Annotated in this window: 52 protein-coding genes, 1 tRNA gene and 1 riboswitch; of the genes, 16 read left to right on the top strand and 37 right to left on the bottom strand. The window is 66.1% G+C overall.

Annotated elements, in window-relative coordinates; genetic code table 11:
• Window positions 1-324: 324 nt before the first annotated feature.
• Window positions 325-3,150, top strand: coding sequence for a TonB-dependent receptor plug domain-containing protein (locus tag DI041_RS14120; RefSeq protein ID WP_136639124.1), 2,826 nt, complete (start codon window positions 325-327; stop codon window positions 3,148-3,150).
• Window positions 3,151-3,308: 158 nt separating this feature from the next.
• Here the strand turns inward: DI041_RS14120 and rarD are convergent, their stop codons facing one another.
• The gene (rarD, locus tag DI041_RS14115) at window positions 3,309-4,205 is read right to left on the bottom strand and encodes an EamA family transporter RarD (RefSeq protein WP_136639123.1); all 897 of its coding nucleotides are present in this window, start codon (window positions 4,203-4,205) and stop codon (window positions 3,309-3,311) included.
• Window positions 4,202-5,107 carry a drug/metabolite exporter YedA gene (yedA, locus tag DI041_RS14110; RefSeq protein WP_012509785.1) on the bottom strand — a complete coding sequence of 302 codons (906 nt, stop codon included), beginning with the start codon at window positions 5,105-5,107 and terminating at the stop codon, window positions 4,202-4,204. Before yedA ends, rarD begins: the two co-directional genes overlap by 4 nt.
• A 312-nt stretch (window positions 5,108-5,419) precedes the next feature.
• Between yedA and DI041_RS14105 the strand changes: the two genes are divergently transcribed.
• A complete protein-coding gene (locus DI041_RS14105; RefSeq protein WP_004137399.1) occupies window positions 5,420-6,754 on the top strand; it encodes an MFS transporter in 1,335 nt (444 codons plus the stop codon).
• A gap of 262 nt (window positions 6,755-7,016) precedes the next feature.
• On the opposite strand, the gene DI041_RS14100 is transcribed toward DI041_RS14105, so the two are convergent.
• The 4 genes from DI041_RS14100 to DI041_RS14085 form a co-directional block, all read right to left on the bottom strand.
• Window positions 7,017-8,669 (bottom strand): M28 family metallopeptidase, encoded by a 1,653-nt coding sequence (locus tag DI041_RS14100; protein ID WP_136639139.1) that lies wholly within the window; start codon window positions 8,667-8,669, stop codon window positions 7,017-7,019.
• Window positions 8,670-8,774: 105 nt separating this feature from the next.
• Complete coding sequence (locus DI041_RS14095) at window positions 8,775-9,707, bottom strand: MBL fold metallo-hydrolase (RefSeq protein ID WP_136639122.1); 933 nt, start codon at window positions 9,705-9,707, stop codon at window positions 8,775-8,777.
• A gap of 156 nt (window positions 9,708-9,863) precedes the next feature.
• Entirely contained in the window at window positions 9,864-10,166 is a 303-nt protein-coding gene (locus DI041_RS14090) for a hypothetical protein (RefSeq protein ID WP_046984557.1), read from the bottom strand.
• A gap of 126 nt (window positions 10,167-10,292) precedes the next feature.
• Window positions 10,293-11,585 carry a tryptophan--tRNA ligase gene (locus DI041_RS14085; RefSeq protein ID WP_136639121.1) on the bottom strand — a complete coding sequence of 431 codons (1,293 nt, stop codon included), beginning with the start codon at window positions 11,583-11,585 and terminating at the stop codon, window positions 10,293-10,295.
• A 108-nt stretch (window positions 11,586-11,693) separates the two neighbouring features.
• Between DI041_RS14085 and DI041_RS14080 the strand changes: the two genes are divergently transcribed.
• Entirely contained in the window at window positions 11,694-12,494 is an 801-nt protein-coding gene (locus tag DI041_RS14080; protein WP_136639120.1) for a hypothetical protein, read from the top strand.
• Between the two features lie 73 nt (window positions 12,495-12,567).
• Here the strand turns inward: DI041_RS14080 and DI041_RS14075 are convergent, their stop codons facing one another.
• The 3 genes from DI041_RS14075 to rocF all read right to left on the bottom strand — a co-directional run bounded on the left by DI041_RS14075 (window position 12,568) and on the right by rocF (window position 14,215).
• Entirely contained in the window at window positions 12,568-12,789 is a 222-nt protein-coding gene (locus DI041_RS14075) for a CsbD family protein (RefSeq protein WP_004153772.1), read from the bottom strand.
• A gap of 205 nt (window positions 12,790-12,994) precedes the next feature.
• Window positions 12,995-13,132, bottom strand: coding sequence for an entericidin A/B family lipoprotein (locus DI041_RS14070; protein WP_008266021.1), 138 nt, complete (start codon window positions 13,130-13,132; stop codon window positions 12,995-12,997).
• Between the two features lie 162 nt (window positions 13,133-13,294).
• Window positions 13,295-14,215, bottom strand: coding sequence for an arginase (gene rocF / locus DI041_RS14065; RefSeq protein ID WP_136639119.1), 921 nt, complete (start codon window positions 14,213-14,215; stop codon window positions 13,295-13,297).
• Window positions 14,216-14,344: 129 nt separating this feature from the next.
• On the opposite strand from rocF, the gene DI041_RS14060 reads away from it, so the two are divergent.
• Window positions 14,345-14,692 (top strand): hypothetical protein, encoded by a 348-nt coding sequence (locus DI041_RS14060; protein WP_136639118.1) that lies wholly within the window; start codon window positions 14,345-14,347, stop codon window positions 14,690-14,692.
• 25 nt (window positions 14,693-14,717) lie between these two features.
• On the opposite strand, the gene DI041_RS14055 is transcribed toward DI041_RS14060, so the two are convergent.
• Complete coding sequence (locus tag DI041_RS14055) at window positions 14,718-15,488, bottom strand: DUF3011 domain-containing protein (RefSeq protein WP_136639117.1); 771 nt, start codon at window positions 15,486-15,488, stop codon at window positions 14,718-14,720.
• A gap of 210 nt (window positions 15,489-15,698) precedes the next feature.
• Here DI041_RS14055 and DI041_RS14050 point away from each other — a divergent pair, with 210 nt between their 5' ends.
• Window positions 15,699-16,484: a hypothetical protein gene (locus tag DI041_RS14050; protein WP_136639116.1), complete on the top strand. Its 786-nt coding sequence runs from the start codon at window positions 15,699-15,701 to the stop codon at window positions 16,482-16,484.
• Between the two features lie 109 nt (window positions 16,485-16,593).
• Here the strand turns inward: DI041_RS14050 and DI041_RS14045 are convergent.
• The 4 genes from DI041_RS14045 to birA all read right to left on the bottom strand — a co-directional run bounded on the left by DI041_RS14045 (window position 16,594) and on the right by birA (window position 19,265).
• Window positions 16,594-16,669 (bottom strand) — tRNA-Thr (locus DI041_RS14045).
• A 41-nt stretch (window positions 16,670-16,710) separates the two neighbouring features.
• A complete protein-coding gene (locus DI041_RS14040) occupies window positions 16,711-17,559 on the bottom strand; it encodes an SPOR domain-containing protein (protein ID WP_136639115.1) in 849 nt (282 codons plus the stop codon).
• 9 nt (window positions 17,560-17,568) lie between these two features.
• On the bottom strand, window positions 17,569-18,300 hold the full coding sequence (locus DI041_RS14035; RefSeq protein ID WP_136639114.1) for a type III pantothenate kinase: 732 nt from the start codon (window positions 18,298-18,300) through the stop codon (window positions 17,569-17,571).
• On the bottom strand, window positions 18,297-19,265 hold the full coding sequence (birA, locus tag DI041_RS14030; protein WP_136639113.1) for a bifunctional biotin--[acetyl-CoA-carboxylase] ligase/biotin operon repressor BirA: 969 nt from the start codon (window positions 19,263-19,265) through the stop codon (window positions 18,297-18,299). The genes DI041_RS14035 and birA overlap by 4 nt, the downstream gene beginning before the upstream one ends.
• Window positions 19,266-19,409: 144 nt before the next feature.
• Between birA and DI041_RS14025 the strand changes: the two genes are divergently transcribed.
• Window positions 19,410-19,694, top strand: coding sequence for a hypothetical protein (locus DI041_RS14025; protein WP_014645622.1), 285 nt, complete (start codon window positions 19,410-19,412; stop codon window positions 19,692-19,694).
• The gene (locus DI041_RS14020) at window positions 19,661-20,452 is read left to right on the top strand and encodes a M90 family metallopeptidase (RefSeq protein ID WP_169050351.1); all 792 of its coding nucleotides are present in this window, start codon (window positions 19,661-19,663) and stop codon (window positions 20,450-20,452) included. Before DI041_RS14025 ends, DI041_RS14020 begins: the two co-directional genes overlap by 34 nt.
• Before the next feature lie 127 nt (window positions 20,453-20,579).
• On the opposite strand, the gene DI041_RS14010 is transcribed toward DI041_RS14020, so the two are convergent.
• From DI041_RS14010 to DI041_RS13985, 6 genes are all read right to left on the bottom strand, one after another.
• A complete protein-coding gene (locus DI041_RS14010; protein ID WP_136639111.1) occupies window positions 20,580-22,004 on the bottom strand; it encodes an ATP-binding protein in 1,425 nt (474 codons plus the stop codon).
• Between the two features lie 25 nt (window positions 22,005-22,029).
• Window positions 22,030-22,713 (bottom strand): response regulator transcription factor, encoded by a 684-nt coding sequence (locus DI041_RS14005; RefSeq protein ID WP_004136763.1) that lies wholly within the window; start codon window positions 22,711-22,713, stop codon window positions 22,030-22,032.
• A gap of 73 nt (window positions 22,714-22,786) precedes the next feature.
• Window positions 22,787-23,161 (bottom strand): hypothetical protein, encoded by a 375-nt coding sequence (locus DI041_RS14000; protein ID WP_005407693.1) that lies wholly within the window; start codon window positions 23,159-23,161, stop codon window positions 22,787-22,789.
• A 212-nt stretch (window positions 23,162-23,373) separates the two neighbouring features.
• Window positions 23,374-24,405: a tRNA dihydrouridine(20/20a) synthase DusA gene (gene dusA / locus DI041_RS13995; protein WP_136639110.1), complete on the bottom strand. Its 1,032-nt coding sequence runs from the start codon at window positions 24,403-24,405 to the stop codon at window positions 23,374-23,376.
• 206 nt (window positions 24,406-24,611) lie between these two features.
• Entirely contained in the window at window positions 24,612-25,262 is a 651-nt protein-coding gene (locus DI041_RS13990) for a DUF6338 family protein (protein ID WP_046984536.1), read from the bottom strand.
• 144 nt (window positions 25,263-25,406) lie between these two features.
• A complete protein-coding gene (locus tag DI041_RS13985) occupies window positions 25,407-26,870 on the bottom strand; it encodes a SulP family inorganic anion transporter (protein WP_136639109.1) in 1,464 nt (487 codons plus the stop codon).
• Between the two features lie 261 nt (window positions 26,871-27,131).
• On the opposite strand from DI041_RS13985, the gene DI041_RS13980 reads away from it, so the two are divergent.
• The gene (locus DI041_RS13980) at window positions 27,132-28,112 is read left to right on the top strand and encodes a cation diffusion facilitator family transporter (RefSeq protein ID WP_136639108.1); all 981 of its coding nucleotides are present in this window, start codon (window positions 27,132-27,134) and stop codon (window positions 28,110-28,112) included.
• A gap of 111 nt (window positions 28,113-28,223) precedes the next feature.
• Window positions 28,224-28,649 (top strand): organic hydroperoxide resistance protein, encoded by a 426-nt coding sequence (locus tag DI041_RS13975; RefSeq protein WP_004153735.1) that lies wholly within the window; start codon window positions 28,224-28,226, stop codon window positions 28,647-28,649.
• A gap of 191 nt (window positions 28,650-28,840) precedes the next feature.
• Here DI041_RS13975 and mmsB read toward each other — a convergent pair whose 3' ends face one another.
• The 5 genes from mmsB to DI041_RS13950 are packed head-to-tail and all read right to left on the bottom strand — an operon-like array spanning window position 28,841 to window position 34,380.
• Window positions 28,841-29,731 carry a 3-hydroxyisobutyrate dehydrogenase gene (gene mmsB, locus DI041_RS13970; protein ID WP_004136647.1) on the bottom strand — a complete coding sequence of 297 codons (891 nt, stop codon included), beginning with the start codon at window positions 29,729-29,731 and terminating at the stop codon, window positions 28,841-28,843.
• Window positions 29,728-30,903, bottom strand: coding sequence for an enoyl-CoA hydratase/isomerase family protein (locus DI041_RS13965; RefSeq protein WP_136639107.1), 1,176 nt, complete (start codon window positions 30,901-30,903; stop codon window positions 29,728-29,730). The genes mmsB and DI041_RS13965 overlap by 4 nt, the downstream gene beginning before the upstream one ends.
• Entirely contained in the window at window positions 30,900-31,697 is a 798-nt protein-coding gene (locus tag DI041_RS13960; RefSeq protein ID WP_136639106.1) for an enoyl-CoA hydratase, read from the bottom strand. Before DI041_RS13960 ends, DI041_RS13965 begins: the two co-directional genes overlap by 4 nt.
• Complete coding sequence (locus DI041_RS13955; protein WP_046984532.1) at window positions 31,694-32,860, bottom strand: acyl-CoA dehydrogenase family protein; 1,167 nt, start codon at window positions 32,858-32,860, stop codon at window positions 31,694-31,696. Before DI041_RS13955 ends, DI041_RS13960 begins: the two co-directional genes overlap by 4 nt.
• A 14-nt stretch (window positions 32,861-32,874) precedes the next feature.
• On the bottom strand, window positions 32,875-34,380 hold the full coding sequence (locus tag DI041_RS13950; protein ID WP_046984531.1) for a CoA-acylating methylmalonate-semialdehyde dehydrogenase: 1,506 nt from the start codon (window positions 34,378-34,380) through the stop codon (window positions 32,875-32,877).
• Window positions 34,381-34,495: 115 nt separating this feature from the next.
• On the opposite strand from DI041_RS13950, the gene DI041_RS13945 reads away from it, so the two are divergent.
• Both DI041_RS13945 and DI041_RS13940 read left to right on the top strand, forming a co-directional pair.
• Complete coding sequence (locus DI041_RS13945) at window positions 34,496-35,863, top strand: helix-turn-helix domain-containing protein (protein WP_136639105.1); 1,368 nt, start codon at window positions 34,496-34,498, stop codon at window positions 35,861-35,863.
• 354 nt (window positions 35,864-36,217) lie between these two features.
• Window positions 36,218-37,171, top strand: coding sequence for a DUF1028 domain-containing protein (locus tag DI041_RS13940; protein WP_136639104.1), 954 nt, complete (start codon window positions 36,218-36,220; stop codon window positions 37,169-37,171).
• Window positions 37,172-37,279: 108 nt separating this feature from the next.
• Here the strand turns inward: DI041_RS13940 and DI041_RS13935 are convergent, their stop codons facing one another.
• Window positions 37,280-37,954 carry a response regulator gene (locus DI041_RS13935; RefSeq protein ID WP_136639103.1) on the bottom strand — a complete coding sequence of 225 codons (675 nt, stop codon included), beginning with the start codon at window positions 37,952-37,954 and terminating at the stop codon, window positions 37,280-37,282.
• 129 nt (window positions 37,955-38,083) lie between these two features.
• Entirely contained in the window at window positions 38,084-39,934 is a 1,851-nt protein-coding gene (locus tag DI041_RS13930) for a patatin-like phospholipase family protein (protein ID WP_169050350.1), read from the bottom strand.
• 154 nt (window positions 39,935-40,088) lie between these two features.
• Window positions 40,089-40,303, top strand: a riboswitch (cobalamin riboswitch).
• Window positions 40,304-40,464: 161 nt separating this feature from the next.
• Here DI041_RS13930 and DI041_RS13925 point away from each other — a divergent pair.
• A complete protein-coding gene (locus DI041_RS13925; RefSeq protein WP_428709771.1) occupies window positions 40,465-41,151 on the top strand; it encodes an epoxyqueuosine reductase QueH in 687 nt (228 codons plus the stop codon).
• Between the two features lie 55 nt (window positions 41,152-41,206).
• Entirely contained in the window at window positions 41,207-41,833 is a 627-nt protein-coding gene (gene pncA / locus DI041_RS13920; RefSeq protein ID WP_136639100.1) for a bifunctional nicotinamidase/pyrazinamidase, read from the top strand.
• A gap of 121 nt (window positions 41,834-41,954) precedes the next feature.
• On the opposite strand, the gene purU is transcribed toward pncA, so the two are convergent.
• A complete protein-coding gene (gene purU / locus DI041_RS13915) occupies window positions 41,955-42,806 on the bottom strand; it encodes a formyltetrahydrofolate deformylase (protein ID WP_136639137.1) in 852 nt (283 codons plus the stop codon).
• A gap of 114 nt (window positions 42,807-42,920) precedes the next feature.
• Between purU and DI041_RS13910 the strand changes: the two genes are divergently transcribed.
• Window positions 42,921-43,832 carry a LysR family transcriptional regulator gene (locus DI041_RS13910; RefSeq protein WP_136639099.1) on the top strand — a complete coding sequence of 304 codons (912 nt, stop codon included), beginning with the start codon at window positions 42,921-42,923 and terminating at the stop codon, window positions 43,830-43,832.
• 26 nt (window positions 43,833-43,858) lie between these two features.
• Here DI041_RS13910 and DI041_RS13905 read toward each other — a convergent pair whose 3' ends face one another.
• The 5 genes from DI041_RS13905 to DI041_RS13885 form a co-directional block, all read right to left on the bottom strand.
• Entirely contained in the window at window positions 43,859-44,614 is a 756-nt protein-coding gene (locus tag DI041_RS13905; RefSeq protein WP_136639098.1) for a hypothetical protein, read from the bottom strand.
• Between the two features lie 100 nt (window positions 44,615-44,714).
• Window positions 44,715-45,215, bottom strand: a complete 501-nt coding sequence (locus DI041_RS13900; protein WP_136639097.1) for a hypothetical protein — start codon at window positions 45,213-45,215, stop codon at window positions 44,715-44,717.
• A 193-nt stretch (window positions 45,216-45,408) separates the two neighbouring features.
• Entirely contained in the window at window positions 45,409-46,509 is a 1,101-nt protein-coding gene (locus tag DI041_RS13895) for an NADH:flavin oxidoreductase/NADH oxidase (RefSeq protein ID WP_136639096.1), read from the bottom strand.
• Between the two features lie 107 nt (window positions 46,510-46,616).
• On the bottom strand, window positions 46,617-47,420 hold the full coding sequence (locus DI041_RS13890; protein WP_136639095.1) for an NAD-dependent protein deacetylase: 804 nt from the start codon (window positions 47,418-47,420) through the stop codon (window positions 46,617-46,619).
• A gap of 55 nt (window positions 47,421-47,475) precedes the next feature.
• On the bottom strand, window positions 47,476-47,877 hold the full coding sequence (locus DI041_RS13885; protein ID WP_004153688.1) for an acyl-CoA thioesterase: 402 nt from the start codon (window positions 47,875-47,877) through the stop codon (window positions 47,476-47,478).
• A 152-nt stretch (window positions 47,878-48,029) separates the two neighbouring features.
• Between DI041_RS13885 and DI041_RS13880 the strand changes: the two genes are divergently transcribed.
• The gene (locus DI041_RS13880) at window positions 48,030-48,665 is read left to right on the top strand and encodes a LysE family translocator (protein ID WP_136639094.1); all 636 of its coding nucleotides are present in this window, start codon (window positions 48,030-48,032) and stop codon (window positions 48,663-48,665) included.
• A gap of 157 nt (window positions 48,666-48,822) precedes the next feature.
• On the opposite strand, the gene DI041_RS13875 is transcribed toward DI041_RS13880, so the two are convergent.
• Window positions 48,823-49,842, bottom strand: coding sequence for a ribonucleotide-diphosphate reductase subunit beta (locus DI041_RS13875; protein ID WP_012509755.1), 1,020 nt, complete (start codon window positions 49,840-49,842; stop codon window positions 48,823-48,825).
• A gap of 140 nt (window positions 49,843-49,982) precedes the next feature.
• A complete protein-coding gene (locus DI041_RS13870) occupies window positions 49,983-52,394 on the bottom strand; it encodes a ribonucleoside-diphosphate reductase subunit alpha (RefSeq protein WP_004136104.1) in 2,412 nt (803 codons plus the stop codon).
• A gap of 575 nt (window positions 52,395-52,969) precedes the next feature.
• On the opposite strand from DI041_RS13870, the gene DI041_RS13865 reads away from it, so the two are divergent.
• Window positions 52,970-53,806, top strand: coding sequence for a DUF2884 family protein (locus DI041_RS13865; RefSeq protein ID WP_136640141.1), 837 nt, complete (start codon window positions 52,970-52,972; stop codon window positions 53,804-53,806).
• 93 nt (window positions 53,807-53,899) lie between these two features.
• On the opposite strand, the gene zapE is transcribed toward DI041_RS13865, so the two are convergent.
• A complete protein-coding gene (gene zapE / locus DI041_RS13860) occupies window positions 53,900-55,000 on the bottom strand; it encodes a cell division protein ZapE (RefSeq protein ID WP_136640094.1) in 1,101 nt (366 codons plus the stop codon).
• Window positions 54,997-55,668: an alpha/beta hydrolase gene (locus tag DI041_RS13855; RefSeq protein ID WP_136640095.1), complete on the bottom strand. Its 672-nt coding sequence runs from the start codon at window positions 55,666-55,668 to the stop codon at window positions 54,997-54,999. The genes zapE and DI041_RS13855 overlap by 4 nt, the downstream gene beginning before the upstream one ends.
• Window positions 55,669-55,705 lie beyond the last annotated feature (37 nt).

The following is a 55,705-nucleotide window of genomic DNA, read 5'->3' as shown; positions in this document are numbered from 1 at the left end:
AAGGCTCCGTCCCTTTTTCTTTGGTGGGGTCAGATCCCTTCGCTACGCGAAGGGATCTGACCACGATCTGGGTGGTTGTCGCTACAGATTGCGTAGATACCGCCGCTACCGATGCCTCTGCCCGTCGCAAACGCAACGCGCGTGACGCTGCGCACAGTGCATCTGTGGATTGTTGGTTGCGATTCATTTTCGCGCACATTCGCGGCGCAGCGACAAACAGTTACGAATGGAAACAATCTAGAATCGCGCCCCCACGTTGGTTTGCAGCACCCCACGCGCCCACAGAACGGGCGCATGTTTTTTCTGAAACACGAGATTTCACGGATGTCCCTGAGAACCAATCCGCTGCGCAACGCGATCGTCATCGCGCTGGCCGCCAGCTGCACCACCCCCGCCTTCGCACAGAGCACCGGCGACGCCACCACCACTCTCGACCGCATCGAAATCACCGGCTCGCGCATCCGCCAGGCCAGTGTCGAGACCGCACAGCCGGTGATCGCGCTCAACCGCGCCGAGATCGAGAAGAAGGGCTACGTCAACGTCGCCGACATCCTGCAGGACATTCCCGCCGCAGGTTCGCCGAGCATGGGCCGCGCGTCTTCGCTGACCTCCTCGCGCGACTTCGGCGGCATGTACGTCAGCCTGCGCAACCTCGGCCCGGAACGCAGCCTGGTGCTGATCGACGGCCGCCGCATGGGCGTCAGCGCCGGCGGTTACTCCGACCTGGCCTCGATCCCGTCGGCCATCGTCGAGCGCGTGGAAGTGCTGACCGACGGTGCATCCGCTCTGTATGGCTCGGACGCGGTCGCCGGCGTGGTCAACATCATCACCCGCAAGAACTTCGATGGTGGCGAAGCCAGCGTCTACGTCGGACAGTACGGCCAGGGTGACGGCCAGAAGCGTTCCTATAGCGCCACCTTCGGCAAGACCTTCGACCGCGGCTGGTTCACCGTGGGTGCCGAGCGCACCAAGGAAGACGAAGTGCTGGGCAAGGATCGCGAGTTCAGCCGCTATCCCAACGGCCCGCGCCACCCGACCGACAACCTGAACGGCAATACCCCGTGGGGCTACGTCACCGTCGGTGGCAAGAACCTGACCGTGGGCCCGGGCGGCGATCCGAGCCAGAAGAGCAACTTCCACGCACCGGATCCGGCCGATGGTGCCAACAGCAAGACCAACATGAGCCTGCTGACCGGCCTGGAGCGCACCTCGGTGTTCGCCAACGGTGGCTTCTCGATCACCGACGACCTGCGCATCGTCGCCGACGCGCTGTACAGCAAGCGCGAATCGACCAAGCAGCTGGCCGGCTACCCGTACTCGGTCAGCGCCGCCCAGGCGCGTAACGGCAGCCGTGCCGCCCTGTCCAAGGACAGTACGTTCAACCTGTGGGGCCAGGATGTGCTGTTCGCGCACCGCTCCGAGGAGCTGCCGCGCGGCACCGAGAACAATCTGGAGACCAAGCGCGCCAGCATCGGCCTGGAAGGCAGCTTCGAAACCGGTTCGCGGTACTGGGACTGGAACGTCAGCTACATGTACAACCGCAATGAAGGCGAGCGCATCGGTACCGGCAGCATGTACCAGCCGCACGTCAACCAGGCGGTCGGTCCGTCCTTCATGGATGGCAACGTGGCCCGCTGCGGCGCACCGGGTGCGGTGATCGCCGGCTGCGTGCCGTGGAACCCGGCTGCGCCGATGGGTTACACCGGCCCCGGCTCGCTGAGCAACCAGGACGTGCAGGACTACCTGTTCGCGCGCTTCGTCGACAAGATGAAGAGCACCACCAAGGTGGCCAGCGCCAACATCTCCGGTTCGCTGTTCACCCTGCCGGCCGGCGACATCATGGGCGCGATGGGCTTCGAGCACCGCAGCGAAGAGGCCAGCTACACCCCGGACATGCGGGTGCAGAAGGGCGAGATCGTCGGCACCACCGGCCAGCCGACCCGTGGCGACTACTCGCTCAACGAGGTCTACCTGGAGCTGCAGGTGCCGCTGCTGACCGATCTGCCGTTCGCGCGCGAACTGTCGCTGGACGTGGCCGGTCGCTACTCGGATTACAACAACTTCGGTTCGACCACCAACAGCAAGTTCGGCCTGAAGTGGAAGCCGATCGACAGCCTGCTGGTGCGCGCCACCTACGGCACCGGCTTCCGTGCGCCGACCGTGGATGACCTGTACGGTGGCACCGTCAGTACCCGCGATTCGTTCACCGATCCGTGCGATACCTCGTTCGGTACCGCTGCGACCAGCCCGACCGTTGCCGCCCGCTGCCAGGCGCTGAAGGTGCCGGCCAACTTCCGCCAGCTCAACAGCGATGGCACTGTTGCCACCAAGCCGGGCCAGCAGTCGACCGTCGACTTCAACTCCGGTTTCAACGCAGAGCTGAAGCCGGAAACCGCCAAGACCTGGACCGTGGGCCTGGTGTACAGCCCGGACTTCGTCGCCGGCCTGGATGTCAGCCTCGACTGGTGGAAGATCCGCATCAACAACGCCATTGTCTCCGAGACCGCCAACAGCATTCTCGAACAGTGCTACGTGCAGGGTTCGGATGCCGCGTGCGGCCGCTTCACCCGCGGCAGCAACGGCCAGGTCAACAGCCTGGACCGCTCGCTGGTCAATGCGGGTTTCCGCGAAACCGCCGGCTATGACATCAATGTGCGTTACCGCCTGCCGGAAACCACGTTCGGCCAGTTCGCCGTCAACTGGAACACCACCTACACCGACTACCTGAGGCAGCGCAACGACAACGCCGCGACCACGCCGGTGGAACAGCGCACCAGCTGGGGCGGCGAGTTCCGTGTCCGCTCGACCTTCAACCTGGATTGGCAGTACGGCGACTTCGGCATCGGCTGGACCGCGCGCTACTACTCCAGCATGAAGGAGAAGTGCTCGTACATGGACGAGTGCAACCTGCCGGGCTTCAGCTCGTCGTACACCAGCGCATCGCCGACCAACAAGGTGGGCTCCAACACCTTCCACGACCTGCAGGTGCGTTACAACCTGCCGTGGGACGGCACCGTGTCGCTGGGCGTGAACAACGTGTTCAACCACCAGGGTCCGATCATGTACAGCCAGCCGAACAGCAGCTTCACCTACTACGGTGGCTTCGACATCGGCCGCTTCATGTACATGAAGTACCAGCAGCGCTTCTAAGCCTGCAACCGCGTTCCCGCCACAGCCATCTCTCTCCTGGCTGTGGATGGAAGCAGAGCGGCGCCCTTCGGGGCGCCGCTCTTTTTTGGGGAGCGGGGTCGGATCCCTTCGCCCGCGAAGGGCTCTGGCCCCATGGCTTCGCCGGGCATGGCCCGGCGCTACCGCTTGGCGCGCATCGTGCGGATGTTGTCGCCGACAAACAGGATCAGGCCAGCCCAGATCGCGGCAAAGCCGATCGCCTTGGCGGTATCGAACGCTTCGTGGAAGAAGAACACGCCCAGCAGCAGCTGCAGGCTCGGCGCGATGTACTGCAGGATGCCGACCAGCGACAGCGGAATGCGCTTCACGCCGTAGGCGAAACCGATCAGCGGTACCGCAGTGATCGCGCCGCCGAAGATCAGCAGCAGGTCGTTGCGCCAGCCCCAGCCGTGGAAGAACGCGCCACCATGGCCGTTCTCTGCCCAGACCGCAAAGGCCAGCGCCGGCAGGAACAGGTACAGGCTTTCCACGCCCAGGCCGGCCACCGGATCGACCGAGACCAGCTTGCGCAACAGGCCATACAGGCCGAACGAACAGGCCAGGCCCAGCGCGATCCACGGCGGCGTGCCGGCATCGATGGTCAGCCAGGCCACACCCACCGCCGCCATTGCCACCGCCACCCACTGCAGTCGGCGCAGCCGCTCCTTCAGCACCAGTACGCCCAGCAGCACGTTCACCAGCGGATTGATGAAGTAGCCCAGGCTGGTCTCGATGACGTGGCCGGCATTGATCGCCCAGATGTACAGGCCCCAGTTGAAGGCAATGGTCAGGCTCGACACCAGCAGGATCGGCAGCGCGCGCGGCTGCGCAGCGATCTTCTTCCACCAGCCCAGGCGCGAGCTGAGCAGCAGCCAGCCCAGCACCATCACGGTGCTCCAGATGATGCGGTGGGCGATGATCTGGAACGAGGGCACCTCGTTGAGCAGGTGCCAGTACACCGGCACCAGCCCCCAGATCACGAAGGTGGAGGCAGTGACCAGCAGGCCACGGCGTTGTTCTTTCTCGTCCATGCTCATTTCTTTCGCGTCCTCGCCATCGTCAACACCACCACACCCAGAAGAATCACCGCCATGGCGAGGAAGTCCCGCCATCCAAAGCGTTCACCATTCAATGCGGCGCCCAGCAGCACCGCGATCACGGGATTGACGTATGCATAGCTGCCCGCCAGTGCCGGGCGCACGTTCTGCAGCAGCCACACGTAGGCAGTGAAGGCGACGATGGACCCGAACACGCACAGGTAGGCCATCGCCAGCAGGCCGCCGGTGTCGGGCAGCGTGGTCGGGCGCTCGCCAACCGCCAGGCCGATCAGCACCAGCAGCACGCCGCCGCAGAGCATCTGACCGGCGGCGGTCATGAACGGGCCCGGCAGGTCCAGCCCGCGCGCCCACACCGAGCCGAACGCCCAGCCGATCGGCGCAATCAGCAGCAGCACCAGCCCGGTGGGCGAAGCGGTCAGGCTGCTGCCGGCATTGAGCCAGACCACGCCGACGAAGCCGACGGCGATACCCAGCCATTCACCCTTGCTGGCGTGCTGGCCGCGCAGCGCCGAGAACAGCGCCATCCACAATGGCACCGAGGCCACCGCCGTGGCGGCCAGGCCCGAAGACACCTCGCGTTCGGCCAGTACCACCATGCCGTTGCCCAGCACCAGCATGGTCACGCCCATGATGACCAGGTTGCGCCACTGCCGCAGAGTCGGGTTCGGCATCTTCCAGAACAGGCGCAGGGCCAGGAACATCAGGCCACCGGCAATGATGAAGCGGCTGCCGGAGACCATCGTCAGCGGCAGCGCGCCGCCGTGCAGGGCTTTGGCGATGCCCAGGTAGGTCGACCCCCAGACCACGTAGACCAGCAGCAGCGCCAACGCGACAAGGCCACCCCGGGGGGCAGCCGCAGACGGAACAGGGGGAGCCGACATGACGCACCAGAGGGGCCGGGGGAACGCGGATTCTAGGACGTTCGGCCGGCTGAAATAACCCCGGTTTTCAACACACTGCAACTCGGATGGGCGATCTTCCCGGGTGCCGGACGCGAAAGGGCGTACGACGATTTAGCTATAGGCCCGTCTGGCGCCCGCTGTCACCCTGTCCGGTCCCATTCCCCGCCCGCTCGTTCGGCACCCGGCGTTGACGTGGGATGCATTACCTAGGAGGCTGGCCGCAAGCGCCCCGCGCGCGGCTGGCACCGATCTTTCCCGCACGGAAGCGCCGCATCGAGGATTCCCACCCGGATGAGCACCACGTCCCATTCCGCTGTCCCCAGCACCGACGGCGCCGCGCTGCGGCGCTCCATCTCCAATACCCTCAAAGGCTCCGCCGGCAACCTGGTGGAGTGGTACGACGTCTACGTGTACTCGGTATTCGCCGTGTACTTCGAATCGCAGTTCTTCTCGCCGGATGACAAGAACTCCACCATGTACGTGTGGGCGATCTTCGCGGCAACCTTCCTGATGCGCCCGATCGGCGCCTGGTTCTTCGGCCGCTTCGCCGACCGCCATGGCCGTCGCCAGGCCCTGACCGTGTCGGTCACGCTGATGGCGGCCTGCTCGTTCCTCATCGCCATCACCCCCACCGCCGCCAGCATCGGTATCTGGGCGGCAGTGATCCTGCTGTTCGCGCGGTTGCTGCAGGGCTTCGCCACCGGCGGCGAGTACGGTGCCAGTGCCACCTACATGTCCGAGGCTGCCATCCCCGGCCGCCGTGGCTTCCTGTCCTCCTTCCACTACGTCACCCTGGTCGGTGGCCATGTGCTGGCCCAGCTGACCCTGCTGCTGATGCTGACCTTCTGGGGCAAGCCGGAAATCTCCGAATGGGGCTGGCGCATCGCCTTCGGCATCGGTGGCATCGCGGCGGTGGTGGTGTTCTGGCTGCGCCGTGGCATGGACGAGTCGCTGTCGGAGTCGTCCATCGAGGCGGCACGCGAGGGCAAGGCACAGAAGTCCGGCTCGATGTACGAGCTGTTCGTGCACCAGTGGCGGCCGCTGCTGCTGTGCTTCCTGATTACCGCCGGTGGCACCGTGGCCTTCTACACCTATTCGGTGAACGGCCCGAAGATGATCCAGAGTGCCTTCGCCGCCAATGATCCGATGACCGGCACGCTGATCAACCTGGGCGTGCTGGCCTTCCTGATGGTGCTGCAGCCGGTCGGTGGCTGGCTGTCGGACATCATCGGCCGCAAGACCCTGCTGGTGTTCTTCGGCGTCGGCGGCGTGCTGTACAGCTGGTACCTGATCACCCAGCTGCCGCACCAGCATGACGCCACCCTGGCATTCCTGACCCTCGCGCTGGGCTTCGTCATCCTCACCGGCTACACCTCCATCAACGCGGTGGTGAAGGCCGAACTGTTCCCCACCCACGTGCGTGCACTGGGTGTGGGCCTGGGCTATGCACTGGCCAACTCGCTGTTCGGCGGCACCGCCCCGCTGCTGTACCAGGGCGCGCTGAAGACCGGCCACGTGGACTGGTTCGCCATCTACGTCACCGCGACGATCGCGGTATCGTTGGTGGTCTATGTGTTCTTCCTCACCAACAAGGGCCCGAACTGGCTCGACGGCACCCGCAAGTAAGCGCGCCGTCATGATCGCGGCCACCGGTGCAATGCCGGTGGCCGCTGCGTCTTCCGCCACGCCACTGATGTGAATCGCGGCGACGCTGGCCGCAGCCACGGCATTGGCCTGCGCACGATGGTGGCCTGCTATCTGGCAGCACTCGCAGCCGCCAGCTGGGGCGCATGCTGCGCCGGCGTCGGTAGTGCCGGCCGCTGGCCGGCAACCACGCCGTCTTTCCGAAGGTTCATGAGGTTGCCGGCCAGCGGCCGGCACTACCCCCTCAGCGGCGGGCCGCTTCGCTCTTGTCGCGCGCGCCGTGGAACTCCGATTCCTTCTCCCACGTCGGCCAGCGGCGGCTGTTGGCCAGCTCGGCGCCCAGGTCGTAGACCAGCAGTGTATCGGCGGCGTGGCCGCTCGGATCCCAGCTCGGCGTCCACGCATCGCAGGCCTGGTGGTAGCAGTCGGCGAAGTACTTCTCGCGCAGCGCGCGGCCGGCTTCAACGCCACCGTCCAGCTTGTCCAGGCCCGGGCCGATGGTGATCGCCGGCACACCCAGCCGGGCGAAGGCGAAGTGGTCGGCACGGTAGAAGAAGCCGGCTTCCAGGTTCGGGTCCGGGCTGTAGCCGCGGCCACGGGCCTTGGCCACGCGTTCCAGGTCGCCTTCCAGCGAGACCCGGCCCTTGCCCCACGAGGCGATGTCACGGGTCGCACCATCCGGGCTGAACATCTCGATGTTCAGCACTGCAGCGGTCTTGTCCAACGGCGCCAGCGGGTGCGCGGCGTAGTAGCTGGCGCCCAGCAGCCCCTTCTCTTCGGCGGTGAGGGCCACGAAGTACAGCGTGCGCTGCGGCTGCGGGCCGGCGGCGAACACGCGACCCAGTTCCAGCACCGTGGCCACGCCGGTGGCGTTGTCGATCGCGCCGCGGCGGATGCGGTCGCCCTTGGCATCGGCCTGGCCGATACCGAAGGCATCCCAGTGCGCAGAGAAGATCACCGCCTCGTCGGCATGCTCGCCACCAGGCAGCTTGGCCACCACGTTGCGGGTCACCACCTGCTCGCGCTTGAGCGCGAAATCCACGCTCAGCTTCGCGTTGTCCAGTGCCACCGGGCGGAAGTCGGCACGCATCGCCTTGCGCTTCTCGGCATCGAAGTCGAGGCCGGCGTCGGCGAAGATCGCTTCGGCCAGCTCGCGCTGCATCCAGCCGCGCAGCGGCGTGTGCTGGGCCATCGCCTCGGCCTGGCCGCGTTCGATGTCGAACAGCGGCGAGGTGCCCGAGCTCTTCACCGTGGCCCAGCCATATGCAGCCGGTGCAGTCTCGTGCACGATCAGCACGCCCTCGGCACCACGGCGTGCGGCTTCCTCGAACTTGTAGGTCCAACGGCCGTAGTAGGTCACCGCCTTGCCATCAAATGCACCCGGCGCATCGGCTTCGAAATCGGCGTCGTTGATCAGCACCACCGCGATCTTGCCGTGCAGGTCCACGTCCTTGTAGTCGTTCCACTGCCGTTCCGGCGCGTCGATGCCGTAGCCGACGAATACCAGCGGCGCGTCCTTGATCTGCACGCGCTTGCGCGGCTGCAGGCTCTGCAGGGTCACGTCCACGCCGTTGGCCAGCGCGCGCTTGCCCTGCTTCAGCGACAGGCTGGCCTTGGCCGCGCCATCCAGCTGTGCGCGCACCAGCGGCACCGGCTGCACCCAGCTGCCGTCCACGCCGCCCGGCTGCAGGCCGTAGCTGCGGAACTGCTCGATCAGGTACTGCACCGTGCGCTCTTCACCCTCGGTGGCCGGTGCACGGCCCTCGAATTCATCCGACGCCAGCACGCGCACATGGCGCGACAGTGCCTGCGGATCGATGCCGCCACCCGGCAGGTCGTTGGCCGCATGGGCCAGGCCACCGACGAACAGGCAGGACGACAGCAGCAACACGCGCATCGGATTCACGGCAATACCACGGCTAGCTTGGAAGTCACCAGAGTGTAACGTGGTCGTGACACCGCGGCGCAGCCTGGGCCAACGTCATCCACGCATGGCGTGGATCTACTTGCTGATGCGATCCAGCCAGCAGGCCAGGCCTTGGGCGTTGAGTTCGATGTCCATCGCCAGAACAGCGGTCACCGCGGCATCGTCCAGCGCACAGCCATGCAGTTGTGCACGTTCCAGGTACAGCGCCTGCAGTGCGGCCAGCAGGCAGCGGTGGCGATCCGGTCGACCATCGCACTGGCGGCCGATGGCGGCCATCGCATCGATCTGTTCGAACAGGTCGTCGGCCAGTTTCTCCACCTGTTCCACACGACCGTAGTGGGTCAGGTACATCGCTTGCGGCGCGTAATCGAGCATGCGCCGGATCGAAGCCTTCATCGCTTCTGGATCGAACTGCACCGGCGACGAAGTCGGGAAGATGAAAGCACCCTGCGCACTGTCCAGCTCACGGTAGGAGATACCGAACGTATCGCCGGTGAACCAGCTGTGGCTGCGCGCATCCCACACGCAGTAGTGGTGCAGCGCGTGGCCCGGCGTATGCAACAGCACCAGTTCGCGGCCGGCCAGGTCGATGCGGTGGCCGTCTTCGGCCACCACCACACGGTGCTCCGGAATCGCCTCGATGCGACCATAGCTGCGCGCGATCTCTTCGGCGCCGTACACCGCGGTGGCGCCGGCAATCAGCCGGGTCGGATCGATCATGTGCGGCGCACCGCGCGGATGCAGCACCGCCTTCGCATTCGGCAGCTGCTGCATCAGCAGGCCTGCACCACCGGCGTGGTCCAGATGTACGTGCGTGAGCAGCAGCCAGTCCACTGCTTCCACGCCCAGACCGGCCTCCGCCAGCGCCTGCAGCATCGCCGGTACCGACAGGCCGGTGCCGCAGTCGACGAACGCGGCACGGCCGTTTTCAACGATCAGATACGCCGCGTCGAAATCCGGGCGCTGGAAACCGGTATCGATGGTGTGGATGCTGGGGTCGGCGGTCATTGGCACGCACCTGGCAGGATCGGGAACAGACACCCATGGTAGGCGCGCAGGCGGCCCGGGTTCGATGCGGCTTTGGTCGGGTAGTGCCGGCCGCTGGCCGGCAACCTCGGTGTAGCCAGTTGAATGCAGTTGCCGGCCAGCGGCCGGTACTACCGATCAGCCGGAGCGCAATGCGAACCGCGGCCGCAGCAGCAACGCCAGCACCAGCACTGCCAGGAAAGCTCCATAGGCATACAGCACCGCCAGCACCTGCGGCCAGATCGGGCCGGCGCCGGGCTGCACCAGGCCGATATGGTGGCCCCACAGCATCGCCAGGATGCTCAGCAGCAATGCCAATGCCAGGGCAGCACCATCGAACAGGCGCCGCCGCGCGCTACGCGGCTGGCGCGGGAACAGCCAGTACAGGCTGCCCAGCAACAGAAACCAAGGCAGGAACAGCAGCAGCGACAACCAGGCCATTGCAGACTCCATGTCATCGCGCCTGAGGCGCGCGGACATCATGCCATGGCCGCCGATTGCGGGTAGTGCCGGCCGCTGGCCGGCATTCCGCCCTCAACAGCGCCGACCAAGGTCGGCATCTACCGATCAGTCGGCGCGCAACACAGCCAATGCCGCCAGCACCGCATCCACCTCGGCTTCCAGCTTGAACAGCTCGCTCTGCAGCTGGTCGCCCTGCTCGGCCTGCTTGATCACCGCGATCAACTGGCCCGCATCGCGCGGCGAATCAAAGCCTTCGCTCTGGATCAGCAGCGTGCCGTCACCGGCGGTCAGCTTGAAGTAGAAACGGCCGTCCTTCTCGCGGTACTGCTTGAACAGCGGCGGTGCCACGCGGGCCACGCCAGCGTCCTCGCTGGCGATGTCGCCCGCGGTGGACAGGTCACGCAGGCCCACCGCATGGCGCAGCTCGTCCAGCAGCGGTGCCGCCAGCTGCTCGCGCAGCTGCTGGCCACGGCGCTTGAGCAGCGCCTCGATCTTCTCCGGCTCGGCCATCAGCGCGTTGTAGCGCTCGCGCAGCGGAGAAAGCTCGCTGTCGATGCGCTCGAACAGCTGCTGCTTGGCATCGCCCCAGCTGATGCCGGCGGCGAACGCCTTGGCGAATTCCGCGGTCTGTTCCGGGGTGGCGAACGCCTGGTACATCTGGAACAGCGCCGAGCCCTCGGTGTCCTTCGGCTCACCCGGTGCGCGCGAGTCGGTCAGGATCGAGAACACCAGCTTCTTCAGCTCCTCGCGCGGCACGAACAGCGGAATGGTGTTGTGGTAGCTCTTGCTCATCTTGCGGCCGTCGAGGCCGGCCAGCGTCGCCACCTGCTCGTCGATCACCACGTCCGGCAGCGGGAAGTACTCCTTGCCGTACACGTGGTTGAAGCGCTGGGCGAAATCGCGCGCCATCTCGATGTGCTGGATCTGGTCGCGGCCCACCGGCACCTGGTTGGCCTTGAAGATGAGGATGTCGGCGGCCATCAGCACCGGGTACATGAACAGGCCGGCGCTGACGCCCGCGTCCTCGTCCACGCCTTCCTCGCGGTTCTTGTCCACCGCCGCCTTGTAGGCGTGCGCGCGGTTGAGGATGCCCTTGCTGGCGATGGCGGTCAGGAACCACATCAGCTCGGTGGTCTCGCGGATGTCGCTCTGGCGGTAGAACCACACATGTTCCGGGTCCAGGCCGCAGGCCAGCCAGCTGGCCGCGATCTCCAGGGTCGCGCGCTGGGTGCGCTGCGGATCCTGGGACTTGATCAGGCTGTGCAGGTCGGCCAGGAAGAAGAAGCTCTCGATCCCCGGGGCGCGGCTGGCCGCGATGGCCGGACGGATGGCGCCAACGTAGTTGCCCAGGTGGGGCGTGCCGGAGGGGGTGATGCCGGTAAGGACTCGGGTCGTCATGACTGCGTGGGGTAACCTTCGATGAACGGGGCCAGTTTACCTTGCACGCCACCAACCCCGTCAGGGCCCGCGGCGCGTTCATTCACGCAACCCCGCTGGAGACGCCCGATGAAACGCCTGCTGCCCCTGCTGCTGATCCTGCCCCTGGCCGGCTTTCGCCCGGCCCCGATGCCGCCGCCGGTGTACGAAGGTGGCCCCGTGCGCATGTCCCTGGTCGACCGCGACCGCGGCACCGAACTGCGCAGCTACCCCGCCGAGGGCCAGCGTTGGGTGGCCGGCGAGCGCGGCCACCGCTACGCCGTGCGCCTGTACAACGACAGCCCGCGCCGGGTGCTGGTGGTGCTGTCGGTGGACGGCGTCAACGCCATCTCCGGCGAAGATGCCGATCCCTCGCAGACCGGCTACGTGCTCAACCCCGGCCAGCGCGCCGACATCACCGGCTGGCGCAAGAGCCAGGACGAAGTGGCGCAGTTCGTGTTCAGCAGCCCCGGTGGCAGCTATGCCAGCCGCACCGGCCGTCCGGACAACATCGGCGTGGTGGGCGTTGCGGTGTTCGAGGAAGCACGACGCTGGTACCCGCAGCCGATCCTGCGCCGTGGCCTGCCAGCACCGGCCCCGGCGGCCGAAGCAGCGGCCGATGCCAGCGCCAGCAACAGCCGAATCGAGGGCTACGCCAGCAAGTCGCAGGCGCCAGCGTTGGGCACCGGCCACGGCGCACGCGAACAGTCCTCGGTACGCGATACCGACTTCGAACGCGCCAGCCGCAGCCCGGCCCAGGTCCTGCAGCTGCGCTACGACAGCGCCCGCAACCTGCGCGCACGCGGCATCCTGGTGGATTCGCCGTCGCGCCTGCCGCGCGAACCGCAGGCGTTTCCCAACCGCTACGTGCCGGACCCGCCGGCGCGCTGATCCTCCCGACCAGACAACACAACGCCCGCAACCTCACGGTGCGGGCGTCGTGTTGTGGGGGAAACCGAGGCGCTTACTTGTAGTCCGGGTAGTCCTTGCTCACGGCGTCCTGGAACTCACGCACTTCCTTCTCCGCGCGATCCTTGGCCCAGCCATAACGTTCCTGCAGGCGGCCAGCCAGATACTCGGCATTGCCTTCGGCCACATCGAAGTCGTCGTTGGTCAGATCGCCCCACTTGGCCTGGGCCTTGCCCTTCAGCTGCGACCACTTGCCGGAAATGATGTCTTTGTTCATTGCTGGGAGTCCTTGGTTGCAACGGCGTTCTTACCGTGGCTCCAGCTTCGCGCAGCGGCTGTTGAATGCCGGTCAACCCGCAATGAAATGCATACTCACCTGCTTGAATGGTTCACTCCGCTTCCACAACCCCTGCAGCGAACGCGCGCACAAAAAAAGGGCCGGGATATCCCCGGCCCTTTTCTCTTTCCGTTCCGTGCAGGGCTCAACGGCCCTTCGCGGTGTCCTCGACCTTCTCGCCCGCCTTCTGCACGTCCTTGCCGGCGCCGGCAATGGTGTTGCAACCGGCCAGCAGGGCCACCGAGAACATCGACAACAGCATCAGGGCAACTACGCGCTTCATGGGCTTCTCCTTGGGTTTGCCGCTACACCGCTTCATTCGCGGATGGGATTGTTTCGCTCGGCGGGAGAAGGCCAATGCCAACCACCGCCGCGTGAAGTGCAATCTGGCGGCAGTGGCGTGGAGCGCGTGTGAACGGATCACAGATCCGTTCAGGCGGAACCGTCAATCGCGCATCAGGGTGGACTTGCCGAACAGGCTTTCGACCAGGTCCACGGCCAGTTCGGCAGTGGCATTCTGCTTGTCCAACAAGGGGTTGAGCTCAACGATGTCCAGCGAACCCATGCACCCGGTGTCGGCGATCATTTCCATCACCAGCTGCGCCTCACGGTAGTTCACCCCGCCCGGCACCGTGGTGCCCACGCCCGGCGCGATGCTGGGGTCGAGGAAGTCGACATCGAAGCTGACATGCAGATGGGTGTTCTCGTCGATGCCGGCCAAGGCGGCTTCCACGGTGCGCTTCATGCCGTTCTCGTCGATGTAGCGCATGTCATAGACATCCACCTTGTGGGTCTTGATCAGGCGCTTCTCTTCAGGGTCCACCGAGCGGATGCCGATCTGGTGCATCTGCGCCGGGGTGATCGCCGGCACGGTGCCACCGAGGCGGGTCAGCGCATCCGGGCCGAGGCCACACAGACAGGCCACCGGCATGCCGTGGATGTTGCCCGACGGGGTGACATCGCTGGTGTTGAAATCCGAATGCGCATCCAGCCACAGCACGCGCAGGGTCTTGCCCTGCTCTCGGCACCAGCGCGCCACGGCAGTGATCGAACCGATGCCCAGGCAGTGGTCGCCACCGAGCATGATCGGCATGCGGCCGGCCTGCAGTTCGGCATAGCTGGCTTCCATCAGTGCGTGGTTCCACGCCACCACTTCATCCAGGTGGCGATAGCCCTGCACCGGCGCAGTCCACGGGTTGCGCGGGCCGTCCAGGTTGCCGAGGTCGCGCACGTCCACGCCACGCGCTTCCAGTGCTTCGGGCAGGCCCGCCACGCGCAGCGCTTCCGGCCCCAGCCGTGCACCGCGATGGCCTGCGCCCACATCGGTGGGAACGCCAATCAGGGATACGGAGATGGGATGGGCCATGGGTGCCTCCTGCGCGGAAAAAGAAGCACAGTCTAGCCAGAGCTGTGTGACACCACTCGCGGCGGTGCAGCAGGACATTGGCATGGCATGATGCCGCGCGGACCCGACTCCCCCTCATGGAAGATTGCGATGTCGCCCTTCATCAATACCGCCTGGCCCCGCTTTTTCACCGTGGCGCTGCCCATCGCCCTGCTTGCGGTTTTTCTGAGCAGTTCGATCGATGCGTCGCCGAACGGCTGGCTGATGCAGGCGACGCTCCTGCTGACGCCATTCTCGTTTCTGCTGTTCCTAGGTTTGGGTTGGCAGCGCCTGCGCAAGGCACACGCTGAATACCCGATCCTGAAGAGCGAGCCGCAGCGGATGCTGACGGCATTGATTGGCAACGTGAAGGTGGCCGCGCTGTGGTTCGGCCTGACGTCAGTCGGGACGCTCGCCCTGATGCTGGCGTGGGTGTTGTTGTATAGGTCCCGCGGCTGAGGCCGGCCCCCAGCCCGCTGCAAGCTCAGCTTCCGCGGCGGCGAACCGGCGTCACGCTCTGCACCTGGCCGTTGTTGCGCATCATGCACAGGAAGCGCCCATCGGGATAATCGATGATGAGTTCCTGGTAATCGCTGCCCACCGGCATCTGGGTCACCAGCGTGCCCTGCGCACCCTTGCGCATGTTGCAGGAACCCAGCGCGGTATCGCCTGCCGGCGCGCTGTTGGCCGCCTTGGACACATTGCGGAACACCGCGCGGCAGCCGCCGTTCACCCACACCGAATGCCGCGACAGACCCCAGTTCTGGCCTTGTTCGCAGCGGGTATGACTGAGCTGGCGCACGATTTCCACGTTGCCACGGGTATCCATGTCGCACGACACCTGCTGCTGGCCGGTGGACTCGCAGGTGACTTCGCGCGGTAGCGCCGCGTCGTTGTCGTCATCGTGGCGACGGTGGTCGCGATGTTCAGACGGTGCGGGCTCTCCGCCGGAACTGACCTGGCAGATGCCGTTGGCGCCGCCACGGCCGGTGTAGCTGATCTGCGGCGTGCCGTCCTCGTTGCTGCTGATCGACAGGGTGATGCCACTGTTGGCATCGCGTGCCTCGAAATAGCGGTCGTTGAAGCGTTTCAGCGAGGCCTCGCGGCCCTGCACGTAGACCGGCCCGCCTTCGTCGGCGTGCACATCGATGCCGCCCGGGCAGCTGGCGTTGAAGAACGGCACTGCGGCCATGGCCGGGGTAACGAAAGCGGTGGACAACAGTGCGGCGGTGAGCGACAGGGCATGGCGACGCATGTGCGGATCCCGAAGGGGCCCAGAGTGGGCGTGTGGCGGCAGTATGCGGTGGGGCGCTGCTCACTGTCCGTGAGGAATATCAAGATCCGGGTGGAGCGCGTGGGGATTCAGGTCTGGTAGGGTGTTCTAGAAGTCCACTTGTGCATGGAGATGTAGTAAACAACAGGAGATGCGGGCGTACCTTGAGCACCCGCACCTTTGGGAGAAGCGATGAAAGGAGTCGTACTCGCCGCATTCGCCGCCTCCATCCTGGCAGGCTGCGCCACAACGATTGGATTTCCACAAGGCATCCCTTCGGATGGCTATACCGAGCTGGTGTCCACGCCTCTCGGGCCATTCCGCTACTTCCGGTCTCTCTCCATTGTTCCAGGGCGCAAGGACCTGCCCGCTCTGGAATCGTTTCACTGCACCAACACCCAGCACGAAATCCTGCTCTTGATGGCTGCAGGATCACCGGTTGACGTTGCCGATACCTGCATGCGCATTGATGCAGCAGCGAAGTTCTCCGAATCATGGATAGAAGCAAAGGCGAACAGATACCGGATTCTTCTCGCGCCAACGGATACCGCCGCGACGATACAGTCGCGTGCTTTGGGATCGTTCTCGGGTGGGAAGACATTGGCACTTGCGGCTTCGATACATGACGACCGCGGACGGACTGTTGCAAACCTTGTCGATCTGGTCGCACACGAGACATTCCATGCGCTAGGTCATGCCACAAGGCACCCTCAGGCGCTTGATGAACGCATCGCCTACTACGCCGGAATCTGCGCACAGCTTCAGGTAAATGGCGTTGTTCGAGAGGATTCGCTGCCTGGAGCCGCCATCGGCACGGACGACGCTGCAGTGCAGCTGTCTTCGCAAGCAGCCTATCGTGTCCGTCTCGAGACCTATCCCCTTCTCGCCGATGGCCGCATTCAAATGAATGAAAAGTCTGGCGAACGTATGCTCCAGCGTTGCAACCAACTCAGAAGGGGTCTTACGAGGTCGCGTTGAACATGCCTCCAGACCCGCATTCTTTTCAGAACGGCAACGCACAAAAAACCCGCCATTGCAGCGGGTTGATTGTTCCCCGTGGACATGTGCGGATGCCAAGGGATCGAAGTGGTGCCGCTTATCCGAATCGAACGGATGACCTACTGTTTACAAGACAGTTGCTCTACCAACTGAGCTAAAGCGGCATGGGTGGTGCACCGGCGGCAGTGCCGCGGTCCGGGGGATTCTAGCGCAACCGTGTGCATTCCAGCGACCGGCTCTGTGCCGCGCCGCTGCGCTGCTGGGCCTGGGCCGGCTGTGCGCCCGCTGCCAGCTGTCCTTCCAGCCACCATTGGCCGGCGTCGCCGCTGGCCACCAGGCGCGGCTGGAAGCCGGCAGCCTGCACCGCCGCCATGCGGCGCTCGGCGCCTTCGCGGTTGCGGTACTGGCCCAGCGCCACGGCGTTGATGTCCTCGCCCTGGCTGATGATGTAGTAGTCGCTCAGGCCGGCGGCGACGATGCGCTTCACCGTGGCCTGGGCTTCTTCGCGGTTGGCGGCGGCCGGCAGCATCACCCGGAAACGGGCGCTGCCGCTGGCAGCAGGCTGTTCGCGCAGGCGCACCTGACTGATGACATTGCCGGCCTTGCCCTGCGCACTGGTAGCAGCAGCGCGGTCGGCGAACGGGCCCAGCGCGATGCAGCGCGGCGGCTCGGCAGCCACGGGCGGGGTTACGAGTTTTTCCGGCGCCGGGGCCGGTGCAGGCGGCGTTACCGGCTTGGCAGCGGCAGCAACCGGCGTAGCCTCGGCCACCTGCGGGTTGGCGATCTCCTGCTTGGCCGGCGCAACGGGCGCAGGCGTCGCAGCCACAGCCGTCCTCTCCGCAGGTTCGCGCTCCATCAACGGCGCGGTCGGGGCGGCGGCAGTGGCCTCGGCGGCCGCAGCGGCATCCACGCCACCGGGCACCCAGCGCAGCTCGGCTACGCCAGCGGGTTGCGGCGGCGGCGCAGGCGCCTGCGGTGCATCGCGCAGCAGCCACCAGCAGGCGACGCCAAGATTGAGGATGGCCAGTACGACGATCAGGGCACGGGTCAGCATGCGCGGATACTAGCCTGCGGGCTGGTGCACCGCCCAGCGGGCGAGGCCATCCAGCACCAGCGAGGGGTGATAGTCGGCGCCGTCCAGCAGCGGCATCAGTGCGGGTGCGCCACCGCCATGCACCAGCAGCGACGGCATGACGCCCAGCAGCGCCTGTGCCTGGCGGGCGCTGCGTTCAACCAGCGCCACGGCGGCACCATCGCAGCCGGAGGCCAGCGCATCGGCGGTGTCGTTGGCGAATTCGCTGTAGTCACCGCCGCTGGCCGGCAGCTGCACCGCGCGCGCGTGCAGCGCCTCGCGCATGGTGGTCGGCGAGGCGGAAATGCGTCCACCGTGATGCTGGCCGTTGGCATCAAGCAGGTCGATGGTCAACGCGGTGCCGACACCGACCACCAGCACCGGCCGCTGTGCCTTGGCGGCAGCCAGCAGCGCCAGGAAGCGGTCGACACCGAATTTTTCCGGCTTGGCATAGGCAATGCGTACACCCGCACACTGGGCGCTGGTGCGCACTACATGCACGTGCTCGAAGCGACGCTGCAGCTGATCGAGCATCGCGCTGGTCAGCGACGGCGCGGCGACGCTGGCCACAAACGCGGTGCCGCCACTGGGCAGGCTGTGCGGCGGTTGCCCGGCCATGCCTTCGGCGCCATGCGCCCAGGCCTGTACGTCACCGGCATGGTCACCCTGCAACGGCGCGAACTTGAAGCGCGAGTTGCCCAGGTCGAACAACCAATCGCTCATGCCGCCCTCACGCTGACTTCGCCGGCGTGCAGCAGGCGCTCGTGGCCATCGATGCGCACGCGCAGCGCGCCGTCGTCAGCCAGGCCAAGTGCGGTACCGTGCTGCCACTGTCCGTCCAGTTCCACGCGTACTTCGCGGCCGGCCAGCATGTCAAACGCGGCGTAGCGCGGCAGGAACGGGGCCAGCCCTTCGCGATCGAACTCTTCCAGCGCCGGCAGCAGGCGCGTCAGCACGGCGGCGACCACTACGTTGCGGTCCACCGGCTTGCCGGCCAGCGTGTCCAGGTCCACCCACGGCTGGGTGATCTGCTCGGCGAACGACGGCGGCATATGCGTGTTGATGCCGACGCCGATCACCGCGCGCGCCGGGCCGGCGTATTCGCCACCACCCTCCGCGAGCAGGCCGACCAGCTTGCGCTTGCCATCGACGATCAGGTCGTTCGGCCACTTCAGCTGCGCCTGGGTGTAGCCCAGATCGTGCAGCGCTTCGGCCACGGCGATGCCCGCCACCAGGCTCAGCCCGGCGAGGCGGCCAAGGCCACCGGAGTACAGGCGCAGCACCGACAGGTAGATATGCGCGGCCAGCGGCGAGGCCCAGGCGCGGCCGCGACGGCCACGGCCGCCGGTCTGGCGTTCGGCCAGCAGGACACTCACCCCGCGCTGGGGCGCGCTGCAGCGCAGCAATTCGGCGTTGGTCGAGTCCACCGTCCAAGCCACCTGCAGGTCGTGCAGCAGGGCCTGGACGTCAGCAGGCAGGCCGGCGCGGATCGCGTCCGGGTCCAGCAGATCGACCGGGCGGGTCAGGCCATAGCCTTCGCCAGCACGGCCCTCGATGTCCACACCGGCGGCCCTAAGTCCTTGAATACGCTTCCAAATGGCCGCCCGGGTCTGACCCAGCTCACGGGCCAGGGCGTCGCCGGACAGGCGACCGGCAGCGAGTTTGGCCAGCAATTGGCGATCGTCCACGGCAGCTTCCACGAAGTCAGGAAGGAATTATGCGGGAAAGCCGCCAGCGACGCCCGCCACGCTGGGTTCCGCGGGGGCTTCCAACTGGGCGTCGGGTTCGGGCTAGAATCGGGAACTCACCCTCCCTTAACGTGGATGTCGTCAATGCGCCGTTATGCCCATTGCCTGATCCTGCTGATGATGCCCTTCGCGGCGTCTGCGACAGCAGCGCTGGACGACAGCCGCGGCGCTTGCGTGTCCTCCAATGGTGATGCCGCCTCGCAGCGCGCACCGACCGCAACCGCCTCGGCAGCCACCACCAAGCCGGCACCGGTACGCCCGGCCGCCAGCAGCGCCACCAGCACCGGTGGCGGTGGCAGTGACGACGACGTGCTGCAGCGCATCCGCGCACCGAAGTGGCACAGCTACCTGCCGGGAATGTTCCGCTGATCAAGTCGTTGCTGCAGTGGCTGCGGCCTGCGCCGCGGCCGATTGACGATGCGCTTTGGGATGACGCCTGCCGCCGCGCGGCCTGGCTGCACGGACTGGACGACGAACGCCGTGCGCGCCTGCGCGTGCTGACCACGCGCTTCCTGCACGAGAAGACCATCACGCCGATTGGTGACCTGCAATTGCAGGCCGGCGATGGTGTGCTGCTGGCGGCGCTGTGCTGCCTGCCGCTGCTGGAGTTCGGCGAAGTGGGCCTGGAAGGCTGGTCGCAGCTGATCGTCTACCCCGATGCATTCCGCGTGCACCGCAGCCACATGGATGCGGCCGGCGTGCTGCACGAGTGGGATGACGAACTGATTGGCGAATCGTGGGACAGCGGTCCGTTGATCCTGTCCTGGGCCGACGTGCAGGCCGACCTGGCTGCACCGCACGAGGGTTACTGCGTGGCCGTGCACGAAATGGTGCACAAGCTGGATGCGCTGGATGGCGCGATGGACGGTACGCCACCGCTGCCACGCGAATGGCAGCGCGAGTGGGCGGGCATTTTCCAGCGTGCCTTCGACGCCTTCTGTGCGCAGGTGGACGCAGGCGAGGAAACGTTGATCGATCCGTATGCGGCCGAGGCGCCGGAAGAGTTCTTCGCGGTGGCCAGCGAATACCACTTCTCCGCGCCGGATCTGCTGCATAAGGCGTTGCCGGAGGTGGCCGCGCAGCTGCGGCGGTTCTATGGCGAGCCGCCGGCGTTCGAAGAACGGTAGTGCCGGCCGCTGGCCGGCAACCTGGGACTGCCATCGAAGATCATGAGGTTGCCGGCCAGCGGCCGGCACTACCGGAACACCATGCGTTGTTGCGCCAGGCGATGCCCGGCGGGCGGGAGCGCGCGGCTTACGGCCCCGGCGGCAGCTGCACCTCGAACCGGGCGCCACCCAACTCACTGGAACGGCCCACAGTCAGCTCGCCGCGGTAGTCCTTGATCAGGTCCTGCACGATCGACAGGCCGATGCCGTGGCCTTGCACGCGCTCGTCACCACGTACACCACGCTGCAGCACCTTGCCGATGTCGTCCGGGGCGATGCCCGGGCCATCGTCGTCCACCGCCAGCAGCAGGCCGGCGCGGCGCGCGTTCGGTGCCGGCAGCGGCTGCGCGGTCAGCAGCACGCGGCGGTTGGCCCACTTGAAGGCATTCTCCAGCAGGTTGCCCAGCAGTTCCTGCAGGTCGCCCGGTTCGCCGTGGAAGCGCGCGGCCGGGTCGATATCGAATTCGCACAGCACGCCCTTCGAGGCATAGACCTTCTCCAGGCCACGCACGATTTCCTCGGCGTTGGATTCAATCGGCAGCGGCGCAGAGAACAGCTTGTGACCCGACGACGCCGCACGTGCCAGCTGGTAGGAGACCAGGTTGTTCATGCGCTGCAGCTGCACGTCCAGTTCCTCACGCAGCGCGCCATCGCCCGCGCCGCTGTCCATCTGCGTGCGCAGCACCGCGATCGGCGTCTTCAGGCTGTGCGCCAGATCGGCCAGGGTGTTGCGCTGGCGCTCCAGGTTCTCGCGCTCGCTTTCAATGAAGGCGTTGATGCTGTCAGTCAGCGGCTCCAGCTCGCGCGGGTGGCGCTCGCTCATGCGCGCGGTCTCGCCACGCTGCACCTTGGTCAGCTCGGTGATCACGCGACGCAGGGGCCGCAGGCTCCACTGCAGGATGACGGTCTGCAGCAGCAGCAGGATCAGGCCGATGCCGCCGAGGTAGAACCACACCCGGCTGCGGAACACCCGCAGCTGCGCACCCAGCGCGCGCGAGTCTTCCATCACGTAGATGGTGTACGGGAATTCGGTGGCGGGATCGGCGTCGGCATCCCACACCAGGCCCAGGCCATAGCGGTACACCGAGCCCTGGCTGCCGTCGATCTGGATCATCGGCAGCGGGCCTTCGAACACTTCCTGGCGCGGCGCCAGCAGGCCGCCGCCGACGGTGGGCAGCATCGGGCCTTCGGCAGACATCGAATTGCCCTTGCCGTGCGGCATCACCACCTGCAGGTACAGGCCGCTGCCCGGCACATCGAAGCGCGAATCCGGCGGCTGCTCGCGGATGTACAGCGAGCGGTCGCGGGTGAAGTCGATGCCGGCCGCATAGGCGGTGGCGTAGTTCTTCAGACGCTCACGCAGGTTCGCCTTCGCCGTATCGGCGAAGGCGGCGTCGAGCGCGTAACCGGCCAGCGCCAGGAACGCGACCAGACCCACGGACGCGGCGAACATCTGGCGCGCCTGCAGGGAGCGCGGCCGCCAGCGTCGGAAGAACCACAGACGGCCGGACATCGTGTTATCGCCAGGGTGAGCCGGCTCAGCCCTCGTTGCGCGGAATCGCGAAACGGTAGCCGCGACCGCGCACGGTCTCGATCGGCTTCAGCTCGCCATCCGGGTCCAGCTTCTTGCGCAGACGGCCGATGAAGACCTCCAGCACGTTCGAGTCGCGGTCGAAGTCCTGCTGGTAGATGTGCTCGGTGAGGTCGGCCTTGGAGACCAGTTCACCGGCGTGCATCATCAGGTACTCCAGCACCTTGTACTCGTAGCTGGTGAGGTCGACATTGCTGCCAGCCACGCTGACGGTCTGGGCAGCCAGGTCCAGGGCAACCGGGCCGCATTCCAGGGTCGGCTTGCTCCAGCCGGCGGCGCGGCGCAGCAGCGCGTTGACGCGTGCCAGCAGTTCTTCGACGTGGAACGGCTTGACCAGGTAATCATCAGCGCCCTGCTTCAGGCCCTCGACCTTGTCCTGCCAGCTCGAACGCGCGGTCAGGATCAGCACTGGGAACTTCTTGCCTTCGTCACGCAGGGCCTTGATCAGCTCCATGCCCGACATCTTGGGCAGGCCGAGGTCGATGATGCCGACATCGAACGGGACTTCGCGCCCCATGTAGAGGCCTTCCTCGCCGTCCTGCGCAGCATCGACGGCAAAGCCTTCGCGCTTGAGCCGGGCTGCCAGGGTCTCACGCAGCGGGGCTTCGTCTTCGACCAGAAGGATACGCATGAACTCTCCCTAGTGTCCTGGGTGTGGCCCGGAGGCCTGTGGGGTACGGGTTGATAGCGACGACTATCCCTGTTCAGGGGTTATCGCCGCGTAGTGATGACATATCCGACCGCGGCGTGCGCGGCTGTGAACGCGACGGCGCGGGGTCGTCCATGTAGCGGACCCGGCCCCGATCGTCCATGTACTTCACCCGGTTGATATCACGACCATCGAACGGCACGCGCTCGGCGCCGAGGATGTGCCCGCCGGTGGTGCGCTGCACGCGGCGCACGGCATCGGACAACGAACGCTCGTCGCCACGGCCACCGCGCTCGCCCCGCTCCATCATCTCCGCCCGCCCCTGGTCGCCGCGCGGCGGCTGTTGCGCCAGCGCCGAAGACAGCGGCGCAGCCGCCAGCACCACGCAGGTGGCCAGGGCAATGCGGCGATGGAAGGGAGCGGAAGACATCAGTGCGATCCTAGCCGAGCACGGCGATTCGTTCAAAAGTCGTAAATCCGGGTGCCGGTTCGGGACCCGGCGCTTTACAAATCTTTTGCAAATTCTTGGTTTGGCGCAGTGAATCCGGTCTGAACTTTTCCGGCTTCAACTCCAAGTCGTTCAGCTAAGTGAACATTCGGAACGAATCGCCGCCCCTTGTCAAGTCAGGAATGTGATTGCGGTCACGCTACGGCGCGATCAGATGCACGTTCGGTGACCGCCAGCGCCTGCTCGATCAGCCGCCAATCGGCGCCCGGGCGGTGTGCGCCCTCACTCAGCACCTGGCGGAACGCGCGGCCACCGGGCTGGCCATGGAACAGGCCAAGTACGTGGCGGGTGATGTGCTTCAGCGCCAGGCCTTCGCCCAGTCGCGCTTCCACGTAGGGCCGCAGCGCGCGCAGCAGGTCGGCACGGGCCTGCAGCGGGGCGCCGGTATGCAGCGCCTCCAGCTGATGCAGCAGATAGGGATCGTGATAGGCCGCGCGGCCCAGCATCACGCCATCGACGTGCGCGGCCTGCGCCTGCACCGCCTCGAGGCTGGCCAGGCCGCCGTTGATCACCACCGGCAGTGCCGGGCGCTCCTGCTTCAGGCGGTAGGCCCAGTCGTACTTCAGCGGCGGAACCTCGCGGTTCTCCTTCGGCGACAGGCCCTTCAGCCACGCGTTGCGCGCATGCACCACCACCATCGCCGCACCGGCGGCAACCTGGCGGTCGACGAAGGCGGCGAACACGTCGTAGTCGTTGTCCTCGTCCACGCCCAGGCGGCACTTCACCGTCACCGGGATATCAACCGCATCGACCATGGCCGCCACGCATTCGGCCACCAGTACCGGCTCGCGCATCAGGCAGGCACCGAAACGGCCGGCCTGCACGCGATCAGACGGGCAGCCGCAGTTGAGGTTGACCTCGTCGTAGCCCGACTCGGCGGCGATACGCGCGGCCTGCGCCAGCAGCGCCGGATCACTGCCGCCCAATTGCAGGGCCAGCGGCTGTTCGCTGCGGTCGAAGCCGAGCAGGCGCTCGCGATCGCCGTGGATGACCGCGTTGGCGTGCACCATTTCCGTGTACAGGCGTACGCCCGGTGCCAGCACGCGGTGGAACACGCGGCAATGGCGATCCGTCCAGTCCATCATCGGGGCGACGGACAGGCGCAGGGAATCGGCGTAACGGGCGGTGGCGGACGTCATCGGAGCGTTGATCGTGGAGACTGGCATTGCCAGTGAGATCAATAGTTTACACCGCGTGGCTGAATGCGCGCGGTCAGCCGCGTTGCGAGCGCCGGTTGGGCGCGGTTCCGGCTGGCGGCCGGGGCGGGCCGGGCGGCGGCGGCGGACGCTTCCTGCCCTCGGGGAGCTTGGGGTTCGCGTTCTCCATGGATACGACCAGCTGGTCCAGTGGTGGGTTGGAACCCTTCCTCAACTTAGCCATTGTCTGTCTCCTGGAGAATCTCGACCCACTGCACATCCACTGCGTGAATCAGTATGCCATCGAGCTGCGGAAGCTCGACCACGGCGGGGCTGCCCACGAGATGCGCTGCTGGATCGGCACCTTCATCGGGTGGATCCGCATCCACCAGCCAGGCCGGCATCTGCATGTAGAACTGTCCCGCAGCGGGGCTGATCGGCCACTCCTTGGGGTAGCCGGTCAATCGACGGCCATCCTTCAGTTGCAGCACCACGAAGGCAGGACGCGTACCCAGCACGCAGTACCACTCGCTCGGGTGGGACGTACGCGTGGTGAAGCCTGCGCGGCGGAGCCCCGCGTGGAAAAAGTCCTTGTTCGCAGCGAGGGCCAATCCTGCCCCCAGCAGTCCAGCGAGGACAAAACCCCAGAGCAGGCTGCTGGACTCGGTCCAGGTGCCCAGCACAAAGCAGCGACCAGCCAGCAGGAGCATCAGTTCGGTGAACTTGACCAGCGCCTGGACTACGAAGGTGAACACCAGCGCTTCCACGGTCCTTTCGAACTGCGGTGGCTTGGGGTGTGAAGTCAGCCCGTAGAACACCCAGGCTGCCAGAAAGCCCGGCAGCAGAAAGGTCAGCAGCGTGGTGGCGTTGTTGAAGAGCGAATCCATTCCGGCAGAAGTATTCCGTCGTGAGGATCACAACGAATCACGATCACGGCGATTCTTCCACCCGATGTGGGGTTCACAGGCTGAAGATGCAGCAACCCCAACAGCAGCCATGGCGTTGCAGTTGCTCCACGAGAGCCGACAGCGTCAATGCGCGCTGCCAGCAGTGCCTTTGCCACCCACCTGTTCGACGAGGGTCTGGCTGGCCGCATTGAGCCCCACCACTGTCACCTCCGCACCGTGCGCGGCCAGCTTTTCCTGCGCCCGCTCCAGCGCGGCCACGGCAGTCAGATCCCACAGGTGGGCATCGCGCAGATCAATCTGCACCTGCGGCGCCACGTGCTGGTAATCGAACGCCGCACCCAGCTGCCCCGCTGAGGCAAAGAACACCTGCCCACGCACGCGGTAGACCTGCATGTCACCGGCATCGTTGCGCTGCACATCCAGCATGCGGCCAACCTTGCGCGCGAAGAGCACTGCCGACAGCAGCACACCGCTGAGCACGCCCTTGGCCAGGTCGTGGGTGGCAACGGTGACCACCACGGTCAGCAGCATCACTGCTGACGAACTACGCGGATGCGTGCGCAGGTCGCGCAGCGAGCGCCAGCTGAAGGTGCCGATGCTGACCATGATCATTACCGCCACCAGCGCGGCCATCGGGATCTGCCGCACCAGGTCGCTGCCGTACACCACCAGCACCAGCAGGAACACGCCTGCCACCAGGCAGGACAGGCGGCCACGTCCACCGGAGGTCACGTTGATCACCGACTGGCCGATCATCGCGCAGCCGGCCATGCCACCGAGGAAGCCGGTGACCGTATTCGCCACGCCCTGGCCGACGCATTCGCGGTTGCGCTCGCTGGGCGTTTCGGTGATGTCCTCGACGATCTGCAGGGTCATCATCGATTCGAGCAGTCCGACCACCGCCAGCGTGGCCGACACCGGCAGCAGAATGCGCAGCGTCTCCCAGGTGAGCGGCACATCGGGGATGAGGAAATGCGGCAGGCTGTCGGGCAGCTGGCCCATGTCGCCGACGCTGCGTACGTCCACGCCGAAGCCGATCACCACGGCGGTCAGCACCACAATGGCCACCAGCGGCGACGGCACCGCGCGGGTAACGCGTGGCAGCAGGTAGATGATCGCCAGCGCGGCGGCGCACAGCACGTAGACCGTAGGGCCGCGTCCGATCAGCTCGGGCATCTGTGCCAGGAAGATCAGGATCGCCAGCGCGTTGACGAATCCGGTGATGACCGAGCGCGAGACGAAGCGCATCAGCGAGCCGAGCTTGAACACACCGGCCAACACCTGCAGCAGGCCGGCCAGGATGCTGGCGGCGAACAGGTACTGCAGGCCATGGTCCTTGACCAGGTCGACCATCACCAGCGCCATCGCACCGGTGGCGGCGGAGATCATGCCGGGTCGGCCGCCAGCAATGGCAGTGATGACGGCAATGGAGAACGCCGCATACAGGCCGACCTTGGGGTCGACGCCGGCGATGAGCGAAAAGGCGATCGCCTCGGGAATCAGGGCCAGGGCGACGACGATACCGGACAGCAGATCGCCACGGATGTTGCCGAGCCATTGCTGGCGCAGGGGGTAGGACGTTTGCATGGGAAAACTCCGCGCGTATGCGGGCGTGGCCGCAAGGCGCTGCAGTGGGATACACGGGTTCCTGAGCCGGTGCCGGGGGCACGGCCGGACCATCGACGTTGCGCGCGCCAGAAGAGGCGACGGTCAACCGAGGGCGGCAGGGGTCAGGGTGGCGTGATCACTGCTGGGAGGTGTGGGTGCGTGGGAGGGGCGCAGTCTACGGGAAGCGGCCCCACGGGGGTAGCGCGGATGGCCGGCGAAGGCAGCGAAACGCAGCAGAGCATGGCTCCGCTCTACAATCACAGCATGGCCGCCAACCGCCCGCACTTCTTCGACCCCGCCACCGAACAGGGCGTGCTGCGCCTGTCGATCGCCGCCTCGCTGCTGCTGGCCGCGGCGGCGGTGGTGTTCGGCCTGCTGGCCAATTCCTCGCTGATCATCTTCGACGGCATCTACGGCCTGATCGACGTGGTGATGACCTGGCTGTCGCTGCTGGTGGCGCGGCTGATCGCGCTGTCCACCCAGACCGACGCACTGCAATCGCGGCTCAACCAGCGCTTCACCATGGGCTTCTGGCACCTGGAGCCGATCGTGCTGGGGGTGAGCGGCACGTTGATGATCGGCGCCGCGCTGTATGCCCTGGTCAATGCGGTCGATGCGTTGATGTCCGGTGGACGCCATATCGCGCTCGGCCCGGCCATTGCCTTCGCCGGGCTGTCGATCGTGGGCGAAGGCGCGCTGGCCTGGTTCATCCTGCGCGCCAACCGCCGCATCGGCTCGGAGTTCATCGCATTGGACGCGAAGAACTGGGTGATCGCGGCCAGCATGTCGGCCTGCTACCTGCTGGCCTTCCTCGGTGGTGTACTGGTACAGGGCACCTCGTGGGTTTGGATCGGGCCCTACATCGATCCGGCCATCCTCGCCTTCGTCTGCGTGCTGGTGATGATCGCTCCGCTCGGCACCGTGCGCCGGGCGCTGGCCGGCATCCTGCTGGTCACCCCGCCGGAACTGCAGGCCCATGTGGATGCAGTGGCACGCGGGATCGTGGCCAAGCACGGCTTCGTCGAGCACCGCAGTTACGTGGCCCAGGTGGGGCGTGGCGAGCAGATCGAGCTGTTCTTCGTGGTGCCGGAAAACGACCCGCCGCGGCCGCTGGTGGAATGGGACCAGCTGCGCGACGAGATCGGCGATGCACTGGGCGAGGCCTCGCCGGACCGCTGGCTGACCATCATGTTCACCACCGACCGCGAGTGGACGATCTAGGCCGGCAGGACGATGAATCAAGTTTTCCGGACGCATTGCAACCCAACGTACGCGGAAACCGGGCAAAGTAGGCTCCAACGCAACACCCACCCACCGACCAGGAGCATCCCGATGTCCATCGAAAAGGTTCTGTACACCGCCCAGGCCACCTCCACCGGCGGCCGTGAAGGCCGTTCCGTCTCCTCCGACAACGTGCTGGACATCCAGCTGTCGACCCCGCGCGAGCTGGGCGGCGCCGGTGGCCCGGGCACCAACCCGGAGCAGCTGTTCGCCGCTGGCTATTCGGCCTGCTTCCTGGGCGCGCTGAAGTTCGTCGCCGGCCAGGCCAAGGTCGCGCTGCCGGCCGACACCACCGTGACCGGCAAGGTCGGCATCGGCCAGATCCCGACCGGCTTCGGCATCGAAGCCGAGCTGACCATCAATGTGCCGGGCGTGCCGCGCGAGCAGGTGGAAGAGCTGGTGCAGAAGGCACACATCGTGTGCCCGTACTCCAACGCCACCCGCGGCAACATCGACGTGACGCTGATCGTTGCCTGATGCGGCCAGGGTCAGAGCCCTTTGCCACCGGCAAAGGGCTCTGACCCCATCGCGGAGTATTCGGGGGTCAGAGCCCTTTCGCGTTGCGAAAGGGATCCGACCCCAAAAAAATGGGCGGATGCCGGTCGAAACCGAGCATCCGCCCATCCCACCTCGGGTGGGCCCCGGCGCGCGGCCGGGGACGCATTCGCTTACTTCTCGCTCGTAATGAGCTGCACGACGCTGGAGAAATCCAGTTTGCCGCGGCCGGCCTGGTGGTTCATCGAGTACAGGTTGCGGGCCACTTCTCCCAGCGGGATCGAGGCGCCGACACTCATCGCCGCCTCCACCGCCAGGCCCATGTCCTTGAGCATCAGGTCGCTGCCGAAACCACCGCTGTAACCACGCGACGCCGGGGCGTTTTCCAGCACACCCGGCCACGGGTTGCACACTTCAGTGGCCCAGCTGCGGCCGGTGCTGACGGCCATCATCTGCGACAGCACCTTCGGGTCCAGCCCGTGTGCCACGCCCAGTGCGATGGCTTCACCGGTCACCGCCATGATCACGCCCAGCGCCATGTTGTTGCACAGCTTGGCGACCTGGCCGGCACCACTGGCGCCCACGTGGAAGATGTTCTTGCCCATCGCCTGCAGCACCGGACGGGCGCGCTCCAGCGCGTCCTCTTCGCCACCGACGATGAAGGTCAGGGTGCCGGCCTGCGCACCGGCGGTACCGCCGGACACCGGCGCGTCGATCATCTGCAGGCCACGTGCGGCGGCGGCTTCGGATACCTTGCGGGCGCTGGCCGGGGCGATCGTGCTGCAGTCGATGACCAGCGCACCGGCCGGGATCGCGGCGAGGATGCCGTCGTCGCCCAGGTACACGCCTTCGACGTGGCGACTGGCCGGCAGCATCGAAATCACCACCTCGGCATCGGCCAGGGTTTCGCGCGCCGACGCGGCCGCGCTGGCACCGGCATCGACGGCGGCCTGCACCGCGGCCGGGACCAGATCGAACACGCGCACGGTGTGGCCGTTCTTGACCAGGTTGGCGGCCATCGGGCCACCCATGTTGCCCAACCCGATGAATGCAATGCGGCTCATGCAAGGCTCCTTTCAACAAGGGGAGTGCCCAGGTCGGCCAGCGGATGCGCGGCATCGGCCCAGGGGGAAGCGAAGAAGGTGTCGGCCCACGCGCCGGTGGCCTCGGCCAGGGTGGCCGGGTTCCACTGCGGATTGCGGTCCTTGTCGATCAGCAGCGCGCGGATGCCTTCGGCGAAATCACCGTGGGCGGCGCAATGCAGGGCGACGATGTACTCCAGGCGGTAGATCGCGGCCAGGTCCTGGCCGGCACTGCGTCGCTGCAGCTCGTACGACAGCCGTGCCGAGCCGGGTGCACCGGCGGCGAGGGTCTTCTGTGCGGCCTGCAACCAGGCATCGTCGGTCTGCAGACCGGCAATGCGCGCAATGATGGCCTGCAGGTCATCACCTTCGCACAACGCATCAACCTGCGCCGCATTGGCCAGCAGCGGGCCGGTGGCGGCGTCACTGGCATGCGACTGCAGCAGATGGCTGAGCCGTTCGTGGTTGTGTGCGGCATCGCGGGACCACGCGACCTGCAGCAGCGCATCGAACACCGCGCTGCGGCGTTCTTCGGCCACATGCACATCGGCCAGGCCGGCGTAGATCGCATCGCCCGAGTTCAACAGCGCGCCGGTCAGCGCCAGGAACAGGCCGCCCTTGCCTGGTACGCGCGGCAGCAGCCAGCTGCCACCGACATCGGGGAACAGGCCGACGGTGATTTCCGGGAAGGCCAGCTTGGAGCGTTCGCTGACCACGCGGTGGCTGGCGCCGGACATCAGGCCGATGCCGCCGCCCATCACGATGCCGTGGCCCCAGCACAGGATCGGCTTGGCGTAGGTATGGATCAGGTAGTCGACGCGGTACTCGACGTCGAAGAACTCGGCGGCGTAGTCGTTCCCGCGGATATCGCTTTGGCCGGCGTCGCGGTAGGCACGCATGCTCTGGTACAGGCTGTGCAGGTCACCGCCGGCGCAGAACGCCTTCTCACCGGCGCCCTGCAGCACCACCATGGCGATGGCATCGTCGTCGGCCCAGGCATTCAACTGCTTCAGCAGCAGGTGTGCCATCGGCAGCGAGAAGCCATTGAGCGTGCGCGGTGCGTTGAGCGTGGCGATGCCGATGCGCGTGCCATTGCTGGCCACGCGCTCTTCGAACAGGACCGGTGCTTGTTCGGCAACGGTGTCGGTTGTCATGCGTTTTTCCACTGCGCGGCGCGCTTTTCAAGGAAGGCACTCACGCCCTCGACCTGGTCGGCGGTGTCGAACAGATCGACGAAGGCCTCGCGCTCGGCCACCAGCGCCGACGCATGGGTGCCGGTGCGCGTGGACTGCACCAACGTCTTGCAGGCGGCAATGCTGGTCGGGCTCTGCTTGCCGGCCTTCTTCGCCCATTCCAGTGCCAGCGCCTTGGCTTCGCCCTTGCCGACCTTTTCTTCGGCCAGGCCAATGCGCAGTGCGGTCTCGGCGTTGATGCGCTCGCCCAGCAGGATCATGCGCTTGGCCCAGCCCTCGCCGACCAGGCGCGGCAGGTTCTGGGTGCCACCGGCGCACGGCAGCAGGCCGACGGTGGCCTCCGGCAGCGCGACCTGGGCATGGTCTTCGATGATCCGCAGGTCACAGGCCAGCGCGCATTCCAGGCCGCCGCCCATGGCATAGCCGTTGATCGCGGCGATCGACACGCCACGGAAACCGGACAGCGCCTCGAAGGCTTCGCCGAAGCGGCGTGCCGCTTCGCGTGCGGCAGCCTTGTCGCCGGAAGCGAACTGGTTGAGGTCGGCACCCGCGGAGAAGAACTTCTCGCCATCACCGGTGATCACCAGCGCGTAGATGTCGCGGTCTGCGTTGAGCGCGCCCACCAGGTCGCGCAGCGCCGAAAGGCTGTGCACGGTCCAGGTATGCGCCGGCGGGTTGTGCAGGGTGACGACGGCGGTGTGGCCATCGGCCTCGACCTTCAGGCCCACGTGTTCCTGGGTACGCCAATCCTTCATCGCAGTTCCTCTTCGGTGTTGAGCAGGTGACGGGCAACGATCACCCGCATGATCTCGTTGGTGCCTTCCAGGATCTGGTGCACACGCGAATCGCGCAGCAGGCGTTCGATCGGGTATTCGCGGATGTAGCCGTAGCCGCCGTGGATCTGCAGCGCTTCATTGCAGACGTTGAAACCGGCATCGGTGGCGAAGCGCTTGGCCATCGCACACCACACATTGGCATCGCTGGCACCGGCGTCGAGCTTGCGCGCAGCCGAATGCACCATCTGCCGGGCGGCCACCAGTTCGATGGCCATGTCGGCCAGCTTGAACTGCAGCGCCTGGAAATCAGCCAGCGCCTTGCCGAACTGGCGGCGCTCGCCCATGTAGCGGCGCGCGGCATCCAGCGCGCCCTGCGCGGCACCCAGCGAGCAGGCGGCGATGTTGATGCGGCCGCCGTCCAGCCCCTTCATCGCCAGCTTGAAGCCCCCGCCTTCCTCTCCCAGAAGGTGGCTGACCGGTACGCGGACGTTTTCGAAGGTGATGCCGCGGGTGGGCTGGCTGTTCCAGCCCATCTTCTCTTCCTTGCGGCCGAAGCTGATGCCCGGCAGGTCCGCCGGCACCGCAATGGCGCTGACACCGCCAGCACCGGCACCACCGGTACGCGCCATCACCACCAGCAGTTCGGTGGCACCGGCGCCGGAAATGAAGGCCTTGGATCCGTTCAGCACATAGAAGTCACCGTCGCGTACGGCGGTGGTCTTCAGCGAGGCTGCATCCGAACCTGCGCCCGGTTCGGTCAGGCAGTACGAGGCCAGCTTGCTGCCCGAGGACAGATCGGTTCCCCACGCATCGCGCAGCGCCGGCTGGCCCCACTTGGACACCATCCACGACGCCATGTTGTGGATGCTGATGTACGCCGCGGTCGACGGATCGACGTTGGCGAGCTCCTCGATGACGACGGCGGCGTCCAGTCGGCTCAGGCCGCTACCGCCCACTTCCGGGTCCATGTACAGACCGCAGAAGCCCAGTTCACCGGCCTTGGCGATCGCCTCGCGCGGGAAGATGCCCTCCGCATCCCATCGCGCGGCGTGCGGTGCCAGTTCGGCCTGTGCGAAGTCGCGCGCCGCCTCGCGGTACGCCTGCTGCGCTTCTTCCAGTTCCGTCGTCATCGAGTGGCTCATGGCTGCTCCTGCCGTTACTTCAGGCTGATCGTGGTGTTGACGCCATGGCTGAGCGTCTCGTCATCGAACCAGCGCGCGGTGACCGTCTTGGTCTGGGTGTAGAACAGCACCACCTGCTTGCCGTACGGGCCCAGATCGCCCAGCTTGGAAGCACGCGAACCGGTGAAGGAGAACAGCGGCACCGGCACCGGGATCGGCACGTTGATGCCGACCTGGCCAACGTCGATGTCTTCCTGGAACTTGCGCGCAGCCGCGCCGGACTGGGTAAACAGTGCGGTGCCGTTGCCGTTCGGGTTGCTGTTGACCATCGCGATGGCCTCTTCCAGCGTTTCCGCTTCGAGGATGACCAGCACCGGCCCGAAGATTTCTTCCTGGTAGATGCGCATGTCGGTGGTAACACCGGCAAAGATGGTCGGGCCGACGAAGTTGCCCTTCTCGAAACCATCGACCTGCGGCTTGCGGCCATCGAGCACCAGCTTGGCACCCTGCTCCACGCCCGAAGCGATCAGGCCTTCGACGCGATCACGGGCGCTGCAGGAAATGACCGGGCCGACGTCGGTGCCGGCGACCGTGCCACCGCTGACCTTCAGGGTCTTGGCCTTTTCGACCAGATCCTGCACCCAACCGCGCGCTTCACCGACCAGCACCAGGGTGGAGGCGGCCATGCAGCGCTGGCCTGCCGCACCGAAGGCCGCGCCGACCATCGCGTTGAGGGTCTGTTCCTTGTTGGCATCCGGCAGCACCACGGCGTGGTTCTTGGCGCCCATCATGCACTGCACGCGCTTGCCGGCCAGCGAGGCACGGTTGTAGACGTGGGTGCCGACGCGGGTGGAACCGACGAACGACACCGCCTTGATGTCCGGGTGGTCGCAGATCGCGTTGACCACTTCCTCGCCGCCGTGGACGACGTTCAGCACGCCCTTCGGAATGCCGGCTTCCAGCGCCAGCTCGACCAGGCGCATGGTGACCATCGGGTCCTGCTCGGACGGCTTGAGGATGAAGGTGTTGCCGGTGGCGATCGCCATCGGGAACATCCACAGCGGGATCATCGCCGGGAAGTTGAACGGGGTGATGCCGGCGCACACGCCCAGCGGCTGCATGATCGAGTAGGTGTCGACGCCGGTGGCCACGTTGTTGGCCAGCTCGCCCAGCTGCAGGTTGCCGATGGCGGCAGCGTGCTCGACCACTTCCAGGCCGCGGAACACATCGCCTTCGGCGTCGGGCAGGGTCTTGCCCTGCTCGGCGGTAAGGATGTGCGCCAGCTCGCTCATGTTCTCGCGGATCAACTGCTGGTACTTCAGGAAGATGCGCGCGCGGGTGCCGATCGGGGTCTTGCGCCAGGTCTTGAAGGCTTCCTTGGCGGCGGCGACGGCGGCGTCCACTTCGCCGGTGGTGGCGAACGGCACCTTGGCCAGCACGTCCTGGGTGGCCGGATTGATCACGTCCTGCCAGTGGGAAGTAGCCGATTCAACGAACTGGCCATCGATCAGCATGCGGATACGGGGCGCTGCAACAGTCATGACGACAATCCCACGGGGTGCGAAAGATGCTTGGCATTATTCACAGCACCCACCTCGATTTCCGGGCTGAATCCGCTTAATCTGGCCAACACGCCAGACGATTCATGTTAATTCTGTGAATTATTCAGCCATCCAGCGGCAACTCGGCCTTCGCCTGCTGCGGCTGCGCGAGCAGCGCGGCTACAGCCAGGTCGACCTTGCCCGCGCACTGGGGCTGTCGGCCAGCTACCTGAACCAGATCGAGCGCAACAAGCGCCCGCTGACGCCTGCGGTGCAGAAGAAGCTGGGCAAGGTGTTGGGCGATGTTTCCACCCTGTTCGACGACGATGAGCCCGCCGCGCTGCAGGAGTCGCTGGGCGAGACCCTGCGCGATCTGGGCCTGGCCGACGTCAGCGCCACCGAACTGCGCGCGCTGGCCGGCAACCTGCCGCAGGTCAGCCGCGCGCTGCTGGACCTGCACCGCCGCCACCTGGCATTGCGCGAGCATGCCGCCGCGCTGGAGTTCCAATTGGGCGAGCCGGGTGCGGGCAGCACGTTGCCGGCGGGTGACCAGGTGCGCGAGTTCTTCAACCGCATGCACAACCACATTCCCGAGCTGGACGAACTGGCCGAGCAGCTGTTCGCCGAATGGGGGCTGGCGCCGGGACACGTGGCGCCACGGCTGCGCCAGCTGCTGGCCGACCGCCACGGGGTGCTGGTGGAAGTGGCCGCGCTGCAGGCCGGGCGCGAGAAGCGCCAGTACGATGCCGGTGCGCGGCGGCTGTGGCTGCCCGATTATCTGGAGCCTGGCCAGCAGGCATTCCAGATGGCCGCCGAGCTGGCGCTGCACGGTTACCTGCCGCAGATCGATGCGGTGGTGGCGCGGGCCGGCTTCACCGACGACGCGCGCATCGCGCAGGCACGGATCGGTCTTTCCAACTATTTCGCCGGCGCGCTGGTGATGCCGTACATGCGCTTCCTGCGTGCGGCCGAGGCCAGCAGCTATGACATCGAGCTGCTGGCGCATCAGTTCGGCGTGGGATTCGAGGCGGTCTGCCATCGGTTGAGTACGCTGGCACGCCGCAGTGCGCCGGGGCTGCCGTTCTTCTTCATCCGCGTGGACCGCGCCGGCAACGTGTCCAAGCGCCACTCGGCCACCGATTTCCACTTCTCGCAGGTGGGTGGTTCGTGCCCGTTGTGGATCGTCTACGAGGCCTTCAACCAGCCCGGACGCATCCTCACCCAGACCGCGCGCATGCCCGATGGCCGCCGCCATTTCTGGCTGGCACGGCAGGTGAGCAGCGGCCCGGTGGGACACGGCCAGCCACGCAAGACCTTCGCGGTGGCACTGGGGTGTGACCTGCAGCATGCGGATCGGCTGGTGTATTCACTGGGGCTGGACGTGCAGAGCCCGGGTAATTCGGTGTCGATTGGCCCGGGGTGCCGGGTGTGCCCGCGCGAGGACTGCATGCAGCGCGCGTTCGCGCAGTTGCCTGGGCGGTAGGGTTGGTTCGGCAGGGCTGCGCCCTGCACCTGCAGAGGCCGAAGCAACGGCAACAGCAACGGCAAAAGCTGGCATCCCGTGGGATGGCGGGGCGGTGTCGGATTGCGGGGACGCCGTAAACCCGTCCATGGGGGCTTGGCCGCGGCATCCATGCCGCGGACACCCCGCAATCCGACACCACCCCGCCTTCGACAGTTTCCTGCTGCTGTTGGTGGGTGCTGACCGTTGGTCGGCACGCTGCTCTTGGTGGGTGTCGCCCTTGGTCGACACGGTAGATCCACGCATGGCGTGGATCTACTAAACCTTTCGTGCGTAGGCTGCATCCCATTGCAATGCCCATCCTGGAGACACCCAATGTCCTTGCTGCGCTCTTGCCTGGTCCTGCTGCTCGCCGCCGTCGCTGCGCCGGCGTGGGCGACCTTTTCCATTGCGGCCTGCAATGAGGCCGGCGACTGCGGTGTGGCGGTGGCTACGCACAACCTGGCGGTCGGGGGTGTGGGTGTGCCGTGGGCACAGGCGAAGGTGGGCGCGGTCGCCAGCCAGTTCGAGACCAACCCGACCTATGGCTCCAAAGGCCTTGAGCTGTTGGCCGAAGGCCGCACGCCTGCGCAGGTGCTGAAGCAGCTGTTGGATGAAGACGGCAACTTCGATGGCACCACGCTTGCCGAGCGCCAGGTGGGACTGGTCAGCGCGCGCGGCGGCAATGCGCAGTACACCGGCGCCACCGCGCAGCAGGCGGGTTGGGCCGGTGCGCAGGGTGAGGGCATGCTGAGCGTGCAGGGCAATGGCCTGGCCGGGCCAGAGGTGCTGGCATCGATGCAACGCGTCTTCGCCGCCTCACGTGGGCCGCTGGCCGCACGCTTGTTGGCGGCGCTGGAAGCCGGTCAGGCAGCGGGGGGGCAGCGCAGCGGGCAGTGGTCGGCGGCGCTGCTGGTGCGTACACCCGGCGGCGACTGGCAGGACACCGATCTGCGCGTGGACGCCGACCCGCGTGCGGTAGCGAGGCTGCGCGAGCTGTACGACATGCGCCTGTCCAACGAGGCGATCATCCGCGCCGAGGAGCGGTGGGAGAAGGGTGATGTGGCAGGTGCGCGCGCGGCGCTGGCAACGTCGTTGTCGCTGGCGCACGGTTGGGACCGCACCTGGGCGCGTGCAGCACGCCTGGCGATGCGGCAGGGCGATACCGCGCTGGCGCGCGAATATCTGGCCGGCCTGCGTGCGCTCAATCCGGGCTGGGTGAAGCAGGAACTGACGTTGCCGTTGTATGCGCCGTTGCAGGGTGATGCGGTGGTGGCGCTGTGGCGGTGATCTCTCCCAGCCGCGATACACATTGACCGTCCCTGCATACAGACAGCTGGTGCGCGCAGCCAAGAAGCTGAGGGAGATGTGATCTGAATCAAACACCTCGCCTTTCCTTCAACTCTGGATTTGTTCAATCACCATTTCGATCAATCTGGTTGGGCGGCTCGTAGATCCCTGTGCACCCTTCCGCTTTGCCATTTCCTGATTGTCCTGGCGATCTCCTCCCGCTGCATAGATCAAGAACGGCAATTTCACGCCGTTGGATCGAATTCTCTGCAGAAGCGTGTATCCCGCCATCGGATCGGGAGGCCTCCCCATATCTGAAATGACAAGATCAAATCCCTCTCCGCTCAGCAAGCCAGCGGCTTCATCCGTTGAAACTGACGTCCTGACATCAAATCCTATGGCACTCAGCAGGTCGAGCGGCCCACGGTTATTCTGTGGTTCGTCATCGACCCACAAAACCCTCTTTGACCTCGCCTTCTTGAGAACACTGTCAGTCAAAGAATTCTGAACAACGTTCGTCGCATGTCTGGCGGCAACCGCTGCGGGCTCTCCACCTTTGACTGAGATCTCTTCCGCCGCAATCGCCGCCGCGAGCTGTATTTTCTTTGCCGATGCTTCAACTCCAGGCGCCTTGAATGACAATTCTCCGACGTTATCGAGGAGCTGTCTTATTGAAGATCTAAAGATGAAGGCGATGAGGAACGTCGCAAAGGGCCAAGCGACAGCGCCGGGCAAGGTCGAAACTGAGGTAAGAAGCTCTGCGAGCCCATCTATGATCTGCACAACTACCTCTCAACCAGTGCCGTCTTAGACATGATCCGATGCAGGGCTGCGTCTACGCAACTACTTCACTAGGCCGGGAAGGAGAACACCACGAGTGAATCCGTGTTGCCTCGACGCATCGGCCTCTGCTCAATAGATCGGCGTCACTTTCATCTGCGGCAGCGGGCGCGGCGCGCCATCGGTGAGGTCCGGGCCCAGGTCGTACCAGCTGCGTCCCTGCTCGACCATCAATCCCCACAGCTGCTGCGAGGCCAGCCGCTTGTCTTCCGAGCCCAGCTTGTACGACGGCGGCGTCGGCTGGCCGCTGGCAACCATCGCGTACGCAGCACGGTAGGCCAGTACCTGCTGCGCCGGGTCATCGGTACGCGCCACTTCCAGCGTGTAGCGCTGGTAGGCCGAGGCCAGGTTGCGCCAGCGGATCCAGTAGTGGTTCTCGAACGAGAACGAACAGAACCGTGCACCGGCCAGGCTGCCCTTGTCGGCGATGCGGGTCAGCACCTCCTGCGGCATGTCCAGGTTCATGCCGCCCTCGTCGCCCTGCAGGCTGACGTGCACGATGCGGTCGCGGTAGCCCGGTGCACGCGCCTGCAGCAGGTCGCGCCAGTTCTGCATGGTCGCCACCACCGCGAACAGGAAACGGCCCAGCTCCGCAGCGGCCAGCGGTGTGGCGATCGACTGGTAGGTCCGCTGCCAACCGTGGCGGTTCTCGGTGGGCAGGAACACGGCGTGTTCCAGCGCCTGGCGGCCACTGCTGCCGTGGCTCATCTCTTCGGCATGCTGCGGGTAGACCAGATTGATGGCGAAGGTCGGCCAGCGCGGCAACGCGGCATCGAACAGGTGGATCGGGAAGTTGCTGCTGATGCCACCATCGGAGAACCAGCAGATCCGGAACGCGGTGATCACCGGGCCGCAGGTCTGCCCGGCACTGGTCAGCCCTTCCATGCTGTCGGCCACGTTCTGCCCGCCCTCATCTGCAGCCGTCGACGTCGGCTCGCAGCGACGTTCGCGACGCGAGGGCTCATGCAGCGGCACCGCGCTGATCAGCAGCGGGAAGCTGAGGCTCATGCGCGTGGCCACCAGTACCGGCAGCGACGCGCCCTGCGGCAGATGGTAGTAGTTGCGGCCTTCAACCTCGCGCGGTGGGCCGGCACGGTCGACCATCCACTGCACCACACTGGCCGGAAACAGCTGTTCGAACTCCTCGCGCAGGAACCAGAACTGCGCCCCACCCAACGGCAGCGTGCGCGGTTCGTTATGCGACACGCAGGTGGTGATCATCTGCAGGCTGATCGCATGCGGGCTGTCCGGCTCACCGGCATAGCGCGGCGCATCGTGCAGGTCGGCGAAGGTGAGCGGTGCATCCAGCGGCTTGCCTGACAACTGCTGCAGGCACTCGTGCAGCCACTCGGTCAATGCCGGATTGCGCGCGTCGCGGCCGAGGCCGCTGCACAGGCCCAGCAGATTGCGCCGCGCCACCCGCGCCACCCGCAGCGCGGCGCCGGCCACGCCGGCACCATAAGCGCACAGCAGCGACGGCAGCAGCGTGGCGGCCACGCCGCTCCAGCCACCGCCCCACCAGCCCAGGCCCAACAGCAGCGCCAGCGACACCAACACCTCCAGTGGCGCGATCTCGAACACGGCAACGGCCAGGCACAGCAGCTTGTGCGGCAGGCGGGCATTACCGGTCAGCACCACCAGCAGCCGATACGCCGCACGAGCGCCTCGCGCTGGCTGGAACAGGCTGTAGATGAAGCCGCGCCGCGACAGCTGCGCCGACACCGCCGACAACCCGCTGTAGCCTGCGTCGCCGGACAGGTGTTCACCCGCCTGCTGCCGACGATCACCGCACGCCGCTGCCGCTGCCACCGCCGCGGCGATGGCGCCGGCCGAGGTGCCGCCGATGCTCTTGAAGCGATATTCGCGGGCCAGCGCCAGTACCGCATTGGGGTACACGATGCCGCTGGTGATGCCACCTTTCATGACCAGATCGCAGTACTTCGCCGCCACGAGCCACCTCCCGTCTGTCGGTGCCCAGTATGGCAAGAGGCGCTCTCACAGCCTGAGAAACGAGCCACAGCCCTGCACTTTCATTGGGCCTTGACCATTGCCGCCAACGCGTCCACCGTGGGCATGCCGAAGGTATCCCTGCCGTGGCGTTGATGGCGGCAGGGATTTAAACGGGAATCCGGTGAAGGCGCCTTGCGCGCCCATTCCGGAGCTGCCCCGCAGCGGTGAATGGAAACGAATCCTGCCAACAGCACTGGGCTCGCGCCTGGGAAGCGGCAGGTAGTAGGTGGGCTGCGGCCCGTGTCCATCAGCCCGAATACCGGCCCCGGCCAGGGGACACGACCGTCCCCTGACTCGACCTGGAATCTCCGCGGGGAGGTTGCCGGGGCCGTCGTCGTCCTGCGCGTGCAGGCGATGCCGCCGCGCGCGTCCTTTTCACGGTATCCGGCCAGACCTGTTCACCCACGCGCTGATGCATGGGCCACCGCCGTTGCCGGCGGTCCATGCGGTACCTGACGATGACCGAGCTCCAACGCCCCACCCTGACCCTGCCCGCCGACGGCAAGCGCCTGCTGCTGCATTCGTGCTGCGCGCCCTGTTCGGGCGAAGTAATGGAGGCGATCACCGCCTCCGGGATCGACTACGCGATCTTCTTCTACAACCCCAACATCCATCCGGTGAAGGAATACGAACTGCGAAAGCAGGAAAACATCCGCTTCGCCGAACAGCACAACATTCCATTCATCGACTGCGACTACGACACGGACAACTGGTTCAGTCGTGCACGCGGCATGGAGAACGAGCCCGAGCGTGGTATCCGCTGCACGATGTGCTTCGACATGCGTTTCGAGCGCACCGCGCTGTATGCGCACGAGCACGGCTACGACACCATCAGTTCGTCGCTGGGCATTTCGCGCTGGAAGAACATGACGCAGATCAACGACTGTGGCATCCGCGCTGCATCCCGCTATGAAGGCCTGCAGTACTGGGATTACAACTGGCGCAAGGGCGGCGGCGCCAGCCGCATGGTAGAGATCAGCAAGCGCGAGCAGTTCTACCAGCAGGAATACTGCGGCTGCGTGTACTCGCTGCGCGATGCCAACCGCCACCGCCGCGAGAACGGCCGCGAACGGATCAAGATCGGCCTGCTGTACTACGGGCAGGACGCTGAGACGCCGCAGGGCGATTGACGTGTGGGCATGGGGCGGCCACGCTGGTCGCCCCTTCTGTTGTACCGGAACTGCCATGACCGCCCTGCCCGCCGATGTCGCCCTGCTGGTGATCGACCTGCAGCCGGACTTCATGCCCGGCGGTGCGCTGGCCTGCGATCAGGGCGATGCGCTGGTGGCACCGATTGCTGATCTGCTGGCGCAGCGCCGCTACGGCACCGTGGTAGCGACACAGGACTGGCACCCGGCCGACCATGCCTCGTTTGCCAGCCAGCATCCCGGCCAGCGCCCGTTCGAAACCATCCTGCTGCACGCGCAGCCGCAGACCCTGTGGCCGGACCACTGCGTGCAGGGCAGCGCGGGTGCCGCCTTGCACCCGGATGTGGACTGGACCGTGGCCGACCTTATCCTGCGCAAGGGCACCCGCCAGCAAGTGGATTCGTACAGTGCCTTCCGCGAGAACCACGGGCCCGACGGTACTCGTCCCGCCACCGGCCTGGCCGGTTGGCTGCACGAGCGTGGCATCCGCGAGGTGCACGTGTGCGGCCTGGCCCGCGACTACTGCGTGCTGTGGAGCGCGCAGGACGCGGTGAAGTCCGGCTTCCGGGTGAAATTCCTGTGGGAGCTGACCAAGCCGGTGACCGAAGCCAACGACGCGATGGTGCGCGAGGCGCTGGGCAAGGCGGGGATCGCGATTCTGTAGTTTCGACCCGGAAGGGACCGACGGTAGTGCCGGCCGCTGGCCGGCATCTGCACAGGTTCCGTGGCTGCCGGCCAGCGGCCGGCACTACCGGAGCCCGCATGTGCAGGCATTCTTGTCGGATCTACCTGAACACCACCGTGCGGTGCCCGTTGAGCAGGATGCGGTGCTCCACATGCCGGCGCACGGCGCGTGCCAGCACCAGCGATTCGGTATCGCTGCCCAGCCGCACCAGTTCGCGCGGTGCCATCGCGTGGTCCACGCGGGCCACGTCCTGTTCGATGATCGGGCCTTCGTCCAGATCCTCGGTGACGTAGTGCGCGGTGGCGCCGATGATCTTGACGCCGCGCGCGTGCGCCTGGTGGTACGGCTGCGCACCCTTGAAGCTGGGCAGGAAGCTGTGGTGGATGTTGATCGCACGACCGGCCAGGGCGCGGCACAGCGTGGGTGACAGGATCTGCATGTAGCGCGCCAGCACTACCAGGTCGATGCGCTCGCGTTCGACCAGGTCGATGATCTGCTGCTCCTGCACCGCACGCGTATCGGCGGTCACCGGCAGGTGATGGAACGGCACCTGGTAGGACGCGGCCAGCGCTGCGAAGTCGGCATGGTTGGACGCCACCGCCGCGATGTCGACCTTCAGCTGGCCGCTGTGGGCGCGGAACAGCAGGTCGTTGAGGCAGTGCCCCTGCTTGCTGACCAGCACCAGCAATCGTGCGCGGCGTCGGCCATCGTGCAGTTGCCAGTCCATGCCGAAGCCGGCGGCGAGCGTAGCCATGGCGGCGTGTACGGTCTCCAACGGCAGGCTGGCATCGCGGTCGAAGTGCACGCGCAGGAAGAAGCGGCCGCTTTCCTCGTCGCCGAACTGCTGGGCGTCGAGGATGTTGCAGCCGTGGTCGAACAACAGGCCGGACACGCGGTAGACGATGCCGGTACGGTCGGGGCAGGACAGGGTGAGGATGGAATCGGGGCGCATCTTCCGAGTGTAGGGCAGCGACATGCCTGCCGGATCGATGGTCACCGATGCAACCGACCTGCTTGGTTCAGTCCCAAGCGATACTTGGGTTTCTCCATGGCAAGCTGGTCGGTCATGAACCTGTTGCAACTGATCCGCAGCTTCACCCGCACCGCAGAGACCGGCAGCATTGCCGCTGCGGCCCGCATCCTTGGCATCAGCGCCACCGCAGTCGGCCAGAACATCAACCGGCTGGAGGCGCATCTGGGCGTACGGTTGCTGAACCGAAGTACGCGCCAGCTGGCCCTCAGCGAGGCCGGCGCGCTGTACCTGGCGCAGGTGCGCCACATCGAAGCCGACCTGGCACGCGCGCAGGCGATGGTCACCTCCGGTGACATCGAACCGGCCGGACCGCTGCGCATCGCCAGCAGCAGCGCGTTCGGTCGCCACGTGCTTGCGCCGTTGCTGCCTTCGCTGCAGCAGCGCTACCCGCAACTGCAGCTGGAGCTGCGGCTGACCGACCGCGCCGTGCAGCATGGTCCGGAGGCGGTGGATGCCAGCATCCGCATCGGTGCGCAGCTGGAGGACGGCGTGGTCGCGCGGCAACTGGCGCGCGTGCCCTTCGTGTTCTGTGCCTCACCGGCCTATCTGAAGGCACATGGCACGCCGCAGCTACCCTCCGACCTGAGCGGCCATCGCGGTCTGCTGCACCGCTTTCCCACCGACGGCCGGCCGCTGCGCTGGGGCCTGCTGAAGGATGGCCAGCGCGTGGGCACCGCGCTGCCGCCGAGCATGGTCTGCGATGACATCGACGCGTTGGCGACGCTGGCGGCGGCCGGTGCCGGCATCACCCGGCTGGCTGCGTTCGTGGCCGAGCCGTACCTGCGCGATGGCCGCCTGCAGGCGGTGTTCGGCGCCGATACCGCGTGGCGACCGGAGCCGATGGAAGTCTATTTCTGCGTCAGCGACCGTCGCGACTTCACCGCCAAGATCCGCGCGCTGTTCGAGCACCTGCAGGCTGGCATCGCGCCGGCCTGGCGGGTGTGACGGGGAAGAGCGGAGGGCCTTCGCGGTCAGAAACTCTCCTTCAGGCTCATCAGGTGAGCACTGGCCTCTGCCCATCCTGTCAGGGTGCGCAGGCGCAGCCCATTCCTGAAAACATGGAATACCGGAGTTTCATGGACATCCAGTTCTTTCCAGCCCGCGGGCCCCGCTTGGAGCAACATGGGATGAGAGGGATTGCTTCTGTTCCACTCGCTGACACCCGGCTGCGGCCATGCAGGAGATCGACGCACGACAAAGCGCACGCTGGATCGAATCCATGTCCATTCTGGTTCGTTCATGATCACGTGCATCGCGCGTCGCGAGGGAGCGCATGCCGGACTGACATAGGCGACCACCTCCAATCCCTCCCTGTACGTCCACCCCCGCCATTCCAGCTTTCCACTCGCAAGAGGGTGGAGAACGCCCTGCTGGCCAGGCGCGTTCCGCTCTATCTCGGGAAGTTCATCTACACGCAATGACGCCATCTCACGCAGCTCATTGGCCTCAGCAAAATGTCGAACCTGCACCAGAACCGCGTGCATTTTCCGGTGCGTTGTCTCTGTGGCAATACCTCTCCGCCCCAGTTCCGCATGAATGCATCGGACCTTGCCAAGCCATTTCTCGTCTCCAACGTACATTGAGATGTAGAAGCTGGCGCGGAACGCGGCCTCAAGGTCCAGATCGCTCAAACTGCCGCAACCATCCCCTGATGGTCTGGAAGACTCCCATGACGAATAGCCATCCACCAGCTTCTCGACTCGGTCTGAAGCGCCAGCGGCCAACATCTCCCGGTCCATTTCACGCAGTTGAGCGTCTACTGGAGTTGCTGCCCACGTACTTGTGGGCAGCAGCAAACACCAAAGCAGCATGCGACCAATCATGCGATCAGCAACTCGACATGCAGATGCTGCTCATGGAGGTTGAACAGGTCGCACGCCCTGAACAGGCGTAGCCCGGATAATCTTCGAATACCGGGTTTGGATTGGCCGACTGCACGACCACATGATCCGCTTCCGACTCCTGCCGCAATCCCGGGATGTGCACAATTGCGCGCTGTGCCCCGAAGAGTGACAGGAGCCGATAGGCTTCACCTGCACTCAGTTCGGAGACGATGGGCTCGTAGCTGAAGCTGGCCAGTCCCCGATCTCCAAACACCAGCGAATCGACAAACTGCTTGCGCGCAAGGGGTGAAAGCAACATCAGTGGGGATTCGGGAGAGAGCTCGATCATGTGAAGATCAAGCCGCCCCCGCGAGTTCACAGGGGCGTGCATGAGCGAGACATTCTCCGCCCCGGTGACACTCACCACGTCATCACCTGCGACGGCAGGCATTGATAGAGGCAGTGAGAAAGCCGAGAGCAGAACAACCAGCATCATGGGTTTCATTGCGTTTCTCCATTGGCTGCACAACCGTGTGTGCAGCTCAACGTTGCAATGTCCGCACCCAGCGCAATGAGGTGTCATTCACATAAAGTGGTATCCGCAATCATTCCTAGTTCGTTGCGACAGGCTATGCCGCAACTCGCCGCCGCGTAGATCCCCTGCATCCTGAAGCGTCACAATGCGCTCGCAGATTGCGTCAGCGCGCCTTGAACACGCCGCGCGCATCGCGTGGCTCACAGCGCAGGTACTGGGGCGCAGCGTCCACGCTGTCGCGCAATGCTGCGGCAGCGTGCCACGGCCAACGCGGGTCGTAGAGGATGCCGCGCGCCAGGGCCACGGCATCGGCGTGGCGGTGGCGCAGAATCGACTCGGCCTGTTCCGGTTCGGTGATCATGCCCACCGCGATCACCGGCATGCGCACCTTGGCCTTGATCGCCGCGGCGAACGGCACCTGGTAACCGGGGCCGACGGTGATCTTCTGGCGCTCGTCCAGGCCACCGCTGGAGACATGCAGGAAGTTGCAGCCGCGCGCGTCCAGCACCTGGGCCAGCGCCTCGCTCTGCACCAGGTCCCAGCCGCCATCGACCCAATCGCTGGCAGAGATGCGCACGCCCACGGCGACCTTGTCGGACACCACCGCACGCACCGCGTCGAACACTTCCACCAGCAGGCGCAGGCGGTTCGGCAGCGAGCCGCCGTAGCCATCGGTGCGGCGGTTGCTCAGCGGCGACAGGAACTGGTGCAGCAGGTAACCGTGCGCGGCGTGCAGCTCGATCAGCTCGAAGCCCAGGCGCTCGGCGCGCACCGCACTGGCGGCGAAGGCGGCGATGATTTCGGCGATGCCGGCTTCGTCCAGCTCCTGCGCTGCCGGATCGGTGGCATGGAACGGAAGTGGCGACGGTGCCAGCGTGGCCCAGCCACGCGCATCGTCGGCCGGCAACTGGCCACCGCCGTCCCACGGACGCTTCACCGAGGCCTTGCGGCCGGCGTGGCCCAACTGGATGCCCAGCGGCATCGGCGACCAGCGGCGGACGCTGGCCAGCACCTGCGCCAGCGCGGCCTCGGTGCCATCGTCCCACAGGCCCAGGTCGGCCCAGCTGATGCGGCCGCGCGGCTCGACGGCAGTGGCTTCCAGGATCAGCAGGCCGGCGCCGGACTGCGCCAGGTTGCCCAGGTGCATGGCATGCCAGTCGCTGGCGCGGCCGTCTTCGGCGGAGTACTGGCACATCGGCGCGATGACGATGCGGTTGGACAGGGTCAGGGGGCCGAACGAGATCGGCGAAAACAGCTGGGTCACGGCGAGGCGGGGGAGAAGCGGATGGGGGGGCGTATTGCACCGCCGCACGGCCTGCGAATCAACCGTCTGGATGGATCGCTGTTTCGTGGGAAGGCGCAGACGCTGGGTCAGCGCACCCAGCCGGCCAGCGCCTCGGCGCAGTCGCGCTCGTCCTTGAACTGCAGCAGGTCGTCGGCGCGGGTGCGGCCACGGTTCAGCGCGGCTACCGGCAGCCCCGCCTTGGCTGCGGCCTGCACGAAGCGGAAACCGGAATAGACCATCAGCGAGGAACCCACCACCAGCACCGCGTCGGCCTGCTGCAGGTGATCGTGCACCGCCGCCACGCGTTCACGCGGCACGTTTTCGCCGAAGAACACCACGTCCGGCTTCAACACGCCGCTGCAGTGCGGGCACTCGGGCACCACAAACGTGGAGAAATCGGTCTCCAGGTCGGCGTCGCCATCCGGGGCGATGCCGGCCTCCAGCGCGTCCCAGCCGGGGTTGGCGTCCAGCAGGCGCTGTTGGAATTCCTCACGGCCACTGCGGCGCTCGCAGCCCATGCAGCGCACCAGATCCAGACGGCCGTGCAGGTCGATGACGTTGTGGCTGCCGGCACGCTGGTGCAGGCCGTCCACATTCTGCGTCAGCAGCACCTGCAGCGTGCCGCGCGCTTCCAGCGCGGCCAGGGCCTGGTGGGTGCCGTTGGGCTGGGCCAGGCCGAAGCGCGGCCAACCCAGCAGGCTGCGCGCCCAGTAGCGCTGGCGGGTGGCCGCCTCGCCCATGAAGGCCTGGTAAGTCACCGGCGGCGTGCGTTTCCACTGGCCATCGGTATCCCGGTAATCGGGAATGCCCGAAGCGGTACTGCAACCAGCGCCGGTCAGTACGAACAGGCGCTGGGCGCGGTCGATGAAGTCGGTCAGTGGCGGGGTCATGGCTGCCAGATGGGGGCGCGGCGGCGCCCCCGCAAGCGCAGGTTCAGCCGGCGGATCAGGCTGCCGGCAGCGGCGGCACCGCGATCGGATGGCCTTCCTCGTCCAGCGCGATCATCACGAAGTGGCCGCGGGTGCACAGCTTGCGCTCGCCGCTGTGCAGGTCTTCGGCGACCAGTTCCACCTCCACCTTCATCGAGCTGCGGCCGACTTCGACGATGCGGCCAATGGTTTCCACCATCTGGCCGATGCGGATCGGCAGCTTGAAGTCGACCTGGTCGCTGCGCGCGGTCACCACGGTGCGGCGCGAGTAGCGGGCGGCCGCCAGGAACGCGGCCTTGTCCATCCACGCCAGCGCCTGGCCACCGAACAGGGTGCCAAGGTGGTTGGTGTGGTTGGGGAAGACGATTTCGGCCATGCGCACTTCGGTGGGCGGCACGGTCTCGGGGATCGGGGTCATGGGGGTGCTTCGGTGTGGGGTGCTGCGGATTCTAAGCGACCGGCGTGATGGCCATCGGAATGCACGTGCAACGGTCACCCGGCAGCGGCGCCTGCGCAGGCCGCGCCTGTGGCAGGCGTTACACTGCGCCACGCCCACTGCCAGGACTGCCCATGCCCGCCACTTCCGACCTGCTGGCCTTTGCGCTGGTCTCGCTGGCCATGGTGCTCACGCCCGGGCCGAACATGATCTACGTGATCTCGCGCTCGATCTGCCAGGGGCCGGTGGCAGGCCTGATCTCGCTGGGCGGGGTGGCGCTGGGCTTCGTGTTCTACATGCTGTGCGCGGCACTGGGCATCACCGCCTTGCTGATGACCGTACCGTTCGCCTACGACGCGCTGCGCATCGGTGGCGCGCTGTACCTGCTGTACCTGGCCTGGCAGGCGCTCAAGCCCGGCGGCCGCTCGCCGTTCGCGGTACGCGAGCTTCCACAGGACAGCCCGCGCAAGCTGTTCACGATGGGCTTCCTGACCAATCTATTGAACCCCAAGGTGGCGGTGATGTACCTGTCGCTGCTGCCGCAGTTCCTGCACCCGGACAGCGAAGGCAGCGTGTTGATGCAATCGGTGGTGCTGGGCTCCACCCAGATCGCGGTGAGTGTGACCGTGAACGGCATCATCGCGGTGACCGCGGGCAGCATTGCCGGCTTCCTCGCCGCGCGCCCGACCTGGCAGGTGGTGCAACGCTGGCTGATGGGCACGGTGCTGGCCGGGCTGGCGGTGCGCATGGCGGTGGAAGGGCGGCGGTAAGACATACGGTAGCGCCGGGCCATGCCCGGCGAGCGCGCAGCGCGGCCGACGTTGTCCGTCGTGCCGGACAGTTTCCGCCGAGCATGGCCCGGCGCTACCAACAAAAAACCCCGGCGTTGGCCGGGGTTTCTCGTTGCGACAGGCCTGACCGGTTCGATCAGAAGTTCATGTCGAAGGCGACTTCGCCCTGCACGCCCACCTGGTAGGCCGAGGCGCGGCGTTCGAAGAAGTTGGTCAGTTCCTGCACGTCCTGCAGTTCCATGAAGCTCAGCGGGTTGCGCACGTTGTACTTGCGCTCCATGCCCAGGCGATGGAAATGGTTGTCGGCGCAGTGCTGCAGGTACTGGCGCATGTCACGGGTGGAGATGCCCGCCACGCCACCGGACAGCACGTCCTCGGCGAACTGCACTTCGCACTCGATCGCTTCGGCCAGCATGTCATAGACATCCTGCTTCATCTTGTCGTCGAACAGGTCCGGCTCTTCCTCGCGGATCACGTCCACGCACTCGAAGGCGAAGTCCATGTGCGCGCTTTCGTCGCGGAACACCCAGTTGGTGCCCGAAGCCAGGCCGTTGAGCAGGCCGCGCGAACGGAAGTAGTAGACGTAGGCGAACGCGGCGAAGAAGAACAGGCCTTCGATGCACGCAGCGAAGCAGATCTGGTTGAGCAGGAACTGGCGACGCTCTTCGCGGGTCTCGATGCGCTTCAGGTTCTGGATCGAGTCGATCCACTTGAAGCAGAAATCGGCCTTCTTCTTGATCGAGTCGATGTTCTCCACCGCGGCGAAGGCTTTGACGCGCTCGTCCGGATCCGGCAGGTAGTTGTCGAGCAGGGTCAGGTAGAACTGCACGTGCAGCGCTTCTTCATACAGCTGGCGCGACAGGTACATGCGCGCTTCGGGCGCGTTCAAGTGCTGGTACAGGTTCAGCACCAGGTTGTTGGACACGATCGAATCGCCGGTGGCGAAGAAGGCGACCAGGCGGTGGATCAGGTGGCGCTCGCCCGGCGACATCTTGCTGTGCAGGTCGCTGATGTCGATCTGGAAGTTGATCTCTTCCACCGTCCAGGTGTTCTTGATCGCATTCCGGTACATGTCATAGAACTGCGGGTAGCGCATGGGGCGCAGGGTCAGTTCAAAACCGGGATCGAGCAGCATCTGCTTGGGCTTGTCGGCCATGGGTGTTTCCTTGTCTTCTCGGGTCAAAACGCCGGGCGTGGCCCGGCGCTACCTTGTCATTCCAGCAGCCGAGCATGGCTCGGCTCTATAAGTGCGAAGTGTTCGAGTGCCGACCAACGGTCGGCACCCACCACGCAATGTTACTGGCAGGCTTCGCAGGCTTCCGGGTTCTCCAGCGAGCAGGCGATGGCCTCTTCCGGGCTGAACACCTTCTCCGGGGCGGCGCCTGCGGCGTGGCTGACCGTGGTCTTGGCGATCTTGGTGGCCGGACGCGAACGCAGGTAGTAGGTGGTCTTGATGCCCTGCTTCCAGGCGTACATGTACATGGAGGACATCGCGCCGATGTTCGGGCTTTCCATGAACAGGTTGAGCGAGGCGGACTGGTCGATGAAGGCGCCACGGTCGGCGGCCATGTCGATCAGCGAACGCATCGGCAGTTCCCACGCGGTGCGGTAGACGTGGCGCAGCGTTTCCGGAATCTGCGTGATGCCCTGGATCGAGCCTTCGGCCAGCTTGATCGCGTCGCGCATTTCCGGGGTCCAGTGGCCCAGCTTCTTCAGCTCGTTCACCAGGTAGCGGTTGACCTGCAGGAAGTCACCGGACAGGGTTTCGCGCTTGAACAGGTTGGACACCTGCGGTTCAACGCACTCGTAGCAGCCGGCAATCGAGGCGATGGTCGCGGTCGGTGCGATGGCGATCATCAGCGAGTTGCGCAGGCCATGTTCCTTGATGCGCTCGCGCAGGCTATCCCAACGCTCGGCGTCTTCGGGCACCACGTTCCAGGCATCGAACTGCAGCTCGCCGCTGGCCGCACGGGTGTCGGCGAAGGACGGGTGCTTGCCGCGTTCCTGGGCCAGTTCGACCGAGGTTTCCAGCGCGTGGAAGTAAATGGTCTCGGCGATCTTCTTCGACAGCGCGCGGGCTTCGGCGCCGTCGAACGGCAGGCGCTTGCGGAAGAACACGTCCTGCAGGCCCATGCAGCCCAGGCCGACCGGGCGCCAGCGCAGATTGCCACGGCGCGCCGATTCGATCGGGTAGAAGTTCAGGTCGATCACGCGGTCGAGCTGGCGCACGGCCAGTCGCACGGTGTCGGCCAGCTTGTCAAAATCGAACTCGCCGTTGCCGTCGAAGTGGTTGCCCAGGTTGATCGAACCCAGGTTGCACACCGCGGTCTCTTCGGCCGAGGTGACTTCCAGGATTTCGGTGCACAGGTTGGACAGGTGGATCACGTTGCCGGCGCGCAGGGTCTGGTTGCTGGCGCGGTTGCACTTGTCCTTGAAGGTCATCCAGCCGTTGCCGGTCTCGGCCAGGGTGCGCATCATCCGCGAGTACAGCTTGCGCGCGGAGATGGTGCGGTTGGCCTTGCCCTGTGCCTCGGCCTGCAGGTAGGCGGCTTCGAAGGCTTCACCGAACAGGTCGGTGAACTCCGGCACCACGCGCGGATCGAACAGCGACCATTCCTGGTCGGCCTCGACGCGCTTCATGAACAGGTCCGGGATCCAGTTGGCCAGGTTCAGGTTGTGCGCACGGCGCGATTCGTCGCCGGTGTTGTCACGCAGTTCAAGGAAGTCCTCGACGTCGGCGTGCCAGGTTTCCAGGTAGACGCAGGCCGCGCCCTTGCGCTTGCCGCCCTGGTTCACCGCAGCCACCGACGAATCCATGGTCTTCAGCCACGGCACGATACCGTTGGAATGGCCGTTGGTGGACTTGATCAGCGAGCCGCGCGAACGCACGCGGGTGTAGCTGACGCCGATACCGCCGGAGAACTTGGACAGCTGGGCGATATCGCCGTACTTGGAGTAGATCGACTCCAGCGAATCCTGCGGCGAATCCAGCAGGAAGCACGAGGACAGCTGCTCGTGGGTGGTGCCGGAGTTGAACAGGGTCGGGCTGGACGGCAGGTAGTCCAGGTTGCCCATGCGCTTGTACAGCGCCAGGGCCTCGGGCACGTCCTCGCTGAGCGCGCTGGCGATACGCAGGAAGAACTGCTGCGGGGTCTCGATCACCTTGCGGGTGTGCGGATGGCGCAGCAGGTAACGGTCGTACAGGGTACGCAGGCCGAAGTAATCGAAGTTCAGGTCCAGCGACATGTCGATCGCATCGTTGAGCTTGCGTGCGTTGGTCTGCACGAAGTTCAGCAGGCGGTCGTTGATCAGGCCCACTTCGTGACCACGACCAACCGACTGCGAGAAGGCATAGATTTCCTGGCCCGAGACTTCCTTGGCGATGTAGTTGGCCAGCAGGCGCGCGGCCAGGCGGCCGTACTCGGGCTCTTCACCGATCAGCAGGGCGGCGGTGCGGATGGACAGTTCGTCCAGCTCGCGGGTGGTGGCGCCGTTGTACAGGCCGGAAATGGTGCGGGTTGCCACGCGCATCGGATCGACGGCGTGCAGGCCTTCGGAGGAACGCTGCACCGCGCGCACGATCTTGTTCAGATCCACCAGCTCGGTCGTGCCATTGCGCTTGGTCACACTCATCGCGTTGGCCGTCGGCGGCGACGTCAACAGGAATTCGCTTTCCTTCTCGATGGTGGCGCTGGATTCGGTGGTCACGGCGTGAGTCCTCTTGGCGTGATGGATGGTGGCTCGGTGCATCGGATGACGCGGCCCGGGACGTGACACCCCAGCATTGCAGACCGGCGTCGCAGGAATTGAGACCTGCGCCTGTGGCTGCTGCTGGTAGTGCTGACCGGTGCCGCTTCGGGCGTGGAGGGCGCATCACCGGAGGGTCCGGCGATCCATTCCATGGACCCGGCGGCTTGGGGTTCCCAACGCCGTCAGCCACAAGATAGTGGGGGTCAGGGGGTCCGTCAACGCCAAATGTAGTGAAATTCGGCAATCCCTTGCGCCGCAAGGATCGGGCCGTCGGCGCCCGCTTTGGACGCTTTGAACCTGCTGGAACGGGCTGCGCAGTCAAGCCCGAAAAACGTCACGGCGGTAGCAATCAGCGCCCCACCAGCGGAACGATGACAGCTTCACATGACAGTGATGAAACTGGCTAGGGACAACCCTGTGGATAGATGGTGGGCAGCCGGTGGGAATCCGGTGGACGGGTGACTTCCGGCCGGTGACGGCCTCGCGCTGGCAGCGGATGCTGGGGACCTTCGGTTCCGGAGAAGGATGTTCCGATGCGCCTGTCACTGCCCGCCCTGGCCCTGCTGCCCGCCCTGTTCATTGCCCCGGCACTGGCCGCCGAAGGACCGGACCTGCGTTCAGACCAGTGCGGCATCCATACCGACTACGACGTGCTGGTGGACAGCGGCGGCATCTGGCTGCGGCACGGCCCACAGGCACCGCATGAAGTGGTGTTCCACAACGGCGAGCTGAGCCTGGACGGCAGGATGGTGACGGTCAGCACCGCCGACGCCGCCCGCCTGCGGCAGATGGAGGCCGGCGCCCGCCAGCTGATGCCGGCGGCCACGGCGTTGGCCCACGAAGTCTCCGGGGTCACCTTCGATGCGCTGGACGCCGCCTTCGAGGCCATCACCGGCAAGTCCCGCAACCGCCAGATGCGTGCGATGCGCGGCGAGATGCAGGACTGGATCGACGCCAGCCTGGGCCGAGGCTACTGGGAGCAGGAGACGTTCGGCGACGGCTTCGACGCGCACATCGAGCAGATGGCCGAGACGATGGCCGGGTCGATGACCCGCAGCGTGTTGTGGCAGGTGTTCACCGGCCGCGCCGGCGCCATGGAGCGCCGCGCCGACCGCCTCGATGCCGAAGTCGACCGCCGCATGGAAGCGCGCAGCCAGCAGCTGGAGGCCAAGGCGATGGCACTGTGCCCCCTGGTGCAGTCGCTGGCTGCGGCCCATGACGCGCTGGAGGTGCGCTATCAGGGCCAGCCGCTACGGCTGCTGGAGCGCGACGCGAGCGTACGGGTGGAGCACGGCACCGGCTCGGGGCTGCATGTCTCGGCCGGGCCGGATGAGCAGCCACGTGGGAATGCCGTGGCACCCTCCCGATAACTGCGCTGCGTATGCCGGCCAGCGGCCGGCACTACCGGAACCCTAGCGTGGTAGTGCCGGCCGCTGGCCGGCAACGCACTCCCGCAGAACCCCTCACGCCCGGTGCGGGGTACCCAGGTATTCGGCGCTCTGCATTTCAATCAGGCGCGAGGCGGTGCGCTCGAACGCGCCCTGCAGGCGGGTGCCGGAATACAGCTCGACCGGCGAAGTGCTGGCGGTACAGACCAGGTTGACATGGCGGTCGTACAGCTCGTCGATCAGATTGACGAAGCGGCGCGCGGCATCTTCGTTCAGGCGGTCGAACGCAGGGATGCCGCCCAGCAGCACGGTGTTGAACTCGTGCGCGATCTCGATGTAGTCCGACGGGCCGCGCGGGCCCTCGCACAGGGCGGCGAAATCGAACCAGGCAATGCTCTTGCCACGGCCACGAACCGGGATCTTGCGGCCCTCGATCTCGATGTTGCCGGTCTTGGCCGGCTGGCCGCCACTCAATTCGTTCCAGCGCGTGGCCAGCCAGTCGTCGCTGTCGGCGGCCAACGGTGCGCGGTACACCGGCGAGCGGGTCAGCGCGCGCATGCGGTAGTCCTCGGTGCCCTCGGCGTACAGCTCGACGCAGAAGCGCTGCAGCAGGCCGATGGCCGGCATGAAACTCTCACGCTGCAAGCCGTTGAGGTACAGGTTTTCCACCGCCGTATTGGAAGTAGTGACCAGGGTCACGCCCTCGGCGAACATCCGCTCCAGCAGCCGCGCCAGCAACATGGCGTCGCCGATGTCGGTGACGAAGAATTCGTCCAGCACCAGCACGCGCAGGTTGCTGCGCCACTCCTGGGCGATCTTCGCCAGAGGATCGCTCTGCCCCTGGTGCTCACGCAGGCGCTCGTGGACGCTGCGCATGAAACGGTGGAAATGGGTGCGGTACTTCTGCTTGATCGGCAGGCCGTCGTAGAACAGGTCGACCAGGAAGGTCTTGCCACGACCGACGCCGCCCCAGAAGTACAGGCCCTTGACCGGCTCGGGCTTCTTCCAGAACGAGGACAGGCGGTCCAGCCAGCCGTCCTCGGCACTGTCCAGCAGGCCCAGGTGGATGCGGTCCAGTTCGGCCAGCGCGGCGTGCTGGGCCGGGTCGTTCTGCCAGTCGCCACGGGCAACCCCTTCCGCGTACCGCTGCGACGGGGTCAACTCGGTTGCACTCATGCCGCCGCGCCCAGCCAGTGCTTGACGCCGTGGGTCAACGCGCCGCGCAGATCGATCAGCTTGCGGTGGAAGAAGTGGCTGGTCTCCGGCATGCGTACCAGCTCATGCGGGAACGCCAGCGTGTCCAGCCACTGGTAGACGGCCTGCGGATCGACGATCTCGTCCTGCTCGCCCTGTATCACCAGCCAGCGCGCCGGGGGCGCGATGCCATCGAAATCCCAGCGGCCGGCCGGCGGCGCGATCGAGATCAGCGCTTCCGGCTGCAGCTCGGCAGCAGCCTTCAACGAAACGAACGAGCCGAAGCTGAAACCGGCCAGCCACAGGCGGTCGTCGGGGCGCTGGCTCTGCACCCAGGCGGCAACCGCCTTCAGGTCGTCCTGCTCGCCCACGCCGTGATCGAACTCACCGGCCGAACCACCGACGCTGCGGAAGTTGAAGCGCACCGTGGCGATGCCCAGCTCGCGCAGGGTGGTGGCGGTCATGGTGACCACCTTGTTGTGCAGGGTGCCGCCTTCGGTGGACAGCGGATGGCAGATGATGGCCACGATCGGCTGCGCCGGCACATCGGCCTTGGGCAGGTCGACGACCACCTCCAGCGGACCAACCGGGCCATCCAGCACCAGGCATGCAGTTTCGCCAGCGGCGACAGGGAACGAGGGCTTGTGCATGGCACCATGATAGCGTCCCCCGCCCCTGCCCTGTGCC

Origin of the sequence: Stenotrophomonas maltophilia (genome assembly GCF_004920835.1) — a bacterium.
Classification (GTDB): domain Bacteria; phylum Pseudomonadota; class Gammaproteobacteria; order Xanthomonadales; family Xanthomonadaceae; genus Stenotrophomonas; species Stenotrophomonas maltophilia_AQ.
This window is presented reverse-complemented; position numbering and strand designations above follow the sequence as displayed.

What these genes read in the sequence shown, in the direction of transcription:
- DI041_RS14120 (WP_136639124.1), top strand. Translation starts at nt 325, where the DNA reads ATGTCCCTGAGAACCAATCCGCTGCGCAACGCGATCGTCATCGCGCTG.
- rarD (WP_136639123.1), bottom strand. Translation starts at nt 4,205, where the DNA reads ATGAGCATGGACGAGAAAGAACAACGCCGTGGCCTGCTGGTCACTGCC.
- yedA (WP_012509785.1), bottom strand. Translation starts at nt 5,107, where the DNA reads ATGTCGGCTCCCCCTGTTCCGTCTGCGGCTGCCCCCCGGGGTGGCCTT.
- DI041_RS14105 (WP_004137399.1), top strand. Translation starts at nt 5,420, where the DNA reads ATGAGCACCACGTCCCATTCCGCTGTCCCCAGCACCGACGGCGCCGCG.
- DI041_RS14100 (WP_136639139.1), bottom strand. Translation starts at nt 8,669, where the DNA reads ATGCGCGTGTTGCTGCTGTCGTCCTGCCTGTTCGTCGGTGGCCTGGCC.
- DI041_RS14095 (WP_136639122.1), bottom strand. Translation starts at nt 9,707, where the DNA reads ATGACCGCCGACCCCAGCATCCACACCATCGATACCGGTTTCCAGCGC.
- DI041_RS14090 (WP_046984557.1), bottom strand. Translation starts at nt 10,166, where the DNA reads ATGGCCTGGTTGTCGCTGCTGCTGTTCCTGCCTTGGTTTCTGTTGCTG.
- DI041_RS14085 (WP_136639121.1), bottom strand. Translation starts at nt 11,585, where the DNA reads ATGACGACCCGAGTCCTTACCGGCATCACCCCCTCCGGCACGCCCCAC.
- DI041_RS14080 (WP_136639120.1), top strand. Translation starts at nt 11,694, where the DNA reads ATGAAACGCCTGCTGCCCCTGCTGCTGATCCTGCCCCTGGCCGGCTTT.
- DI041_RS14075 (WP_004153772.1), bottom strand. Translation starts at nt 12,789, where the DNA reads ATGAACAAAGACATCATTTCCGGCAAGTGGTCGCAGCTGAAGGGCAAG.
- DI041_RS14070 (WP_008266021.1), bottom strand. Translation starts at nt 13,132, where the DNA reads ATGAAGCGCGTAGTTGCCCTGATGCTGTTGTCGATGTTCTCGGTGGCC.
- rocF (WP_136639119.1), bottom strand. Translation starts at nt 14,215, where the DNA reads ATGGCCCATCCCATCTCCGTATCCCTGATTGGCGTTCCCACCGATGTG.
- DI041_RS14060 (WP_136639118.1), top strand. Translation starts at nt 14,345, where the DNA reads ATGTCGCCCTTCATCAATACCGCCTGGCCCCGCTTTTTCACCGTGGCG.
- DI041_RS14055 (WP_136639117.1), bottom strand. Translation starts at nt 15,488, where the DNA reads ATGCGTCGCCATGCCCTGTCGCTCACCGCCGCACTGTTGTCCACCGCT.
- DI041_RS14050 (WP_136639116.1), top strand. Translation starts at nt 15,699, where the DNA reads ATGAAAGGAGTCGTACTCGCCGCATTCGCCGCCTCCATCCTGGCAGGC.
- DI041_RS14040 (WP_136639115.1), bottom strand. Translation starts at nt 17,559, where the DNA reads ATGCTGACCCGTGCCCTGATCGTCGTACTGGCCATCCTCAATCTTGGC.
- DI041_RS14035 (WP_136639114.1), bottom strand. Translation starts at nt 18,300, where the DNA reads ATGAGCGATTGGTTGTTCGACCTGGGCAACTCGCGCTTCAAGTTCGCG.
- DI041_RS14025 (WP_014645622.1), top strand. Translation starts at nt 19,410, where the DNA reads ATGCGCCGTTATGCCCATTGCCTGATCCTGCTGATGATGCCCTTCGCG.
- DI041_RS14010 (WP_136639111.1), bottom strand. Translation starts at nt 22,004, where the DNA reads ATGTCCGGCCGTCTGTGGTTCTTCCGACGCTGGCGGCCGCGCTCCCTG.
- DI041_RS14005 (WP_004136763.1), bottom strand. Translation starts at nt 22,713, where the DNA reads ATGCGTATCCTTCTGGTCGAAGACGAAGCCCCGCTGCGTGAGACCCTG.
- DI041_RS14000 (WP_005407693.1), bottom strand. Translation starts at nt 23,161, where the DNA reads ATGTCTTCCGCTCCCTTCCATCGCCGCATTGCCCTGGCCACCTGCGTG.
- dusA (WP_136639110.1), bottom strand. Translation starts at nt 24,405, where the DNA reads ATGCCAGTCTCCACGATCAACGCTCCGATGACGTCCGCCACCGCCCGT.
- DI041_RS13990 (WP_046984536.1), bottom strand. Translation starts at nt 25,262, where the DNA reads ATGGATTCGCTCTTCAACAACGCCACCACGCTGCTGACCTTTCTGCTG.
- DI041_RS13985 (WP_136639109.1), bottom strand. Translation starts at nt 26,870, where the DNA reads ATGCAAACGTCCTACCCCCTGCGCCAGCAATGGCTCGGCAACATCCGT.
- DI041_RS13980 (WP_136639108.1), top strand. Translation starts at nt 27,132, where the DNA reads ATGGCTCCGCTCTACAATCACAGCATGGCCGCCAACCGCCCGCACTTC.
- DI041_RS13975 (WP_004153735.1), top strand. Translation starts at nt 28,224, where the DNA reads ATGTCCATCGAAAAGGTTCTGTACACCGCCCAGGCCACCTCCACCGGC.
- mmsB (WP_004136647.1), bottom strand. Translation starts at nt 29,731, where the DNA reads ATGAGCCGCATTGCATTCATCGGGTTGGGCAACATGGGTGGCCCGATG.
- DI041_RS13965 (WP_136639107.1), bottom strand. Translation starts at nt 30,903, where the DNA reads ATGACAACCGACACCGTTGCCGAACAAGCACCGGTCCTGTTCGAAGAG.
- DI041_RS13960 (WP_136639106.1), bottom strand. Translation starts at nt 31,697, where the DNA reads ATGAAGGATTGGCGTACCCAGGAACACGTGGGCCTGAAGGTCGAGGCC.
- DI041_RS13955 (WP_046984532.1), bottom strand. Translation starts at nt 32,860, where the DNA reads ATGAGCCACTCGATGACGACGGAACTGGAAGAAGCGCAGCAGGCGTAC.
- DI041_RS13950 (WP_046984531.1), bottom strand. Translation starts at nt 34,380, where the DNA reads ATGACTGTTGCAGCGCCCCGTATCCGCATGCTGATCGATGGCCAGTTC.
- DI041_RS13940 (WP_136639104.1), top strand. Translation starts at nt 36,218, where the DNA reads ATGTCCTTGCTGCGCTCTTGCCTGGTCCTGCTGCTCGCCGCCGTCGCT.
- DI041_RS13930 (WP_169050350.1), bottom strand. Translation starts at nt 39,934, where the DNA reads ATGAAAGGTGGCATCACCAGCGGCATCGTGTACCCCAATGCGGTACTG.
- DI041_RS13925 (WP_428709771.1), top strand. Translation starts at nt 40,465, where the DNA reads ATGCGGTACCTGACGATGACCGAGCTCCAACGCCCCACCCTGACCCTG.
- pncA (WP_136639100.1), top strand. Translation starts at nt 41,207, where the DNA reads ATGACCGCCCTGCCCGCCGATGTCGCCCTGCTGGTGATCGACCTGCAG.
- purU (WP_136639137.1), bottom strand. Translation starts at nt 42,806, where the DNA reads ATGCGCCCCGATTCCATCCTCACCCTGTCCTGCCCCGACCGTACCGGC.
- DI041_RS13910 (WP_136639099.1), top strand. Translation starts at nt 42,921, where the DNA reads ATGAACCTGTTGCAACTGATCCGCAGCTTCACCCGCACCGCAGAGACC.
- DI041_RS13905 (WP_136639098.1), bottom strand. Translation starts at nt 44,614, where the DNA reads ATGTTGGCCGCTGGCGCTTCAGACCGAGTCGAGAAGCTGGTGGATGGC.
- DI041_RS13900 (WP_136639097.1), bottom strand. Translation starts at nt 45,215, where the DNA reads ATGAAACCCATGATGCTGGTTGTTCTGCTCTCGGCTTTCTCACTGCCT.
- DI041_RS13890 (WP_136639095.1), bottom strand. Translation starts at nt 47,420, where the DNA reads ATGACCCCGCCACTGACCGACTTCATCGACCGCGCCCAGCGCCTGTTC.
- DI041_RS13885 (WP_004153688.1), bottom strand. Translation starts at nt 47,877, where the DNA reads ATGACCCCGATCCCCGAGACCGTGCCGCCCACCGAAGTGCGCATGGCC.
- DI041_RS13880 (WP_136639094.1), top strand. Translation starts at nt 48,030, where the DNA reads ATGCCCGCCACTTCCGACCTGCTGGCCTTTGCGCTGGTCTCGCTGGCC.
- DI041_RS13875 (WP_012509755.1), bottom strand. Translation starts at nt 49,842, where the DNA reads ATGGCCGACAAGCCCAAGCAGATGCTGCTCGATCCCGGTTTTGAACTG.
- DI041_RS13865 (WP_136640141.1), top strand. Translation starts at nt 52,970, where the DNA reads ATGCGCCTGTCACTGCCCGCCCTGGCCCTGCTGCCCGCCCTGTTCATT.
- zapE (WP_136640094.1), bottom strand. Translation starts at nt 55,000, where the DNA reads ATGAGTGCAACCGAGTTGACCCCGTCGCAGCGGTACGCGGAAGGGGTT.
- DI041_RS13855 (WP_136640095.1), bottom strand. Translation starts at nt 55,668, where the DNA reads ATGCACAAGCCCTCGTTCCCTGTCGCCGCTGGCGAAACTGCATGCCTG.